The sequence below is a fragment of the Actinoplanes lutulentus genome, assembly GCF_003259845.1.
Classification (GTDB): Bacteria; Actinomycetota; Actinomycetes; order Mycobacteriales; family Micromonosporaceae; genus Actinoplanes; species Actinoplanes lutulentus.
Map to the genome: position 1 here is coordinate 288358 of NZ_QLMJ01000004.1, position 56591 is coordinate 344948.

Annotated in this window: 58 protein-coding genes, 1 tRNA gene and 1 other RNA gene (2 of these 60 only partly in view); 37 read left to right on the plus strand and 23 right to left on the minus strand. The window is 67.2% G+C overall.

All coding sequences use genetic code 11. The features are described from left to right. From B0I29_RS11575 to B0I29_RS11610, 4 genes are all read right to left on the minus strand, one after another. Positions 1–1151: the 5' portion of an RNB domain-containing ribonuclease gene (locus B0I29_RS11575; RefSeq protein WP_111648924.1), read on the minus strand. The gene continues 280 nt to the left of window position 1, outside the view; 1151 of the gene's 1431 nt are visible here — the first part of the coding sequence; its start codon is at positions 1149–1151; its stop codon lies off the left edge, out of view. Positions 1152–1224: 73 nt separating this feature from the next. Next, on the minus strand, positions 1225–3840 hold the full coding sequence (locus B0I29_RS45690) for a hypothetical protein (protein ID WP_181557770.1): 2616 nt from the start codon (positions 3838–3840) through the stop codon (positions 1225–1227). Positions 3841–4364: 524 nt separating this feature from the next. Beyond that, positions 4365–4571 carry a hypothetical protein gene (locus tag B0I29_RS11605; RefSeq protein ID WP_111648927.1) on the minus strand — a complete coding sequence of 69 codons (207 nt, stop codon included), beginning with the start codon at positions 4569–4571 and terminating at the stop codon, positions 4365–4367. 115 nt (positions 4572–4686) lie between these two features. Next, positions 4687–5712 (minus strand): aspartate-semialdehyde dehydrogenase, encoded by a 1026-nt coding sequence (locus B0I29_RS11610; RefSeq protein WP_111649161.1) that lies wholly within the window; start codon positions 5710–5712, stop codon positions 4687–4689. A 102-nt stretch (positions 5713–5814) separates the two neighbouring features. Here B0I29_RS11610 and B0I29_RS11615 point away from each other — a divergent pair, with 102 nt between their 5' ends. Beyond that, the gene (locus B0I29_RS11615) at positions 5815–6612 is read left to right on the plus strand and encodes a methyltransferase domain-containing protein (protein WP_111648928.1); all 798 of its coding nucleotides are present in this window, start codon (positions 5815–5817) and stop codon (positions 6610–6612) included. Positions 6613–6700: 88 nt separating this feature from the next. On the opposite strand, the gene B0I29_RS11620 is transcribed toward B0I29_RS11615, so the two are convergent. Further along, positions 6701–7060, minus strand: coding sequence for a toll/interleukin-1 receptor domain-containing protein (locus B0I29_RS11620; RefSeq protein ID WP_181557771.1), 360 nt, complete (start codon positions 7058–7060; stop codon positions 6701–6703). Between the two features lie 205 nt (positions 7061–7265). Between B0I29_RS11620 and B0I29_RS11625 the strand changes: the two genes are divergently transcribed. The 8 genes from B0I29_RS11625 (at position 7266) to cutA (ending at position 14667) form a co-directional block, all read left to right on the plus strand. Then, positions 7266–8324 carry a type I glyceraldehyde-3-phosphate dehydrogenase gene (locus tag B0I29_RS11625; RefSeq protein ID WP_111648930.1) on the plus strand — a complete coding sequence of 353 codons (1059 nt, stop codon included), beginning with the start codon at positions 7266–7268 and terminating at the stop codon, positions 8322–8324. A 10-nt stretch (positions 8325–8334) separates the two neighbouring features. Then, the gene (locus tag B0I29_RS11630; RefSeq protein ID WP_111648931.1) at positions 8335–9243 is read left to right on the plus strand and encodes a threonine/serine dehydratase; all 909 of its coding nucleotides are present in this window, start codon (positions 8335–8337) and stop codon (positions 9241–9243) included. 30 nt (positions 9244–9273) lie between these two features. Next, positions 9274–10344 (plus strand): hypothetical protein, encoded by a 1071-nt coding sequence (locus tag B0I29_RS11635; protein WP_111648932.1) that lies wholly within the window; start codon positions 9274–9276, stop codon positions 10342–10344. A gap of 61 nt (positions 10345–10405) precedes the next feature. Then, positions 10406–11032 (plus strand): GTP cyclohydrolase II, encoded by a 627-nt coding sequence (locus B0I29_RS11640; protein ID WP_111648933.1) that lies wholly within the window; start codon positions 10406–10408, stop codon positions 11030–11032. Positions 11033–11096: 64 nt separating this feature from the next. Continuing rightward, complete coding sequence (locus B0I29_RS11645; RefSeq protein ID WP_111648934.1) at positions 11097–11699, plus strand: M15 family metallopeptidase; 603 nt, start codon at positions 11097–11099, stop codon at positions 11697–11699. Positions 11700–12241: 542 nt separating this feature from the next. Then, an RNA gene (gene rnpB / locus B0I29_RS11650) (RNase P RNA component class A) lies at positions 12242–12648 on the plus strand. Positions 12649–13063: 415 nt separating this feature from the next. Further along, complete coding sequence (locus tag B0I29_RS45180; RefSeq protein WP_146616765.1) at positions 13064–13807, plus strand: hypothetical protein; 744 nt, start codon at positions 13064–13066, stop codon at positions 13805–13807. 308 nt (positions 13808–14115) lie between these two features. Then, the gene (cutA, locus tag B0I29_RS47695; RefSeq protein WP_311733508.1) at positions 14116–14667 is read left to right on the plus strand and encodes a divalent-cation tolerance protein CutA; all 552 of its coding nucleotides are present in this window, start codon (positions 14116–14118) and stop codon (positions 14665–14667) included. On the opposite strand, the gene B0I29_RS11660 is transcribed toward cutA, so the two are convergent. After that, positions 14660–15922, minus strand: coding sequence for an NsdA family TPR-like regulatory protein (locus B0I29_RS11660; RefSeq protein WP_220091304.1), 1263 nt, complete (start codon positions 15920–15922; stop codon positions 14660–14662). The two genes, cutA and B0I29_RS11660, sit on opposite strands and share 8 nt — an antisense overlap. A gap of 268 nt (positions 15923–16190) precedes the next feature. Here B0I29_RS11660 and B0I29_RS11665 point away from each other — a divergent pair, with 268 nt between their 5' ends. From B0I29_RS11665 to B0I29_RS11750, 17 genes are all read left to right on the plus strand, one after another. Then, on the plus strand, positions 16191–16580 hold the full coding sequence (locus B0I29_RS11665; protein ID WP_111648936.1) for a hypothetical protein: 390 nt from the start codon (positions 16191–16193) through the stop codon (positions 16578–16580). Between the two features lie 68 nt (positions 16581–16648). Then, positions 16649–17635, plus strand: a complete 987-nt coding sequence (locus B0I29_RS11670) for an MraY family glycosyltransferase (RefSeq protein WP_221401748.1) — start codon at positions 16649–16651, stop codon at positions 17633–17635. 162 nt (positions 17636–17797) lie between these two features. Continuing rightward, the gene (locus B0I29_RS11675; RefSeq protein ID WP_245972450.1) at positions 17798–18601 is read left to right on the plus strand and encodes an FtsK/SpoIIIE domain-containing protein; all 804 of its coding nucleotides are present in this window, start codon (positions 17798–17800) and stop codon (positions 18599–18601) included. Further along, a complete protein-coding gene (locus tag B0I29_RS11680; protein ID WP_111648939.1) occupies positions 18598–18786 on the plus strand; it encodes a hypothetical protein in 189 nt (62 codons plus the stop codon). Before B0I29_RS11675 ends, B0I29_RS11680 begins: the two co-directional genes overlap by 4 nt. A 114-nt stretch (positions 18787–18900) precedes the next feature. After that, entirely contained in the window at positions 18901–19428 is a 528-nt protein-coding gene (locus tag B0I29_RS11685; RefSeq protein WP_111648940.1) for a DUF6197 family protein, read from the plus strand. Next, positions 19425–19856: a DUF6197 family protein gene (locus B0I29_RS11690; protein ID WP_146616766.1), complete on the plus strand. Its 432-nt coding sequence runs from the start codon at positions 19425–19427 to the stop codon at positions 19854–19856. The genes B0I29_RS11685 and B0I29_RS11690 overlap by 4 nt, the downstream gene beginning before the upstream one ends. Further along, on the plus strand, positions 19853–20254 hold the full coding sequence (locus tag B0I29_RS11695) for an RRQRL motif-containing zinc-binding protein (protein ID WP_111648942.1): 402 nt from the start codon (positions 19853–19855) through the stop codon (positions 20252–20254). The genes B0I29_RS11690 and B0I29_RS11695 overlap by 4 nt, the downstream gene beginning before the upstream one ends. A gap of 770 nt (positions 20255–21024) precedes the next feature. After that, positions 21025–21372 carry an RRQRL motif-containing zinc-binding protein gene (locus B0I29_RS11705; protein WP_111649163.1) on the plus strand — a complete coding sequence of 116 codons (348 nt, stop codon included), beginning with the start codon at positions 21025–21027 and terminating at the stop codon, positions 21370–21372. Then, positions 21369–21692 (plus strand): hypothetical protein, encoded by a 324-nt coding sequence (locus tag B0I29_RS11710; RefSeq protein ID WP_111648943.1) that lies wholly within the window; start codon positions 21369–21371, stop codon positions 21690–21692. Before B0I29_RS11705 ends, B0I29_RS11710 begins: the two co-directional genes overlap by 4 nt. Then, on the plus strand, positions 21689–22096 hold the full coding sequence (locus B0I29_RS11715; protein WP_111648944.1) for a hypothetical protein: 408 nt from the start codon (positions 21689–21691) through the stop codon (positions 22094–22096). The genes B0I29_RS11710 and B0I29_RS11715 overlap by 4 nt, the downstream gene beginning before the upstream one ends. Continuing rightward, positions 22093–22518, plus strand: coding sequence for a DUF3307 domain-containing protein (locus tag B0I29_RS11720; protein WP_111648945.1), 426 nt, complete (start codon positions 22093–22095; stop codon positions 22516–22518). The genes B0I29_RS11715 and B0I29_RS11720 overlap by 4 nt, the downstream gene beginning before the upstream one ends. Positions 22519–22533: 15 nt before the next feature. Then, the gene (locus tag B0I29_RS11725) at positions 22534–22743 is read left to right on the plus strand and encodes a hypothetical protein (RefSeq protein ID WP_111648946.1); all 210 of its coding nucleotides are present in this window, start codon (positions 22534–22536) and stop codon (positions 22741–22743) included. Further along, entirely contained in the window at positions 22740–23648 is a 909-nt protein-coding gene (locus tag B0I29_RS47700; RefSeq protein ID WP_181557772.1) for a hypothetical protein, read from the plus strand. The genes B0I29_RS11725 and B0I29_RS47700 overlap by 4 nt, the downstream gene beginning before the upstream one ends. After that, complete coding sequence (locus B0I29_RS11735) at positions 23645–25216, plus strand: replication initiator (RefSeq protein WP_111648947.1); 1572 nt, start codon at positions 23645–23647, stop codon at positions 25214–25216. The genes B0I29_RS47700 and B0I29_RS11735 overlap by 4 nt, the downstream gene beginning before the upstream one ends. 107 nt (positions 25217–25323) lie before the next feature. Next, a complete protein-coding gene (locus B0I29_RS11740; protein WP_111648948.1) occupies positions 25324–25527 on the plus strand; it encodes a hypothetical protein in 204 nt (67 codons plus the stop codon). Further along, entirely contained in the window at positions 25524–25718 is a 195-nt protein-coding gene (locus tag B0I29_RS11745) for a helix-turn-helix domain-containing protein (RefSeq protein WP_111648949.1), read from the plus strand. Before B0I29_RS11740 ends, B0I29_RS11745 begins: the two co-directional genes overlap by 4 nt. After that, positions 25718–26986 (plus strand): tyrosine-type recombinase/integrase, encoded by a 1269-nt coding sequence (locus B0I29_RS11750; protein ID WP_111648950.1) that lies wholly within the window; start codon positions 25718–25720, stop codon positions 26984–26986. The genes B0I29_RS11745 and B0I29_RS11750 overlap by 1 nt, the downstream gene beginning before the upstream one ends. A gap of 180 nt (positions 26987–27166) precedes the next feature. Here the strand turns inward: B0I29_RS11750 and B0I29_RS11755 are convergent, their stop codons facing one another. Beyond that, the gene (locus B0I29_RS11755; RefSeq protein ID WP_111648951.1) at positions 27167–27442 is read right to left on the minus strand and encodes a hypothetical protein; all 276 of its coding nucleotides are present in this window, start codon (positions 27440–27442) and stop codon (positions 27167–27169) included. Between the two features lie 186 nt (positions 27443–27628). Between B0I29_RS11755 and B0I29_RS11760 the strand changes: the two genes are divergently transcribed. Then, positions 27629–28000, plus strand: a complete 372-nt coding sequence (locus tag B0I29_RS11760) for a tyrosine-type recombinase/integrase (RefSeq protein ID WP_111648952.1) — start codon at positions 27629–27631, stop codon at positions 27998–28000. Positions 28001–28564: 564 nt separating this feature from the next. Here B0I29_RS11760 and B0I29_RS11765 read toward each other — a convergent pair. Both B0I29_RS11765 and B0I29_RS11770 read right to left on the minus strand, forming a co-directional pair. Continuing rightward, positions 28565–29836 (minus strand): IS4 family transposase, encoded by a 1272-nt coding sequence (locus tag B0I29_RS11765; protein WP_245972451.1) that lies wholly within the window; start codon positions 29834–29836, stop codon positions 28565–28567. 66 nt (positions 29837–29902) lie between these two features. Beyond that, the gene (locus B0I29_RS11770; RefSeq protein ID WP_146616767.1) at positions 29903–30649 is read right to left on the minus strand and encodes a hypothetical protein; all 747 of its coding nucleotides are present in this window, start codon (positions 30647–30649) and stop codon (positions 29903–29905) included. A gap of 191 nt (positions 30650–30840) precedes the next feature. Between B0I29_RS11770 and B0I29_RS45185 the strand changes: the two genes are divergently transcribed. Next, entirely contained in the window at positions 30841–31221 is a 381-nt protein-coding gene (locus B0I29_RS45185; RefSeq protein WP_146616768.1) for a hypothetical protein, read from the plus strand. Continuing rightward, positions 31218–31961: a hypothetical protein gene (locus B0I29_RS45190; RefSeq protein WP_146616769.1), complete on the plus strand. Its 744-nt coding sequence runs from the start codon at positions 31218–31220 to the stop codon at positions 31959–31961. Before B0I29_RS45185 ends, B0I29_RS45190 begins: the two co-directional genes overlap by 4 nt. A gap of 926 nt (positions 31962–32887) precedes the next feature. Here the strand turns inward: B0I29_RS45190 and B0I29_RS11780 are convergent. Beyond that, positions 32888–33595 (minus strand): DUF2637 domain-containing protein, encoded by a 708-nt coding sequence (locus B0I29_RS11780; RefSeq protein ID WP_111648955.1) that lies wholly within the window; start codon positions 33593–33595, stop codon positions 32888–32890. Positions 33596–33731: 136 nt separating this feature from the next. Here B0I29_RS11780 and B0I29_RS11785 point away from each other — a divergent pair, with 136 nt between their 5' ends. Beyond that, positions 33732–34400 carry a DUF6301 family protein gene (locus B0I29_RS11785; RefSeq protein ID WP_146616770.1) on the plus strand — a complete coding sequence of 223 codons (669 nt, stop codon included), beginning with the start codon at positions 33732–33734 and terminating at the stop codon, positions 34398–34400. Here B0I29_RS11785 and mctP read toward each other — a convergent pair. From mctP to B0I29_RS11825, 8 genes are all read right to left on the minus strand, one after another. Further along, a complete protein-coding gene (mctP, locus tag B0I29_RS11790; protein ID WP_111648957.1) occupies positions 34397–36055 on the minus strand; it encodes a monocarboxylate uptake permease MctP in 1659 nt (552 codons plus the stop codon). The genes B0I29_RS11785 and mctP overlap by 4 nt on opposite strands. Further along, positions 36052–36267 carry a DUF3311 domain-containing protein gene (locus B0I29_RS11795; protein WP_111648958.1) on the minus strand — a complete coding sequence of 72 codons (216 nt, stop codon included), beginning with the start codon at positions 36265–36267 and terminating at the stop codon, positions 36052–36054. Before B0I29_RS11795 ends, mctP begins: the two co-directional genes overlap by 4 nt. A gap of 119 nt (positions 36268–36386) precedes the next feature. Continuing rightward, complete coding sequence (locus B0I29_RS11800) at positions 36387–37676, minus strand: glycoside hydrolase family 18 protein (protein WP_111648959.1); 1290 nt, start codon at positions 37674–37676, stop codon at positions 36387–36389. 81 nt (positions 37677–37757) lie between these two features. Then, positions 37758–38870 carry a bifunctional RNase H/acid phosphatase gene (locus tag B0I29_RS11805; protein WP_111648960.1) on the minus strand — a complete coding sequence of 371 codons (1113 nt, stop codon included), beginning with the start codon at positions 38868–38870 and terminating at the stop codon, positions 37758–37760. Continuing rightward, on the minus strand, positions 38867–39601 hold the full coding sequence (locus B0I29_RS11810; protein WP_111648961.1) for a zinc ribbon domain-containing protein: 735 nt from the start codon (positions 39599–39601) through the stop codon (positions 38867–38869). The genes B0I29_RS11805 and B0I29_RS11810 overlap by 4 nt, the downstream gene beginning before the upstream one ends. After that, positions 39598–40428 carry a Nif3-like dinuclear metal center hexameric protein gene (locus B0I29_RS11815; RefSeq protein ID WP_111649165.1) on the minus strand — a complete coding sequence of 277 codons (831 nt, stop codon included), beginning with the start codon at positions 40426–40428 and terminating at the stop codon, positions 39598–39600. Before B0I29_RS11815 ends, B0I29_RS11810 begins: the two co-directional genes overlap by 4 nt. 19 nt (positions 40429–40447) lie before the next feature. Further along, a complete protein-coding gene (locus B0I29_RS11820; RefSeq protein WP_111649166.1) occupies positions 40448–41035 on the minus strand; it encodes a flavoprotein in 588 nt (195 codons plus the stop codon). A 13-nt stretch (positions 41036–41048) separates the two neighbouring features. Then, positions 41049–42275 carry a helix-turn-helix domain-containing protein gene (locus tag B0I29_RS11825; protein ID WP_111648962.1) on the minus strand — a complete coding sequence of 409 codons (1227 nt, stop codon included), beginning with the start codon at positions 42273–42275 and terminating at the stop codon, positions 41049–41051. A gap of 245 nt (positions 42276–42520) precedes the next feature. On the opposite strand from B0I29_RS11825, the gene B0I29_RS11830 reads away from it, so the two are divergent. Further along, a complete protein-coding gene (locus tag B0I29_RS11830) occupies positions 42521–43159 on the plus strand; it encodes a bifunctional DNA primase/polymerase (RefSeq protein WP_111649167.1) in 639 nt (212 codons plus the stop codon). A gap of 123 nt (positions 43160–43282) precedes the next feature. On the opposite strand, the gene B0I29_RS11835 is transcribed toward B0I29_RS11830, so the two are convergent. Next, positions 43283–44017, minus strand: a complete 735-nt coding sequence (locus B0I29_RS11835; RefSeq protein ID WP_245972488.1) for a hypothetical protein — start codon at positions 44015–44017, stop codon at positions 43283–43285. 791 nt (positions 44018–44808) lie between these two features. Here B0I29_RS11835 and B0I29_RS11840 point away from each other — a divergent pair. Further along, the gene (locus B0I29_RS11840) at positions 44809–45333 is read left to right on the plus strand and encodes a DUF402 domain-containing protein (RefSeq protein ID WP_245972452.1); all 525 of its coding nucleotides are present in this window, start codon (positions 44809–44811) and stop codon (positions 45331–45333) included. Positions 45334–45339: 6 nt separating this feature from the next. On the opposite strand, the gene B0I29_RS11845 is transcribed toward B0I29_RS11840, so the two are convergent. From B0I29_RS11845 to B0I29_RS11860, 4 genes are all read right to left on the minus strand, one after another. Further along, positions 45340–45414, minus strand: a tRNA-Val gene (locus tag B0I29_RS11845). 24 nt (positions 45415–45438) lie between these two features. Next, positions 45439–45912, minus strand: coding sequence for a peroxiredoxin (locus B0I29_RS11850; RefSeq protein WP_111649169.1), 474 nt, complete (start codon positions 45910–45912; stop codon positions 45439–45441). 66 nt (positions 45913–45978) lie between these two features. Beyond that, positions 45979–46410, minus strand: coding sequence for a DUF3052 domain-containing protein (locus tag B0I29_RS11855; RefSeq protein ID WP_111648964.1), 432 nt, complete (start codon positions 46408–46410; stop codon positions 45979–45981). Positions 46411–46509: 99 nt separating this feature from the next. Beyond that, positions 46510–48768, minus strand: coding sequence for a transketolase C-terminal domain-containing protein (locus B0I29_RS11860; protein WP_111648965.1), 2259 nt, complete (start codon positions 48766–48768; stop codon positions 46510–46512). A gap of 207 nt (positions 48769–48975) precedes the next feature. On the opposite strand from B0I29_RS11860, the gene B0I29_RS11865 reads away from it, so the two are divergent. The 5 genes from B0I29_RS11865 to B0I29_RS11885 all read left to right on the plus strand — a co-directional run. Beyond that, the gene (locus B0I29_RS11865) at positions 48976–49380 is read left to right on the plus strand and encodes a YjbQ family protein (protein ID WP_111648966.1); all 405 of its coding nucleotides are present in this window, start codon (positions 48976–48978) and stop codon (positions 49378–49380) included. A 206-nt stretch (positions 49381–49586) separates the two neighbouring features. Next, positions 49587–52325, plus strand: coding sequence for a pyruvate dehydrogenase (acetyl-transferring), homodimeric type (gene aceE, locus B0I29_RS11870; RefSeq protein WP_111648967.1), 2739 nt, complete (start codon positions 49587–49589; stop codon positions 52323–52325). 95 nt (positions 52326–52420) lie between these two features. Beyond that, positions 52421–54529 (plus strand): methyl-accepting chemotaxis protein, encoded by a 2109-nt coding sequence (locus B0I29_RS11875; RefSeq protein ID WP_245972453.1) that lies wholly within the window; start codon positions 52421–52423, stop codon positions 54527–54529. A 51-nt stretch (positions 54530–54580) separates the two neighbouring features. Beyond that, positions 54581–55987 carry a glutamate--tRNA ligase gene (gene gltX / locus B0I29_RS11880; RefSeq protein WP_111648969.1) on the plus strand — a complete coding sequence of 469 codons (1407 nt, stop codon included), beginning with the start codon at positions 54581–54583 and terminating at the stop codon, positions 55985–55987. A gap of 277 nt (positions 55988–56264) precedes the next feature. After that, positions 56265–56591, plus strand: the start of a protein-coding gene (locus B0I29_RS11885) for a hypothetical protein (RefSeq protein WP_221401750.1). It continues 327 nt past the right edge of the window; only the first 327 of its 654 coding nucleotides appear in the window; its start codon is at positions 56265–56267; its stop codon lies beyond the right edge, outside the window.

Genomic DNA, 56591 nt, shown 5'->3' on the forward strand with positions numbered 1-56591 from the left:
GTCTTCGGCAGCTGAGGCAGGGCCTCGCGGGCCCAGTCCGGAACCTCGCGTCCTTCGTGCAGCGCCAGGCAGACCTCGGTGGCGTACCGGTCGGCCAGCCGCCGTAGCGGAGCCGTCACGTGCGCATAGGGCGCGCCGACGCCACCATGCCCCGCCTCCGCCGGACGCTCCTCCTGGCCCGGCACGCCGAAAGCCGTGTAGCCGGCACCTCGCAGCAGGTCGGCGGCCTGGTTCAGGAACGCGGCGCCTCGGGGTGTGCCCGGGTCGACCGCCGCGATCACCCCGCCGACCGAGGAGCCGTCCGGCCACGGGATCCCCAGCGGGGCCGCCGCGGCGCGCAGCTTGGCGACCGCTTCCGGTTTCGGGGCCGGCATCGTCCGGAGCAGCCCGATCCCGCCGTCCAGCATGATCGATGCCCCGGCCATGCCGGTGAGCAGCGAGATCTGCGCGTTGTGCTCCTCGGCCGCCAGCGGCGCGCGCAGCACCAGGCGCCAGCCGTCGCCGTCGCGTTCGAGCTCCTGGGACGGCAGCGGAAGGTTCACCGCACCCCGGTCCGCCGCCCGTTTCGCGAGCAGGATGCCGATCTCCGGGAGCAGCGCGTACGGCTCCGCGGCCGTGCCGGCGTCGATCTCCTGCTGCACGCTCACATAGTCCAGCTTGGCGCGGCTGCGGATCCGCGCCCGCTCCAGCGTGACCCCGATGGTCCCGCCGTCCGCGTCCAGGTCGATCGTCCAGACCACCGCGGCCCGCTCCGCGTCCGGGAGCAGGCTCACCGCATCCTCACTGAGAACCGGCGGATGCAAAGGGACACGTCCGTCGGGCAGGTAGATGGTCTGTCCGCGTACCCAACTCTCCGCCGCAACCGTCCCGCCTGGCGGGACAAAGGTCGCAACGTCGGCGATGGCGTAACGAACCCGGTAACCGCCACCTTTACGCCGGCTCAGGTGCATCGCCTGGTCGAGGTCGCGCGACGTGGCCGGATCGATCGTCACGAACGGCACGTCCGTCAGATCCGCACCCGCCGGCCGCGTGGCCCGGGCAGCGGCCTCCGCCTCCGCGAGAACAGCGGCCGGGAACTCGTCCGGCAAATGCAACTCCTGCCGCAACCCGGAGAAGTCGATCTGCGGCGCAATGACCTTCTTGATCGGCACCCGACATTCCTATCAGGCCGGGAACGACGAAGCGGGCCACGCCTCCCGACGCGGCCCGCTTTCTGCTTGCGCTTTATCGCCTGCGTTGCGCTTTTTCAGGGGTACGGGTGACCCGCGCCGACTTGGCCGCATTCCCGGCCGGGCTGCCAGTCTTGGCGGCGGCGGATTTGTTGGAACTGGTCCGGCCGGGGGCGCTCTTGGTTGTAGAGGCTTTGGGCGCGGCAGTTTTAGCGTTGGAGGCCTTGGCTTTGGCGGTCGTCGCCTTGGCGGTGGTGGCCTTGGCGGTGGCGGCCTTGGCGGTGGCGGCCTTGGCGGTGGCGGCCTTGGCGGTGGCGGCCTTGGCGGTGGTCGCCTTCGCTGCGGTCGTCTTTACCGCGGTTGGCCGGGTGGCTTTTGCGGCTGTCGCCTTGGTCGCAGCGGCCCTGGCGCCAGTGGTTTTCGCCGCTGTCGCCTTGGTCGCGGTGGCCTTCCTCGCGGTGGCCTTGGTCGCAGTCGCCTTAGCGGCTGTTGCCTTGGCTGCCGTGGTCTTGGCCGCTGTCGCTTTAGTGGCCTTTGTCGGTGCGGCCTTGGTCGCCTTGGCAGCGGTCGCCTTCGTGGCGGTCGCCTTCGTGGCCTTGGTCGCCGTCACCTTGGCCGCACTCGCCCGGGTCGTCTTCGCTGCTTGGGCCTTCGTGGCTCTGGCCCCGGTGGTCTTGGCAGCAGTCGCCTTGGTTCCGACAGCCTTAGCCGCAGTCGCCTTGGTACCAGTCGTCTTCGCAGCAGTCGCCTTAGCCGCAGTGGCCCTGGCACCGGTAGCCCTGGTCGCGGTGGCCTTGGCAGCGGTTCCCGTGGCCTTCTTCGCCGCAGTCGCCTTAGTGGCGGTGGCCTTAGCCGCTGTCGCCTTAGCCGTGGTCGCCTTAGCCGTGGTCGCCTTAGCCGTGGTCGCCTTAGCCGTGGTCGCCTTAGCCGCAGTGGCCTTGGTCGCGGTCGTCTTCACAGCCTTGGCGGGAGCAGCCTTGGCGACTCGGCCGCCGGAAGCCCTACCAGCCGCAGCCGTCTTAGCGACCGGCGCCGCCTTGGCAGCAGCCGCCTTGGTCCCAGCAGTCTTGGTCACCGCAGCCTTGGTCGCGGTCGCCTTGGCCCCCGCAGCCTTGGTGCCGGTGGCCTTGGTGCCGGTCGCCTTGGTCGTAGCCGCCGTAGCCTTCGCAGCAGCAGCCGCAGCCTTGTTCGCAGCCGCAGTCGCCTTGACCGCAGCCGTCTTCGCAGCAGTCGCCTTAGCAGCAGTCCCCTTAGCCACGGTCGTCTTCACAGCCGCGCTCTTAGCCGCAGTCGCCTTAGCCCCAGCGGTCTTGGTCGCCGTCGCCTTGACCGCAGTCGCCTTGGCAGGAGTTGCCTTGGTCGCGGTTGCCTTGGTCGCGGTTGCCTTGGTCGCGGTCGCCTTCGCTGCCGTCGTCCTGGGCGCTGCCTTCGCACCCGCCGACTTCGCAGCCGTGGACTTCGCAGCCGCCGACTTCGCAGCGGTGGACTTCGCAGCGGTGGACTTGCGCACCGGCTTCTTCGCGGCGACACCAGCAGCCGGCTCAGGCGCCGCGTTGCTCGCCGACGGTTCGGCGACGGACGCTGTCCCCCGGGCCACCTTTGCGCCGGCGGTGCGGGCCGGGCCGGCCTTCGCCACCCGGGCGCCACCCGACCTGGCGGACGAAGCGAGCGTCGCGCCGTGCCGTACCTCGAAGTCGCCGTGCGCGAGCGGAGCCGCGTCCTCCTGCAGCACGGGCTCGACGAAGACCGCCGACGTCCGCCGTCGGCTGGCCGCCCAGTCGTCATCCTCGTCATCGGCGACCGGAAGCTCCGGCGTCTCGTCGTCCTCGTCGTCATCCGACGGCGGCTCGTCGCCGACCCGCGTCCCGTTGCCCGCGTCCGGCCCGTTTCCGCCGACGGCCTCAAGGTCCGGACGGTCGGAACCCCACTGGTCGGAACCCGCGTCCGGCGTCGCCGGCCCGGAGTGCCGCGGGAACCAGCCACCCGCGTACTGCACGTCCTCCACCTGGCTCGGGTCCACCTCGTCGAGCTGACGAAGCTCGTCGGTGGAGACCGTCACCTGCGACTTCGGCGAACCGCTCATCGCCGCGGCAACCCGCCGACCGGCCGGCCGAGCGGCACCGACCTTGGCCCGGCCGGAACGCGCCGCCGGAACAACAGCCTGCTTAGCGGCCTTCGGAGCAACCTTCGGTGCAACAACCTTCGGCGCTGCGGCCTTCGGAGCAGCCTTCTGCGCGACGACCTTCTGCGCCGCGGCTTTCCGCGCGGCCGGCTTCGGCACGACGGCCTTGACGGCCGCCGGCTTCGCCGCGGCCGCCTGCTTCTGCTTCACCACGGCCGGCTTGCGCGCCGCGGTGGTCCGGCCACTCTGGGGTACGCCCCGAGCAGCCCTGCCTCCAGCAGTAGAACCGCCGGCACCAGCCACCACCCGGGCGACCTGCTTAGGAGCAACCGCCCGGCCCCCGGCAGCCTTCACCGCAGCGGCCTTGGTGGCGGGCGCCTTAACCGCGACGGGCTTCTTGGCAACAGGCGCCTTGGCGACAGGCGCCTTGGCAACGGGCTTCTTGGCAACAGGCGTCTTGGCAGCGGAGGCCTTGACCGCAGCGGCCTTGCCCACCGGCGCCTTGACGACAGCGGACTTCCCGGCAGCAGCCTTGGAAGCAGCGATCACCTTGCCGCCACTCGCGGACCGTACCGTCGTGGGCTTGGCAGCCGCGGACCGTACCGTCGCTGGCTTTGACTTTGTGGCCGAAGGCCGGACAGAGGCGGGCTTGACTGCCGCACTCCTGCTCGCGGCAGCGCTCTTGCCCGCGGCAGGCCGGACAGCGGGCTTCGCGGCCGGCACCCTGGCGGTCACGGTCTTACCGCGGCCCGGTGCGGCGGCAACGGTCTTGGCCCCTGCCACTGTGGACCCATTTCTCGCGGCAGCACCCTTGGACACGGCCGCAACGGCCCTGCCCGTCTTCGACGGTGCGGCCGCGCGTGCGGCGGGCGCCGAACGGGCGGGCGTCGCCTTACCGGCCGGCGTCGCACCCTTGCGGGCGGGCGCGGCGGACACAGCGGGTCTCATCGTTGCCTTTTTGGCAGCGGGCATCGAGGTGTTCCTCCTTGCGAATGACTGCGGGCACGTCGGCGCCTGGAGACGGCACGACTCCGGTTAGGACAACGAGCCGTGAACCGGATCGATCCGTGCGATTAGCTGGCTTCCCCCGTCCAGCGGGCGTCCTCGGCATCCCATTCGGCATTGCGCTTCTCGACGTTGTCGAGTGCCCGCGTAGCTTCGTCCGCCGTGGCGTAGGGACCGAGCCGGTATTGGGCGGGACACACCTGGTCGCCGCTCTCAACCCGGTGGTCGCGGAGGCACCAGAAGTGGCCTGCTCCGCCGAGCCCACTGTCGTTCATTCCATCACTGTGCAGCCAAAAACGGCCATGCGCTACCGATTCGGGCAAAAAGTCCTAAATTTCCATCGAAAAAAGGCACCACCCGTTTCCGGGCAGTGCCTTATTCGGAGAAAAGTCAGCGCAACTCGGCGGCGACCAGCTCGGCGATCTGGACCGCGTTCAGTGCGGCGCCCTTACGCAGGTTGTCGTTCGAGATGAAGAAGGCGAGGCCGTTCTCCGCCGTCGGGTCGACCCGGAAACGGCCCACGTAGGACGGGTCGCGACCGGCGGCCTGCAGCGGCGTCGGCACCTGGGAAAGCTCCACACCGGGCGCCGAGGCGAGCAGCTCCTGTGCCCGCTCGGGCGACAGCGGACGGGTGAAGCGGGCGTTCACCTGGATCGAGTGTCCGGTGAAGACCGGTACGCGTACACAAGTGCCGGAGACCAGCAGCTCGGGGAGATCGAGGATCTTACGGCTCTCGTTGCGGAGCTTCTGCTCCTCGTCGGTCTCGAAGCTGCCGTCGTCCACGAACGAGCCGGCCTGCGGGACCACGTTGAACGCGATCGGCTTCGGGAAGACCCGCGACTCGGGGAACTCGACAGCGGAGCCGTCGAGGGTGAGCTCGGTGGCCCGATCCGCCACCTTCTTGATCTGCTCGTCGAGCTCAGCGACGCCGGCCAGACCGGCACCGCCGACGGCCTGGTACGTCGTGGCGACGAACGAGACCAGCCCGGCCTCGTCGTGCAGCGGCCGCAGCACGGGCATGGCCGCCATGGTGGTGCAGTTCGGGTTGGCGATGATGCCCTTCGGCCGGTTGCGGGCCGCGTCCGGGTTCACCTCGGCGACGACGAGCGGCACGTCCGGGTCCATCCGCCAGGCGGAGGAGTTGTCGACGACGACCGCGCCGGACTCGGCGACGCGGGGGCCGTACTCCTTGGAGCCGCCCTTGCCCGCCGAGAAGAGCACGATGTCGAGCCCGCTGTAGTCAGCGGTCGCGGCGTCCTCCACGGTCACCTCGCCGGTGCCCCAGGGCAGGGTGCGGCCCGCGCTGCGCGCGGAAGCGAAGAGACGGAGCTGGTCCACAGGGAAGGAGCGCTCGGCCAAGATCCGGCGCATGACGCCACCGACCTGTCCCGTCGCACCCACGATGCCGATCCTCATGAGCACCAAAGTACGGCCTGAACTGCGAACAAAGAAATCTCGTTGTTCAAAATGTGGGAACCATGTCCCACATTCAAGGACGACAGGGCTAGCTTCGAAGGCATGGCGACGTACACGCACGGACACCACGAGTCGGTCTTGCGCTCCCACCGCTGGCGCACCGCAGAGAATTCGGCGGCCTACCTGTTGCCGCATCTTTCCTCCGGAATCTCCCTGCTGGACGTCGGATGTGGTCCCGGCACCATCACGGCCGACCTGGCGACGCGCGTCACACCCGGTCGCGTCACCGCGCTGGAGCGCACCGCCGCGGCGCTGGACCTGGCCCGGGCCGAGGTGAGCCGGCAGGCCCTGACGAACGTGGACTTCGCGGTCGGCGACGTGCACGCGCTCGACCTGCCGGACGACTCGTTCGACGTGGTGCACGCCCACCAGGTGCTGCAGCACGTCGCCGACCCGGTGGTGGCGCTGCGCGAGATGCGCCGGGTCACCCGTCCGGGTGGCGTGGTGGCGGCGCGGGACAGCGACTACGCGGGCTTCCACTGGTACCCACTGGTGCCCGAGCTGGACGAGTGGCTGGCGCTGTACCAGCGGGTCGCCCGGGGCAACGGCGGCGAGCCGGACGCCGGACGGCGGATGCTGGCCTGGGCCCGGGCGGCCGGCTTCACCGACGTCACCGCGACCGCGAGCGTCTGGGGCTTTGCCACCGACGAGGACCGTCAGTGGTGGGGCGGGATGTGGGCGGACCGCATCCTCAAGTCGGACATGGCGGAGACCGCACTGCGGACCGGTGCCGCGACCGAAAATGATCTGCGCCGGATCTCCGACGGGTGGCGCCGCTGGGCGGACGACCCGGACGGCTGGTTCGCCATCCCGCACGGCGAGATCATCTGCCGCGCCTGACCGTCACGGCCCTGTTTCACCGAGGCCTGCTCGGGTAGTGCGGCGATAGACCCGGCGGCGGGGGTGCGATCCGCCGCCGGGCACGCCGTTATCCGATCGGATGACGGCGTGGCCGGTCCAGCAGGCCGAGCAGCAGCTCCAGAACCTCTTCCTCGTCCAGGCCGTGCAGACTCCGGCAGGTGAGCGCGGGTGTCGACGCGTCGAGACACAGTGGGACGAGATCACCGCCGGCGTCGGTGATCCGCTGCCAGTCCGCGGCGACGCCGGGATGCTCGGCGGAGAGCAGAACGAGAACCGGATCAGAGCCGGAGAGCGCGGCGAGTAGCCGTTCCACGAAGTCGGTGCGCGCGATGTGTACATCAACCGCGTAGCCTGCCGCCCGTAGTTCATGGGTGATCCACTCCGCCCATGGCCCGTCAGGGACGGCGTGCGAGACGAGGATAGGCACGTCCACAGCATGACGCAGGCGAGTCCACATTGCTTCCCGGGCTTAGATGTACGTCGCTGGGGTGGTGTGAGAATGTCGTCCGTTGACGTGCAACTTGCACAACTCATAGTGTCGGTGTCGTGACGCGCGGTGGACCCTTGAGGGAACAGGGCGACCTGGTCACGGAAAAAATGCTGACAAAGCATCCGCAATCGAGGAGCGCTCGATGACTGTCGCGATCGGGATCAACGGGCTCGGACGGATCGGGCGAAGCTTGACCCGGATCGTGGCTGCCATGCCACAAACCGGGGTGGAGATCACCGCGGTGAACGACATCGCGTCGACCGAGAAGCTGGCGTACGGGTTACGGCGGGACAGCCTCCGCGGCTCGTTCCCCGGCACGGTGACGGCCCGGGGTGAATACCTCGTGGTCAACGACCGCCTCATCAGGACCTTTCACCACGAGCGTCCGGAGAGGATCCCGTGGGCCGAGGAGGGTGTGGACGTCGTCATCGAGGCCACCGGCCGGTTCCGGGCCGGAGGGGCGGCGCGGTCGCACATCAGCCACGGCGGCGCCCGCAAGGTGGTGATCAGCGCGTCGGCCGACGACCCGGACGCGTTCCTGGTCTTCGGTGCCAACCACAACAGCTACAACCCCGCGGTGCACGACGTCGTCTCGCCGGCCTCGTGCGGGGTCAACGCGCTGACCGTGATGGCGAAGGTGCTGCTCGACCGGTTCGGCCTGCGTTCGGTGCACACCTCGGTGATGCTGGCGACCCAGGGCTGGCAGCGGGTGCAGGACGCATCGGTCGGCACGTCCCGGGACGATCCGCGGCTCGGCCGGGCCAGCGCGGACAGCATCATCCCGCACAACCACGTGGTCGGTGACCTGGTACGCGTGGCGCTGCCCGAGATCGGCGAGATGCGCTACAGCTACTACTGCGTGCCGACGCCGATCGGATCGCTCGCCGAGATCTCCGGGATGACCGACCGGCCGGTCACCGTCGAGGAGATCAACCGGGCGATGGCCGAGGCCGCCGCCGGGCCGTTGCGCGGGATCCTTGCGTACGACCCGGATCCGACCGTCTCCATCGACGTGAAGAACAACCCGGCCTCCTGCCTGTTCGACCCGTCCGGCACACAGACGACAGCGGACGGCGGTGTGAAGGTGCGCGGCTGGTTCGACAACGAGTGGGGCTTCTCGAACCGATTACTCGACTTGGCTCGGCTGGTAGGCGAACGGTTACCCGTACCGTCGAGCCATGTGAGCTGGAGCGCCGCTTAGGGTTGGCGTCATGATCTCTTCGGAAGATGTGCGAGCGGCAGCGAAGCGCATCGACGGCCGGATCCGGCGCACCCCGGTGATCAACGCCGGGCCGGACCGGTGGTTCAAGCTTGAGCACCTGCAGCACGCCGGGTCGTTCAAGACCCGCGGCATGTTCAACCGGATCCTGGCCGCCGCCGAGCGTGGTGCGTTGCCCGCCGCCGGCGTGGTGGCCGCGTCCGGCGGCAATGCCGGGCTGGCCGCCGCGTTAGCAGCCCGTGAGCTGGGCGTTCCGGCCGAGGTGTTCGTCCCGGTCACCGCCCCGGCGGTGAAGGTGGCGAAGCTCGGAAAACTGGGCGCCCGGGTGGTCCAGGCCGGCAACGAGTACGCCGAGGCGTACGCGGCGGCGACTTCTCGCACGGACGCGCTCTTCTGTCATGCCTATGACGATCCCGAAATGGTCGCAGGTAACGGGACAATCGGGCTTGAGCTACTTGATGACGTGAAAAATCTGGACACGGTGGTTGTCGCGGTGGGCGGTGGTGGGCTCATCGCCGGAGTGATCGCCGCCCTGCGTGATCAGGTCCGCGTGGTGGCCGTCGAGCCGTCGTCGTCGCGGGCACTGAACGCGGCGCTGGAAGCAGGCGAACCGGTCGACGTCGCCGTCTCCGGGGTCGCGGCGGACTCGCTAGGGGCGCGCCGAGTCGGAAATATCGCCTTCGAGCTGGCCATCGACGCGGATATCACCTCGGTGCTCGTCGACGACGACGCGATCGTCGAGGCCCGCCGCCGGCTCTGGGAGGACTACCGGATCGTCGTCGAGCACGGCACCGCGGCCGCCCAGGCGGCACTGTTGTCCGGTTCCTATCAGCCGGCGCCGGGCGAGAACGTCGCCGTTCTGCTCTGCGGAGCCAACACGAATCCGTCTGATCTCGTCTAAAACGCCCGCCCGAGCTGCAAAGCTCGGACCGTGACCAGTTTCCGCCGCTTCGCGCTCGCGGTCTGCGTGATCGGGATGCTCGTCCAGCTCCTGCTCACCGCGTACTACCTGGGTATGGGGCACAAGGCCGCGCCGCACCACCTGCCGGTCGGCCTGGTCGCCACCGGGGAGCAGGCCGAGCAGGTCACCACGATGCTCGAGGCCGAGAAGAAGTTCGAGGTCAACGAGTTCGGCTCGGCGGACGCGCTCACCACCGCGATCCGCGAGCGCGAGGTGTACGGCGGTGTCGACCTCACCGAGGACACCCCGATGCTCTACCTGGCGAGCGCCGCCGGGGCGTCCGCCGCGAGCCTGCTGCGCGCCACGTACGTCAGCGTGATGCAGCAGCAGACCGCGAAACAGCTGACCGCTCTCGCCGCGGACTCCACCGAGATCACCGTGGCCCAGGCCGAGGTGCTGATCACTCCCCCGTCGGTGACCGACGTGGTTCCGCTGCCGGCCGACGACGTGAACGGCGTCTCGCTCGGCTTCCTGACCCAGGCCCTGTCGCTGGGCGGCTCGATCGCCTCGATGGGTCTCGGCCAGCTCATCCCGAAGGCCCGCCGGTCGTGGAAACGCGGCGCCGCCCACCTCGGCCTGCTGATCCTGTACGCGATCGGCTCAGCCGCCGCGGTGCTCTGGTCGATGAGCTGGTTCAACGTCGGTGAGGGCGCCGACCGGGTGGAGATGCTGCTGATCTTCTCGCTGATCTCGCTCGCGATCACCGGGTCGACGGCCGGGGCGGTGGCCCTGATCGGTCCGGCCGGCGCGCTGGTCGGCATCTTCTACTTCACGATCGGGACGGTGATCTCCGGCGCCAGCATCCTCCCGGAGTTCCTGCCCACGTTCGGCCGCCGCCTCGGCGAGAACCTGCCGACCGGCGCCGGCGTCCAGGCCGTCCGCGACAACCTCTACTTCCCGGACGCGCCGATCGGCAGCCACCTGCTGGTTCTCACGTTGTACGCGGTGATCGGCTGTCTCGTCGTACTGATCACCAACATCCTGCCGAACCGGCGGAACAGTACCTCCGAGATCGATCTGGGGCTGTCCGAAAAAGCCTAATGAACCGGAGCACGCTGTCGATCCGTACTTGACTTGAAGTATCAAGTGCAGGGGAGAAAGCATGCCGGTCCGTACGCGCGTCACCGTTCCGCTCGAGTTCGCCGATGGCTACCAGACCACGGCCGAGGTGATCACCTTCACCGGTTTGGCCGACGGCAAGGAGCACCTCGCCCTCGCGCTCGGCTCCTGTGCTGACGGGGATGTCCCGCTGGTCCGGATGCACTCGGAATGCATGACCGGCGACGTCTTCGGCTCCCAGCGCTGTGACTGCGGCCCGCAGCTGCGCGAGGCCGTCGAGCGGATCGCCACGACCGGCGGATACCTGCTCTACCTGCGCCAGGAGGGCCGGGGCATCGGCCTTTACGCAAAGCTCGACGCGTACGCCCTCCAGGATCTCGGCATGGACACCTACGAGGCGAACCGGGCTCTCGGCCACGGTGACGACGAGCGGGACTACACGGCCGCGGCGCAGATGCTCGACGCGCTCGGCGCGCGGTCGATCGACCTGCTCACCAACAACCCCGACAAATCCAGCCAGCTGCGCGACCTCGGCGTCGAGGTCCGTTCGGTACGCCCGACCGGCGTGCACGCTTCGGCGGCGAACGTCCGTTATCTGCAGGCGAAGGTGTCGCACACCCAGCACACGATCGACCTGGGTGTCGGGGTCGGCTTGGCTTCCGCGTCCTGACGCCGGCTCGGCTTTTTCCGGGCGGAGGCCTCAGGTTTCCGCCCGGGAGCCGAACGGTTAGGGCGTGGGTATCGAGGGAGTGAACCAGCGCATCGCCGACATTCAGAGCCGGATGATCGCGATGCAAACTCAGCAGGCCGCCACCACGGCGACCCGGCCGGCCACGCCGAACGCCAGTGGCGCGAACTTCGCCAGCCAGTTGCAGTCGGCTGTCGCCTCTACGCAGGGCACGCCCGCGGCGGAAAAGACGTACAAACTCAACAGCAAGGGTGTCCCGGAGGAGCTCGTCGCGTACGGAAACGGCAAGATCCCGGACGAGGCACTCACCAAGGTGGGCGAAACCGGCCACAAACTGTGGGCCCCGGCCGCCGAGAACCTCAACCGCATGATCGAGGACGCCAAGCGCGAGGGCGTGAAGATCGGCATCACCGACTCGTACCGCCCGTACGAGGAGCAGGTGGATGTAGCCCGCCGCAAGGGCCTGTATTCACAGGGCGGTCTGGCCGCCAAACCGGGCACGAGCGAGCACGGCTGGGGCATGGCCACCGACCTGGACCTGAACGCCAAGGCCCTGAACTGGATGCGCACCCACGCCAAGGACTACGGCTTCACCGAGAACGTCCCCCGAGAGTCCTGGCACTGGGCCTTCCGCCCCAAAACCACCTAGACACCGTACGGCTGTCACAGACGGCTGCCGGCTGCACAGCACGGCGACCACCCTGTACAGCCCGAGCCCGGCTGTCGCTCACGGCTGCCGGCTGCACGCGAGGGCGGCCATGCCGTACAGCCGGTCTTGGGTGGCTGTCCCTCACGGCTGCCGGCTGCACGCCGCGGCGACCGTGCCGTGCAGCTGGATTCGATCAACGGGCTGCATTTGCCGTCCGGCCGCATCGGGCCTGATCAACGTAGGCCGAGCGGCGTGAGAGCGCGCCGAGCCGTCGCTCAGCCACGGATTCGTGGGCCCATGACATGCGTGAACTACGGCCGAGCGCGGCGAGCCGTCGCTCAGACATGGAATCGCAGGTCCATGACGTGGCTGAGCTACGGCCGGCCCCACGAGCGCGCGCCACCCGGTGAGCCCGCCGGGGCCCGCCCGGGGCCCGCCGGGGGTCCACTAATCACCCGGGTGGAGCGCAGGCCCGGACTCGCTGGGTTACCCCGTTGGCGGAGGCCGGAGGCCTTGAGACGTACCATGGCAAGCGCGACGGACGAGTCGGCTGGGCGGTCGCGTTGGTGCCTTCGGGCACCGCCGAGGAACGTCCGGACTCCGCAGAGCAGGGTGGTTGTTAATGGCAACCCGGGGTGACCCGCGGGAAAGTGCCACAGAAAACAGACCGCCGGCACGCACCTAGGTGCGGCGCCGGTAAGGGTGAAACGGTGAGGTAAGAGCTCACCAGCACCCCGGGCGACCGGGGTGGCTCGGTAAACCCCACCCGGAGCAAGGCCAAGCAAGGCCGCTGCCGCAAGGCGGTGGCCGGCGCAGGCGTTCGAGGGCTGCTCGCCCGAGCCTGCGGGTAGGCTGCTCGAGCCTGCCGGCAACGGCAGGCCTAGATGGATGGCCGCCACCGGGGTCTCGACTCCGGCCACAGAATCCGGCGTACAGGCCGACTCGTCCGCCGCCCTCAAGGTAACGATCATCGAGGCGGCTTTGACCTCGCCTTATAGATAGGCGTTGTTGGTCAATGTTGGTCGGCTTTGGCTGACATCCGACGCCCTGGTGACGCCCTGACGCCCTGGACGCGCCCTGCGCCACACCCCCTGAGGAGTCATCCCGGTCGCCTGGGCTCCGCCATGCTGGATCACCGCCAGGGCGTCAAATAGCTTCACCGTTTGACGCCCTGGCGGTGATCTGGCATCCCCCTCGGGCAGGCGACCGGGATGACTCCGAACCTGGACACGACGACCTGCATCGCTCACTCATGGGAATGCGTCATCCCGGGAGCCAGCCTGTCCGGCGAGGACAGGATATTGACGGTGCCCTTGGTGCCGGTCGCGCCAACCAGTGGTTGAACGCCTAGGTACGATTAGAGCGTGGACGTGGTCGAAGCATTCAACCTAATATCAGCCGTTATTTCGACTGTTCTCGCAGTGGTGGCTCTATACCTCTCTATCGTTTTTTATCGGATGAGCACATCTGAGGCACAGAGGTCACAGAAAAGTGCGGATGACATAGCCGCCAGCGTTCAACGACTGGAGGCATTGTTCTCAAGCCTCTACTCCGACACGTTCTCAATGATGCGTGAAACCGTTACGGACATGCGAGCGCATGCTTGGCCGACTGAAAAAAGTTCCAACAGAGCCAAAGAGGAGGAGCGCCGAGATTCGGAGGTGCTGATGTCCGCCCAGAAAGACATCGTCGATTCCGTTTCCGAAATTTCGAAGCGCCTCGGCCTAGCCGAGGGCAGCCTTGACGCGCTAAAGGCACAGGTAGACCCCGTCGTGCACGAGGCGATTGAAAAGGCCCGGCGCAGCATTCATCAGCCAGCAAAGGACATTCTCGTGGACATTCTAACGAACAACGGACCCACGAGAGCTGCGCGACTTCTATCGCTTTATGACGATGAGACCGGGCAATCATCAGGGACTAACCCTGAGCTATTCAGAAGCGGTCTTCTCTCAGGGCTCAAAGATGGATCAATCATTTCTAGCGTAGGCAACTCAGGGTTTCCGAAAGCGGGCGACATACTTGCAATTCCAGAAGATCAAGAGCGCATGAATTTATTGCTCCCGAAAAAAAGCGTGCCAGCTAGATCCGGCCGCCGCAAAGAAGATTGATCATCTCTGTCCGCGACATAACTGGGGCCCTCGGAGATGCCCGAAACAATCGGCACCCCCGAGGGCTCCTGCTCGTTCGCGTCTGCCGCCGGGCTGAAACCCCGGTGCCAAGGCGAAGCCGGCGGCACCGGGGCGGGCCTCCGCCCGGCCCTGCTTTGGCGGCGCGAGCGGCTCGCGAAGCGGGCCGCCTTGAACCCGTACAGAAACTTCTCACAAGATGCGTGCTCTCCACCTGCTGTAAATCCATGCTCCGCACTGGACCTCTTCAGCGGTGGTGCAAGGTCCGCATCACTTGGCATAATGCATGCGTGACGACGAAACCTGACCCGGATGCCGAGTGGTGGACCACCACTGACGTTGCTGCATATCTTGGCGTCTTGGTCGGCACGGTTAGCTCGTACCGCAATCGGGGACAGATGCCAGAACCGACTCAGACGCTCGGTCGCACTCATCTGTGGAGTCCTAGCACAATCATCTCATGGCATGAGGCGCGAAATCCTCGGCAACAGCCTGAGGTGGTATCCGGATACGAATTTATCCAGGTGTCCACTGCGGTCGAAAATCGAGTCGAAGCAGAGAAGATAGCTCGTTCCGCGGTTGAGCTGCGACTTGCAGCTGGAGCACAAATCACAGGTCCCGTGGTGTCGGCCTTTTGGCATCTCGGTGAATTCGGAACGGGCGAAGAGTGGCAGGTTCTACTTAAAACGCACGTAAGTAGATACACTGAGCTTGAGGCCTACCTGCTTGAGCATCACCCGTGGAAAAACCCGGAAATTCTTGCAACACCGATTATTGCTGGATCCGCCGCGTACTTGGATTGGTTACGCAAGAGCATTCTTGAGGACCACAAGGCTAGCTAGTACGAGCTTGCTCTAGGACTTGCCGAACCTCAGGCACTCCCGGCTGTAGCTCTAGCTGCTCAAGGATTGGCTGAAGCCGTTGCCGAGGGCGAACAGAGGCGACACCTTCAGAAAGTGTCAAGACCTGCGATGCTGTGGCCGCTGCGGCTTCTATCTCTCCAGCCATGAGATATGAGTCTGCAAGCCAGCAGGAGTACAGGGCCTTATCTCTAGCGTGGGCGTCGTCGAAGCCTCCAAGGACAGCCTCCAGCACTGGCACGGCTCGGAGCGGCCGACGCAATTCAGTCCAGCACCGGCCGGTCATGATGTCCAGTTCCTTGTGGTCGACCCACCTGGACCAGTCGGGCTGGAGGCTGCCATCGTCGTCAGACAGCGCTTGACGTGCCGCATCTAGAGCAGCGTCCGCAGCAGCAGCGTTGCCCGCTACAGCATGAGCCAATGCCCGGCGCTCGTGGAGCAATGCTCTTGCGCTACTGGGCGCCTGCGCTCTGATCAAGGCGCAAGACTGCTCGGCCGTCTTTACAGCAATGAGCGGGCTGATCGGCAACTCCTGGTAAGCAAGGAACGCCAAAGCATTTCCGGTTAGCGAGTCACTGCCAGCTTCTAAGGCTATCCCATGAGAGTCGCTATAGAGCTTTTTGGCAGCTACGTGGTCACCCATGTCAAATGCGGCCCAACCAGCTTGCTGAGCTTGCTCGGCAAGGACCGAAAGTAGGTCTTTTTCGATCGCAGTCGTCTTACTTGCACTCTTTATTAGAGCCTTAGTGTTTTCATACTCAGAGAGATAGAGCTTGAACGTGTCTCCGCCTCCGAGCACGTCGTCAAGCCGTCGAAGCCGCGCAGCCCGGTTCCGGAGAATCGCGGGGAGGTCCGAACCAACTCGACCTCTTATGAGATGCTCAAGCGTCTCACCTAGGCCTAAAGCGACCGTCGCTCCTGCCAGCGAGACCCGTAGGAAGTCCCTGCGTAGCACCGAATCACCTCCACCCGGATTGGCGTTTCCGTAAATTAACGCCTCACTATTCTCCCATGGGCGTGGAGCCAAACCGAGCATGCCTCCAGGAATTCTCATGCCATCAGCTATTGCGGCAATCTTCTCGAATGTCGTGATACTTCCTTGACCCCTAGCGAGCGTGCCGACCCTCTCCGGCTTTATTGAGCATGACTCTGCGATTCGCGAGTAGCTGATCCCTGCCCACTTCCTGACCAACACGAAGAGCCGGCCGAAGTCGTGTCGCGCGATGGCATCCCGCACGTCATCTCTTTGTAGTACCGCTGGCGGGATGGCTGCCTGCGGATGCGGGACATGCATCTTGCGCTCTCCCCGTCGCCAGAACCAATTCATGGACTTCACTTCACTGTACCCATGATGGGTACCGCCCCCATGGGCAAGAACTTGTGCCATGTTGCGGGGCATTCTGGCTCTAGTCAGCCGATCTGGTTGACACAGACTGACTCAGTCAGCATGCTGAGTCAAGGCCATCGCCCGCAGTGGGCGCGCCCTACCTCTTGAGGAGCCAGATATGCCGAACCAGCCCCGCGTGAGCTCGCAGCCGCGCCTTCTGCTGGACACCAGGGACGTCATCTTCGAGCTGGCGGACGACATCGTGCCGAAGCTCGACGGTGACGGCGTGCAGAAGCGCGACACCCGTGACACAGGTCTGCCGATGTGGACTGCGCCGGTTTTCGGTCGTGGTCGTGCGGTCGGCAAGAAGTGGACCGCTCAGCTCAACATCACGATCGTCAGTGCCGAGATGCCGGACGTTCAGGACGGCGACCAGGTCATCCCGCGTGACCTGGAGGCGCTGCCGTGGGTGTCGGAGCAGAACGGTAAGACCCGCAGTGGTGTCGCCTTCAAGGCTTCGGCCCTGGAGGTCGTTGCTGGCCCGACGGCCATGAAGGCCGCCGCCTGATCCCGTATCCGTCTGGCTCCTGAAGCCACCGACTCGCAGACGCGGGGCCGCCAGAGATTGGCGTCTAGGTGCGGCCCCGCACCTGTTCAACCCAACTCCAACCCTCCGGAGAGGGAGGAATCGTGGTGTCCAAGCCTACCCGCCGCACACTCGGTGGCGGAACCAACAAGGGCCAGACCGTCACGGTCATCGAGGCTCCGACCCGCTACAACCAGCGCCGCAAGGCCATCATCACGTTCTGGGTCACCCTGCTGGTGACCGCACTGCTGGGCGGCACGGTCGCCTCGCACTACCTGCACCCGATCCTCGGCATCTTGGTCGGCATCGCGGCCGGCGTCTTCGTAGGTGCCTTCTTCGCGGCCTTGGTCATCATCTGGCCGATCGTTCGGATCATCTGGTGGTGGCTGCCGGAAATCCTGCTCGGTGGCTTCCTGGTCTACGGCTGGACGTGGCTGATGTTGTCCACTCCGCTGTGGCTGTCGCTGGCCGTGGTTGCTGGCGTCGCCGGTGGTATCGCTGTGGTCCGGGCTGCCCGGCTCGCCGTGATGTCGGCGTACTGGTGTCTGGCTGTTCGGCATCGTCTGCGGCTGTGTTTTGCCGCGTTCGTCGCCAACAACCGGCAAGGCACCCTGCCGATGATCCTGTTCGCCAGGCCGACCCCGGCCGGTGAACGCGTGTGGATCTGGCTGCGCCCTGGCCTGTCCCTGCACGACCTGGAACAGCCCGGTCAACTCCAAAAACTGGCGGTCGGCTGCTGGGCCAACGAGGTCCGAGTAATGCCTTCCGGCCGCAAATACGCTGCGCTTCTCCGGTTGGATGTGATCCGGCGCGAGCCGCTTGGCGACACGGTCCTGTCGAACTTGCCGGATCTGGTTCCGGATGACATGCCGGCCAATGCGCCGACTTCTCCGGCTGTTCCGCCGCTAGGCGTGAACCTGGTCGACGTACCGGTGAGCCCTCGCCGTTCACCTGACAACAAGGAAACCCGGCCGCGCCGCGCGCGCCAGCCGGAAGCGCCGTCGTCGAACGGCATCGATCCGAGCGACTACGCCTAAAACCGCGCTGACACGTACGTGTCAAGCCCTTCACCGGCGGCTCCGGCGCGGTCCCGACCGTCCTGGTCATCAGCACCGCGCCGGCCCGTCTCCGTATCCGATCGGAGCCACCGCGCTATGACGTCTCCACTAGCCCGGCCGAACTTTCCGGTCGGACCCCTCATGTCCATCTTCGACCCTCTCTTCATCGGCATCGACGAATTCGGCCACGCCGTCAACCTGTCGCTGATCTACCGCAACATCCTCATCGGCGGGGAACCCGGCGCAGGTAAATCCTCGCTGCTCAATACCGTCGTCGGTCACGCTGCCCTCTGCTACGACACCGATCTTGTCCTGATCGACGGCAAGCAAGTTGAACTCGGTCTCTGGCGGGACTGCGCCGACGTGTTCGTCGGACCGAACCTCGATCACGCCATCGACACGCTGGAGCGGCTGCAAGCAGTGATGGACAACCGCTACACCTTCCTGCTGGATCACCGCCGCCAGAAGATCGAAAAGGCCGATGACATCCGGTGCATCCTGCTCGCCATCGACGAACTGGCGTACTTCTCCGCCACTGTCGGTACCGAGACCGAACAGAAGTACTTCTCCGCGCTCAACCGCGACATCGCCGCACGGGGCCGAGCAGTCGGCATCATCGACGCCTCTGCCACCCAACGCCCGAGCTCGGACATCATCCCGACTTCACTGCGATTCCTGTTCGGCTGGCGCTGGGCCGGCCGATGCGTCGACGACTCCTCCTCCGATGTCGTACTCGGCCACGGCTGGGCAGCGAAGAACTTCTCTGCCGCTCGCATCGATCCGAACAACCGCGGAGAGGGCCTACTTCTCGCCCACGGCGGAGTGCCCATGTCGATGAAGGGCGCTCACATGAGCAACACCGACATCATCCGCGTCGCTGACTACGCCGCATGCATCCGCCGAGGTCGAGCGGAACTCGTGGCCGAAATGAGGGCTGCCGCATGAACACCAGCACCTTGATCCCGCGCGTGCGCCGTGACTCCTCCGGCTGCGCCGTCGCTGTTCGCTGCATGGCCTGCGGCACCTGGCGCAAGCCGTTCCGCTTCTCCCGCAATACCGTCACCTGCCGCCGCTGCCCGTACGGCATGACCGGCAGATACCTCGCTAAGTACGCGGCGAAGCGCCGCTGATCAACGGCACCACCAGCACTGCCACATAGGAACAGCCGACGAACCGGGATCACGCCCTAGGAAAGCTGCCCGGCCCGTCGGCCACCACCACCGCCCACGAAAGGACGTGGCGTCATGAACCGTACCCAAAACCCGACCAGCTCCGCCGCCGACACCACCACCGAACCCACGGTGACCCTGGCCGACACACTGCGCGGAGCCGCCCGCTACCTCGAAGTCCGAGGCTGGCATCAAGGCGACTACTACGCCTATAACGACCGCGCCTTCCCTGGTGCCTGTGTCGTCGGCGCTATCGGCATGGCCGCCCACGGCGAAGTCCGTTTTTGCCCCATCCTCGACGGCCCGAACGTGCGGGACTGCAACCGCGCCGTCGCCTACCTCACCGGTTATCTGATCGATCAGGGCGTCATCGTCGCGGACGGCGATGAGTGGACCACCGAGTCCATCAATCCGTCCGAGTGGAACGACCGCGATGGCCAAACCCCCGGAAACGTCATCGCCACGCTGCGGGCCGCTGCCGACGAATACGACTGGCAGCACGCCTCCGACGACGATCTCAAGGACTACTGCGACTGGCACTACACCCGCACTGAGGAACCGTGCACTCGTGAGGGTTTCCTCGCTTGGCGGGCCGCCCGATGACCGCGCCGAGCTGCCGGCCGACGCTGCCGGTCCGCGACGTCGACGACCTTCTCTACCGGGCCGCTGCCTACCTGACCTGTCACGGCTGGACTCCTAAAGGTCTGTACAAGACCCACGGCCGCTGTTTCTCGATCTGCCCGGAGCACGGGCCGTTCTGCTACCCGGCGTCCACGCTGGGCGCGATCCGCGTCGCTGTGTTCGGTCACAACGTGGTCCGGCTCGACAACATCAGCGCCGAGGCACGGCACACCTACACGGCCGCTGTCGAGTGGCTCAACACCTACCTTCTCGCGGTCGGCTACGCCGGGCAGCACGCCTCGGTCTTCGATTGGGAGACCGCTCCGGCACGCACCCGAGTCCACGCGATCGGCGCGCTTCAGGAAGCTGCTTTCGCCTACCGGCGGCAGGCCGAGCAGGTGGCGGCATGAGCACCGACTCGTTCCTGGAAGCGCTGGGTGCTCGCACCGGAATCAAGGTCGAGTTTTATGACCCGACGGGCAGCCGCTACGGCTTCCCAACCTTCCCGTACCGCTACGCACCGGATGGTCTGGCGACTCGACGCCAGCTGCGCCGTGACGGGCTACGCCCCAACGGCCAAGACCCGGTCGCGCAAATCCTCTGGCGGCACCGCAAACAGCAGCGCGTCGCCTTCCTTTACCGCCGCGATCTCGCAGCGGCCAAACGCACCGCCACGCCCGCGCAGCTCGTCGCGCTCGGCAAGGCCCTGCGTGCCCGCCGCACCTGTCCCGCCTGCGGCCAGCTCAAGGACTACTACATCCCGCGCCGGACCGGCGCTTGCCTCGACTGCGACGGAGGCCCTCGATGAAAACCCCCGTGATCGCTGACCTGACACGTACGTGTCAACCCTTCACCACCGCCGGACTGCTGTCCGCCCTCGAAACCGCTTGGGCCGCGATCCGCGGTCGCCACCCCGAGGTCCCGGAAGTCGTCCTGATCGTCGGCTCCGGCTCGCCGGCCAAACCGAGCGCCGCCCTCAAATACGGGCACTTCGCTTCGCTGCGCTGGCAGCACGGCGACCGCCAACTCCCGGAAGTCCTGATCTCCGGTGAAGGACTTAAGCGCAGCCCGGCCGAAATTCTGGTCACCCTGCTGCATGAGGCCGCGCACGGTCTCGCCGACGTTCGTGGTGTCCAGGACACCTCCCGGCAGGGCCGCTGGCACAACAAGAAGTTCGCGACCCTCGCCAAGGAACTCGGCCTCGTCGCCGAGAAGGACGACAAGCTCGGCTACTCGCCCTGCAAGCTGTCCGACCAGGCCGCCGCCGACTACGCGGCCACGATCCAGACCCTTGGTAAAGCGCTGAACGTCTTCCGCCACCCCGAAGTGATCGGGGAGGGCAAGAAGCGGACGAACAACAACAACGGTGTGTCCTGCGAGTGCGAATGCCCCCGCAAGATCCGCCTGTCGTTGGAGGTGTTCGACAAGGGCGCGATCGTCTGCGCTAGCTGCGAGGCGGCGTTCCTGCCTGAGGACGTCGACCGGGACACCTACGAGTTCCCGACGTTCGGCCAGCCGTGCACGCACGGCGACGACCAGGCCGACCCGGTGCCGGCCGACGCCAACCTGGACGACCCGATGGTGTTCTTCGACCCGTCTGGTGAGCGGTACGGCATTCCGACGTACCCGTTCAAGCTGGCCCCGACCGGCCTCGCCACCCTGCGCCAACTGCGCGCCGATGGACTGCGCCCTGGCGGTCAGGAGATCGCCGCACAGCTGATGTGGCGTCGCGGCCATCGCCGCGCCTTCCTCTACCGCATCGATCTCGCGGTCCCGAAACGCACTGCCACTGCCGCTCAGCGTGCCGCCTTGGACAAGGCAATGACCGCACGCCGGACCTGCCCCGAATGCGGGGTTTTCCAGGACTACTACATCCCGCGCCGCACCGGCGCCTGCCTCGACTGCACCCCCGGAGGTGCCCGATGACCCGCACCCACCGTCGCCTCGCCGAGGTCCGTGACCTGGGCGAAAACCTGCACTCGGACTACTACGAGACCGTCTACATCCTGGACCAGCTCGAACAGCAGACCGCCGACCTCCTGATGGCCGCGACACAGATCCAGGAACTCGCTGCTGAAACTGCCGAGGACATCCGGCAAGCCTCCTTCGGTAACCGCCGCGAGGCGTGCACCCACTGCGACGGCACGATCTACGTCGACCGAGACGAATTCGGCCCACTCTTCTTCTGCATCGGCTGCGCCGGCGCGGGCTGGGCTGCCGCCTACTTCGCGGGCGGTGCCCGATGAGCCTGATCAACCAGCAGCGCATCCGCATCGCCAGCACCGCCGTTGGCTCCCGCGACCCGTGGGCAGGCTTCTGCCCGTGCTGCCAGTGGGGCGGAACCTTCCTCTCCTGGCTCGACGCGATGACCTGGGCTGCACTCCACGCCCGGCAAGACCACTGCCGTTTCTGCATCGACACACAGATGCCCGCCGGACGCGAAGACGTCCTCGGCGAACTCTACGAACGCTGCCCCGTCTGCACGATCCCGTGCGCCGACTGCGACGGGCTCGCCGTCTACCCGGCGAACTACAACACCCCGACCGAACTGGTCGATGACCTCGCGGTTCTCCGCCTCACCCCGATCTTCTGCGACGGCTGCCACGGCGTCGCCGCCGTCATCCCTCTCGATCCGGAGGTCCTCGCATGACCACGATCGCCGTCACCTTCGCCGCTGTCGCGGTGACGTTGCACGCTGCCCATCAACTGGGCGACCACATCATCCAGACCGACACCGATGCCGGTAACAAGGCCGCGCCTGGCCGGCATGGCTGGCGTCACGTGCTCGTGCACGTCGCGACCTATCACCTCACCGCTTTGGTGATGCTCGCCGTCACCGCCTGGCTTCTTCACCTGCCGATCACGGCAACCGGTCTCACCGCCGGAATTGGTTTCTCCGCCGCGACTCACGCGGTTATCGATCGCCGCTGGCCTGTGCGCTGGCTGCTCAACAACACCGGCTCCGCCGCCTTCGCTGACCGGCAAACGCCGATCTGCGGCATGTACCTCGCCGACCAATCCCTCCACTACGGCTGCCTCTGGGTCGCCGCCCTCCTCATCGCCTGCCTCTGACGAAAGGACACCGCCATGTACCGCTACATGCTCTCCTACACCTCTCCTGAGGCTCAGGGCTTCAAGAACGGCAACTGCGAGGTCACCCTCCCCCTGCCGATCCGCACGATGGACGACGTCAACACCGTCACCAAGATGCTCAAGGAGCACTTCGGGCTCAGCAGCCCGCTGTTGCTCGGCTTCTCTCGCTTCGAAGACATTCCGCCTGCTCGGCAGGCGTCATGACGACCGCCGTGTCCGCAACGGACACCTCCCAGCCCGCGCCGCGTAAGCGGCTCAACGCTGACACTCTCCAGGTCGGCGTCCTGATCCTCATCGTCTTGTCCGTTGGCCTGATGGCCGGTGCTGCTTCCTTCACCCACGTCCATGACTGGACTCTCGACAACAGCCCTGCCGACACCCCGGAATGGTTCGGCTGGGCGAATGCGGTCATCTCAGAGTTGATCCCGACCGCATCCATCATCGAGATCGGCCGTCGCCGTCGCCGTGACCCGCACGCGAAGGTCGGCTACCCGATGCTCCTGTTGTTCGGCGCTGTCGGCTTCTCGCTGACCGCGCAGCTCGCCGTTGCCAAGCCTGGCGTCTCCGGCTGGGTGGTCTCCGCCCTGCCCGCGCTGGCCTTCCTCGGCCTGTCCAAGCTCGTCTTCTCCGTCACCAGCAAACGGCCCACCGACCCGGTCGCGGCTGACATGCCGGCCACCTCACCCGCCACGTCTCTCGACACCACGCGCGTAGAGGACCGCCCGGCCGCCGCATCCAAGACCAGGGCCACCACACCCCGTAAAAGCACACCGGCGAAGAAGACCCCAGCGAAACGGACCCCGGCCAAGAAGACCAGCCCGGCAGTACCGAAGCCCATCCCGGCTCCGCCGCCTGAGGCTGACGTGACGGTTCCCGCTGCGCCGGTCATTCCGCGGTTCCCTGAGCCGCTGCTGACCAACGCCCGGAGCATCGCCGCCTCGCACCGCGACGTCTACGGCGAGGACATCAACGCTGGCCAGCTCGCTGTCCGGCTGCGTGTCCCCAGCTCGCAGGCGACCGACATCCTCACCCAACTCGAAACGAACCCGCCGATCCCGGCCACCACCCGGCCGCACAACGGCAGCACCGTCACGACGGTCACCGCATGACCAGCTCGACGCTGCCTCTCGCGCCCACAACCACCACGGTTGTGGGCACGGGGGAGAACGCCGATAACTGGCCCTGGGCCACGTCCACCACCACACCCGCCACGCCGCACCGCGATGCCCGGCTCGGCTTCGAACCGGGCGAAGTCGCCACCGCCCGCCGCCGCGTCCGCTCCGGCGAATTCCCCGACTGGCTCGATCACGTCAGCGCCGCCGCCGCCTGCACCCGGCCGATCCGGCTCTCCGGGCAGATCGACGTCAAGAACCGCGACGGCTCGATCATGCACTCCATCGACACCGACACCATGCCCGACGGCGTCATCTACACCCCGTGCGGCAACCGCCGCGCCAGCGTGTGCCCGTCTTGCGCCGAGGTCTACCGCCGCGACACCTTCCAGATCATCCGCGCCGGGCTGGAAGGCAACCGCTACGGCCTGCCGCCGCTCGGCGAGCACATCGCGATCTTCCTGACCGCCACCGCACCCTCGTTCGGGCCGGTCCATCACCGTGTCGTCAAGACCCACGCCGCCGACTGCCGCAGCCGGGAACGCTGCACCTGCCGCGCCTCGCTCTGCCGGCCTTTCGGCAAGGCGTGCCCGCACGGCGTCGAGATCCGCTGCACCGCCCGCCACAAGACCACCGATCCGGCGGTCGGCACCCCGTTCTGCCTGGACTGCTACGACCACGACGGGCAGGTCGTCTGGAACCACGAAGCCCCCGAACTGTGGCGTCGCACCGTCCAGGAAGCCGACCGGGAACTGGAACGGCTCGGCAAACGGCTCGGTGTCACCCTGCGCCGCCGCTACGTCAAGGTCTTCGAATTCCAGGCCCGCGGCGTCATCCACTACCACGCGATCTTCCGCCTGGACGGCTACCACCCGGACTGCCCCTCCGCGATCGTCCCGGCCGACCGGGCGGTCACCCGGGCCATGTTCGCCAGCGTCCTGGACACCGCATTCCGCAAGACCAGCTACACCAGCCACACCCATCCGGCTCACGGCGGCAAAGGGTGGCGGATCGCCTGGGGCACTCAGGGCCTGGACCTCAAAGACATCAACGCTCCTGGTGGCGACGACAACCTGACCAAGCTGACTGGCTATCTCGCGAAGTACGTCACCAAGAGCACCGAGGTCACCGGGCAGGTGTTCCGCCGCGTCGATGACATGACCGTCGAACTGCACGCCACCCCGGACACCCACCTCGGCCGGCTGATCCGATCGTGCTGGGACCTCGGCATCGCCGACGGCTGGCAGCGGCTGCGCCGCTACGCCCACCAGTTCGGGCACGGCGGCCACATCACCACCAAAAGCCGGGGCTTCTCGGTCAACTACACCTTCAAGCGCCTCGAACGCACCATCTGGCGGCGCACCCAAGGCTTCCCCCATCTCTGGGATGAGCAGGAAGCCGACCTCGTCGTCTACCGGCTCGGCTACCACGCCACCGGCTGGATCACCACCGGTGATGCCCTGCTCGCCAACTCCGCCGCCGACGCTGCCCGCCGACAAGCCGACACCGCCCGCGACTACGCCGACCCGGACCCGGCGCCCAAGGTCCAGCCTCTCGCCGCCTGACACGTACGTGTCAACCGTTCCTTGACAACTCCACAGCGATACGACCCCGCGCCGCCCAGGCGCGCCTGGGCCCAGACCTCTCGTCTGCCAACAGAAGGAGCACCACCATGACCACCACCCGACTCCGGCCTCTGCTCGCGATCCGGCTCATCGGCCCCGCCGAGACCGTCACCGCGCAGAAGGCCCATCTCATTGGACATCTGGCCGCCATCACTGGCGACCGGGCAACCTGCCGCGTCAGCACCCACCCGGCCCGGCACACCGGAGAGATCCGCGTGTACCTCACCGTCACACCGAAGGGAGACGGATGACCACCACACCCACCCGCGAAAGCCTCTGGGACATCGAACAGGCAGCCGCCTACCTCGGCGTCCCGGTCCAAACCCTCTACGCGTGGCGCAAGCGCCACTACGGCCCGCCCGCCGGCCGCGTCGGACGGCATCTCCGCTACGACCCGGACGACGTCCGGGACTGGTTCCGAGTCCAGCGAGAGGCGGCGTAATGGGCCACGTGGAAGACCGATGGTTCAAAACGGTCGAAGGGCCTGACGGCAAGACGGCCCGCGTCAAAACCAGCCTGTACGGCAAAGGTCTCCGATATCGAGTCCGATACACGGATCCCGCCACCGGTCGCGAACGCAAGAAGTCGTTTCCCGACCGCGCCAAGCGGGCCGCCGACGACTACCTCATCTCCGTCGAGTCCGACAAGCTACGCGGCACCTACATCGATCCGGCCGCCGGCCTGATCCTGTTCCGCGACTTCGCCGAGACATGGATGCGGACCCGCCGATTCGACGCCTCCACCCGAGAGACCGTCGAGATTCGGGTACGGCGGCACCTCTACCCGTTCTTCGGCGACAAACAGCTCTCCTCGATTCGGCCGAGTCATATTAGGGAGTGGGACACCCAGATAACCGGGGTCATCGGACCCGGCACCCGCTCGGTGACATTCGCGCACCTGCGATCGATTCTGGGTGCCGCTGTCGACGATGAGCGCATCGGCAAGAACCCGTGCTCGGCCAAGTCCGTGGAACCGCCCCGGCCGGATGAACGCAAAGTCGTTCCATGGACTCTGGAACAGGTCCAGGCCGTTCGCGCGGCGATTCCCGCCCGCTATCAACCGGTAGTCGATCTGGGCAGCGCCTGCGGGCTGAGACAAGGCGAGATCTTCGGCCTGGCAGTCGAGGACATCGACTTCGTCGGCGGCTGGGTTCACGTCCGGCGGCAAGTCAAACGGGTGCGTTCGCGACTCGTCTACGGGCTGCCGAAGAACAACAAGGAACGTCGGGTGCCTCTCGCCGAAGCGATCCTGGACGTGCTGGCACAGCACATCATCGACGTGCCACCACTGGCCGTCACCCTGCCGTGGGAAGACCCCGCCAGCAATAAGCGGGTTACGGCAACACTGCTGTTCACCACAACCCGTAAGAACGCGATCAACCGGAGCGATTTCAACCCGGACTTCTGGCACCCGGCCGTCGAGAAAGCCGGACTGCCGCGTGACCGAGCCAACGGGATGCACGCACTGCGGCACTTCTACGCCTCGGCCCTACTGGACGCCGGCGAAACCATCAAGGCACTCGCCGCGTACCTCGGCCACGCCGACCCCGGCTTCACACTGCGGACCTACACCCATCTCATGCCGGCCAGCGAGGAACGCACCCGCGCCGCCATCGACGCGCTATTCGGGAAGCCGCGAACACCTCTCACGCCCCAGAGACGCCCTAGAAGGGCCTGGAAGCGGCGTTTCCGCAGCTCAAAGCCTGTCTAAGGAACAATGTCCGGCGTACAGGCCGACTCGTCCGCCGCCCTCAAGGTCATGGCCTTGGGCGCGGCGCTGACCAGTATCTATACATAGGCGCTGATGGCCAACGGTGAGCAACATTGAGCGGCATTTGATGGCCCCATGATGGCCCCATGGCCCCATGATGGCCCGAAGCTCGACACCCACTCAATACAAGCCATCGACCCGGCGCCCATCCTTATCCGTGACGGTCACCTTCTTGACGTTCATACACCGCCAGATGCTGAGGCCGCCTGGGTATGGATGTACGAGGATCTCGGGTGGTGAAGGTCCCGCCATGATTACCGTGATGCGGTCTCCCGGTTTCATGCGAACGATGCCGCCCTCGGGCTCAAATTGCGCCTCGTAGCCGGGAAGATCCTGCGGCGCGTCTACCACCAGGGTGACCGTGTACTGAGCGCGTTCCGCGCCGTCGGCGACCATCCGAGAAGTCTAGAAGGGTCGCCGAAGCACGCGGGGACTAGAACCCCAAAGATGGATCATGGGTGTCAGCGGCACCGAAACCGCCCATGACCTGGCGTTGCTCCTCGTCGCCTCACGGTGCCTGACACCGCTTTACAGCACCAGATGTCCCCAATGTGTCCCCGATGATCTTCCTCGGCAGGCGGCATGAACCGCGTCCGACCTGGCTCGATCAAGCTCACGGTCTACCTGGTCTTCACCAGTGGCCGTGGCGGTGCGCTCAACCGAACGACGTTCAACCGCTTGTCCTGGCACCCGGCCATCGCCGCCGCCGGGCTGGAGCAGGTCCGGGCCAACGGGATGCACGCCCTGCGGCATCTGTTCGCCTCCACCCTGCTCGACGCCGGCGAGAACATCCGCGCGATCTCCGAGTGGCTCGGCCACTCCGATCCGGCATTCACGCTGCGCGTCTACACCCATCTCATGCAGTCCAGCCAGGGCCGCGCCCGGACCGCGTTGGACCAGATGCTGCACGAGCTGATGGCCCGGCCGTGGCCCCAGGGACGAGATGATCAATGAAATGCCAGCTCAGGCCGTCTGTACTACGCAGAATCCGGCGTACAGGCCGACTCGTCCGCCGCTCCCAAGCTCACGACCGCGAGCTGCCTACTGAGCAGGCAATATTGATGGTGGCCAATGGGCACTGTTGGTCATCTTTAGTCAGCGTCAGACGCCCTGGAGACGCCCTGACGCCCTGAAGGTCATCGATCACCGCGGATAATGCGAGCCTTGGAGCCAGCTACTTGGCCTGCGGAAAAATCTCCTCGTGGGTAGCCCTCGATGCGGGTCCACCTGTGTTCGCCAATACTGGAGTGCCATTGCCGCTTCCAATGGCCGCTGACCCAGTGACCACGACTCGTGCCACTGCAATGCCACTTAGCTTAAGTTGATCTTGCTGGTTGTCGGGTGACGGGATAGAAGCGGATTGTTGCTGGTCCGGGGTGGCGGATGCTGGCGGGTTCGTCGCGTTGTTTGGTGCGGTATCGGTTGTGGCGTGCGCGTTTGACGGCGCGGGGGCAGGTGCGGTGGCGCCGGGTCGGGTTGAGCCGGGCGGTGATGTGGGTGTGGATGCCGGGTAGGGCGTCAGTCCAGTCCTGAGGGGGGAATGTCCGCCGTTCCGGTGGCGGAGCGGCGGACCAGGCGCAGGACTCGGGTGAAGCTGATTCGGTCGGGGTCGATCGCGGCGGCGTCGGCGGCTTGGACTATCAGGGTGGTCAGGGCGTGGTGGACCAGTAGCCAGGCCCAGATTTCTTGGTGCACAAGGTCGGGCAGTTTCGATCGCAGGACTTTGCCGGGGCCGCGGAGGTGGGTTTTCAGCTGGTCCTGGGCGGTTTCCTGTTCCCAGCGCAGGTGGTAGGCCTCGGCGAGCTCATCGGCGCGGGCGGCTTTCGGGTTGAGGATGGTGGTGACCAGGGTGATTACCTCGCCGGTGCCGTTGCCATCGCGGTCCGGGACGTCGTACTCGATCACCCGGGCCAGCCGGGCCCGGGGCCAGCCGCGGTCGTCGACGGCGTCGGGGCAGTCGCCGAAGTCGCCGGACCGGGCCGCGGCCAGGATCCGGGCCCGGCCGGCTTTACTCACGTGTTTGTCGACCAGCACGCTCAGATAGGTGCCGTCGGCGAGGACCTCGACCACGTCCAGGCGGACCCCGGCCTGAATACGCCAGAGCAGGTCAGCGCCGGTCGCCGCGGCCCGGTCCCACGCCGGATAGGAGTAGAAGTTACGGTCCGCGGTCAGCAGTTCGCCACGACGCAGCCGTGAATACAACGCCATCGCCAGAGTCTGTTCCCCGTGCGCCCACGGCCCGACCCGGGCGGCCATGAACGCATGAGTGCCGCACTCGGTCAACGCCACCACCCGGGCTTTCGGGAACGGCGACACCCCGGAGCCGCTGCTCGATCGACCGAATTCCGCCGCGTTCGCTGCGGTGTCCGGCACGTCGACGACGAAACCGTCGACTGCCAGGACCCGCCAGGACCGCAGCCACGCCCCGACCGTCGCCGCCGCAGCGAGAGGCCCAGCGACCTGCTCGAACACCTCCTCCAACACGTCGCGGCCCAGCCGTTGCCGCGCTTGGCTGATCCCACCGGTGGTCGGCGCCGACCACGACGCGTCCCAGCACCCGAACCGATCCAGCGACCCGGTCACCTTCGCCGCGACCTCGGCATAGTCATCGTCGGGGAACAGCCACAACCCCATCGTCAAATACGCCGTCACATGCGGCGGCAACTTCCCGCCCGAACGCTGCGCCCCGACCCCACACGCCGCTACCGCGGCATCGACCGCGTCTCGCGGCACCGCGGTCACCAACACGCCGACCGACACCTGATCCGCCGTGACATCCACACCCGACACGGCGGCCATCACACCAGAACCACCCGCCGCCACCCACGACCAACACCCCAACCCAGCAAGATCAACTTAAGCTAAGGGGCATTGCGTGCCACTGGCCCGGACGTCCCTCGCCGCTTGCAGTTCGGCGACGGCGTGTTCCGGATGACGCAGATACACCCTGCGAATGCGTGGATCGGTCATGCCTGAGCGAGCTGCCACCTTGCGTGCAGCCTTGGATCCGCTGTACTCGCTTTCGCCGGTCAATGGTGACCTGATGAGCCCGGTCAACACCTGAAGTAGCTGAACGGCGACCTCACCCTCACGAGGGGATCCGATTTGGCGGATGCCGAGGGTGGATGGGCTGAGGCCAGGCGCGAGGATAGTGTGTCTCGGCTGGTCGCTCCAGCCCACCTTGTCCAGTCCTCGATGCTGATTCCACGTCAGAAGAATGACTGTGCTGCCGTCACGGCCGGTGGTGGACCAGGTGATCGCGCTGATTTGTTCCTTCGGAAGCTGGGGCTGGCCGGCGTCGAGGATGCGCGGCAGGGGCTTGGCCAGGATGACGATGCCGTCCGGGTCCAGTAGTTGATGGGCCTCTAGAGGCTCGTCCGGGTAGCTGTCTGCTGCGGCGGCCCACATGTCCACCATCGGTGGATCGCACCATACGAGCGTTGCAGCGGCGATACTCTGGCTGAAGCTGCTGGCCTCTCGCTTAGCGCGCTCCCAGTCGGGCGGTTCGACCGCTGGGAATCGTGAGTGGATGAGCTCGCCGACGGCGTAGGCACATTTTGCTCCATCTTTGGCGGAGAGCCAGCGGGCCAGCGTCGCTTGCATCCGGAGAGCGTCGTCTACGGTCAAAGAGTTCACCGCATCGATCCTCCAGACAGGACGGCTTCACCACAACGTGCCAGGTGGTGGCGAAATCTTGCATCTTGCCGATGCCGCCAACAGGGACTTCAACCTTGTAGGCCCAGCGGCACCCTGCCTCTCGGTGTTCCGATCATCGTGCCCGGTACATTGCCTCTGTGGCAGACGAGGTGAAAGTCTCCGTTCCCGGTGTCGCGAGCCTGCCGCCGGCGACTCGCGCATCCGTTGTTCAACACGTGGAACGGTGGGCACGCGATCTGCTAGCAGAAGCGAGCCGTGTAGAAGCAAGCGATCGAACGGGCGGCGGTCCGGCGCAGATTACCGTGACCCACGTTGAGATTGCCGCCTTCTCCAAGACAAGAGGTTTAGGCGGAGGGAAAAAGGATCTCGCAGGAGCGACGTTGTCTGCCGTAGCTGTCGTATTTGGCATCGCAGCGGGCTGGTTTGGCAACCATACCGATGAAGTTTATGGCGTTTGGGGACTGGTATTTAGCGCCGTCGTCGCCGCCACCGCCGTCGTCTGGGGGTTCAAGCGATGACCGACTTCGAGGACCAGGGGCTTCCGGCTATTTCGCAAGACGCCGAAGAGTTTCTAAATGCAGCAATGGAAGAAATCAAGAATGATGTCAGGAGCAGAGCACAGGTTGCGGCCAACCTCGGGGGGTTAACGTCAGAGCCAGCTGGCGTTCGCGACGTGGCGCTTGCAGTTGCGCAGGTGCGCATAACTGACGAGGTAGCCGAACGGCGCGCCAGGCGCGAACAGCGGCTCATCCAATTGACGGATTGGGTGACCGCCGTTTACGCAATTATCGGTGCAGCCTTATTAACCGCCTCGAACCTTGGGTGGTTAGCCACAAATAAGGATCAATACGCCTACATTGGCGGCATTCTCTTGGGTTCTGCGGTGCCCACTTTCGTGCGAGCTATCATGCTGAACAAGAACCCGTGGCGACGTAGACCGACTGCACCCGAAATATCGACCGGCGGCAGCATCGGCTCAATGTTCCTGGAACGCTGGATTGCAATTGAGCAGATAATCAGGAAGTCGTCTGATTCACAGGCCACAATCGCGCAACGTTCGGCTTTGCCACTCTCAGTGCTGATTCATGAATTCGCAGCGGCCCGCAACCTGGGATCCGCGTCAGCGGACACTATGATTGCCTTACTGAAATTCAGAAATAAGGCTTTACACAACCCTGACGAAATCCGCCCAGGGGAGACCGCAAAAATGCTAAGGGATGCGGACAAAATGTTGCGCAAGCTGCGCGCAACGTCCTAAGCTTGCACCATCCCGTCGGCCTTCGTCCACACATCGTGGTGCACCGACCTTGCCCAGGCAGGCCCCTGACTACTCGGCTTCGCCTGGACGAAGGGTGACGGGATGGCACCACCCATCCCAGAGGGCAGAGTCCCCGCCGGAGGCGTCACGCCACCGAGAGTCAGAAGCCCCGGACTGCCGGCTACTTCGGCGGCCCGGGGCTTCTTCATGTGTCGCGCCTGCCGCAGGGCTGAAACCGTCGGGGTGCGCCCTTGCGCTTGCGCTAAGGGCGCGGGGTCCCCGATCGGCGGGCCTCCGGTCCGGCCCTGCTTGGGCGGCGCGAGCGGTCGGCTTTGGCCGGCCGCCTTGAACCCGTACAGAAACTTCTCACAAAGTTGGACTGCCTACTCGGCGACCACGTCCATAACGATGACTGTCACGTTGTCTAGACCACCCTGGCTGAGAGCAGCCGCCACGAGTTCATCGGCCACTTCCTCAACGTCGTCGCGCTTGCCCACGATACGTTCGATCTCCTCGCACGGGACATAGGAACTTAGTCCGTCGGGGCGCAACAGAATTCGGTCCCCTACCGCAAGATCCAACAGCGTCAAGTCCGGTGAACGACCGCCCTTCGACCGTCCAGGAACCGGGTCAATTTCTCGCCAAGGCTGGGAACAGCGTCGACACCCGCAACTAGGTTCTTGTAGATGTGGTCATCGCTTAGCTGCACCAACTGACGGATACCGGAATCGATTTCGCGCATACGGTACGCGCGAGAATCTCCGATATTGGCTAAGCCAAGGAAGCCTCCGACGCCCCAGAGACGCCCTGGAAGGGCCTGGAAGCGTCGCTTTCGCAGCTCAGGGCCAACCTGAGGAATAATGTCCGTCGTACAGGCCGACTCGTCCGCCGCCTGAAAGCCGAAGGAACCCCCGGCAAACCCCGGGTCACGAGGTTCGGTGGGCTCCCACCTCTTCGGTGTACATCACCCTTGTCTGGTTGAGCATCTGGTCCAGCTCGGATTGCTCCGCGCGTACCCTCGCTGCTCTCTCCGCGGCCTTGGCCGCGCGTGACCTTGCGCTTTCCTCTGCCACCCTGGCGGCCTTGGCCGCCGCTGCCTGATTGGCGCGCCGGGTGGCCGCGGCTTTCGCGGCGCGTGCCTTCGCCACCTCGGGATCAAGGCGGCGGGCGGGGCGCATGTCGAGCGTCGCCTCCACCTCGCGGGCCTCGATCGCGGCGAAGTCGGGGCGGATCTTGGCGGCTACCCATTCGACGCCGGCTACCAGGCCTACGACCAGGGCGAAGATGACGCGCAGGCCCAGCGGGCCGGGCGCCGCGAAGTTCACCGCCGCGGAGATGATCACCACCACGGCGAGGATCTTCATGGCGGCGCGTTTGGCGTCGGTGGCCATGCCGGCGGTCTGGCTGACCGTGAGCATGGAGAGCATGGCCAGGTCGAAGACGGCCGGGACGATCCAGGCGAACATGCCGGCGCCCAGGCTGACCAGAAAATGTGCCTGGTGCAGGTAACTGGCGGCCAGGGCGCCTACCAGGATCAGGTTGTTGGCCCGCTTGATCGTGCGGATGGCCCTGAGCATGCCGGGGACGGCGCCCTTCGCGTACTCAGCGGCGAACTCCTGGGTCAGGGTCATCATCAGGTAAGGACCTCGAAACGAAAGATAAGGCCTTGACACGAGAAAACGAACCAAAGGCGACGCTTGGGACAGACGCTACCGGAGGGACGTGAGCTGCACTCCGATTCGGAAGCAATCGTGAGCGACAATGGCCGCCGTGAGCAGGGAGAGTTCGCTGGCACGAGCAGCCGCGACGTTCGAGTGGGGCTGGTCGGCCGACGAGCTGGAGCGGCTGGTCGAGGCTGCCGGCTGGACCTGGCGTGAGCCGTCCGAGGGTGCCGTGACCTGCGACTTCGGCAGCAGCGCCGGGGCTTTCGTGTTCCGCGGCGAGGTTACCGCCGTCTACCAGAGTCTGGTGGAGCACGACGATGCCGATGTTCTGGCCCGGCGCGACGCGTTCTATCGCGCGGTCACCGGCATGACCCGGGTACTCGGTCCGCCGCCGACGCGGGTTCCCGGGCCGGATCCGAGTGTCGGATGGCACCTGGCGGCGGGGGTGCTCGACGTGGTGGACCGGCCGGGCGCGCTCGATGTGTGGCTGCGTCCGGAGCCCCGGCGAGCGGCGACACCTCAGATCAGCCCGTTGGAAAATCCGATCACCAGTGCGGCGCTGGCCGCCGCGGCCGCGTCGCTGCCGGTGAACACCGTGATGAGGATCGGACAAGAGATCGCGATCGCGCAGGAGCCGGACCGGCTCACGATCACCGTGGCCGGCGACCGGACGGTTCTCGGCTGGCCGGCCGCCGGGAAAGACTACGCGGAAATGGCGGCCGGCCTGGTCACGCGGTTGCCTGACCAGGCCGGCGTCACCTACCAGCAGATCTAGGTCGACGAAATCTTGTCCACCGGAGAAGCCGGAGAAGCCGGAGAAGGAGAAACGATCCGCGGATCACCCTCGTCGGCCAGATAATCGTCGGGCGAGGTCGCGTCCACCCCCTCCGGCGTCTTCGCGGCCCGCAGCACGAGCGTCACGATCGCCGCGACCAGCAGATTCACCAGCACGGTCACGAACCCGACGTAGATCGTCTTCTTGGTGTCGAAACCGAAATCGGACAGCGGGAACGCGGAACCGCCGAAATGCGCCCGCCCGGTCGCGGCGTTCGGGATCTGCCAGAGCATCCAGAAACCGAGCGCCATGCCGGCCGCCCAGCCCGCGATCAGCGCGCCCCGGTGCAGCCATCGGGTGTAGAGGCCGACGACCACGGCCGGCGCGGTCTGCAGGATGATCACGCCGCCGATGAGCTGCAGGTCGATGGAGAACTGCGGGTCCAGGAAGACGATGCAGGCCACCGCGCCGACCTTCACGACCAGCGAGGTGATCTTGGCGACCGAAGCCTCCTGCGCGTGAGTGGCGTCCTTACGCAGGTATTCCTTGTAGATGTTGCGGGTGAACAGGTTCGCCGCAGCGATCGACATGATCGCGGCCGGCACCAGCGCGCCGATGCCGATCGCGGCGAACGCGATGCCGGTGAACCAGGCCGGGAACTGCTGGTCGAAGAGCAGCGGCACCACGGTGTTGTTGTCGAGACTGCCCTCGCGGGCGCCGGGCAGCGGTTTCACCCCGGCCGCGATGGCCATGTAACCCAGCAGGGCGATCAGACCGAGCAGGAAACTGTATGCCGGAAGCGCCGACATGTTCCGCTTGATGACGCCTCGGTTCTTGCTGGCCAGCACCCCCGTGATGCTGTGCGGGTACAGGAAGAGCGCGAGCGCCGACCCGAGCGCCAGAGTGAAGTACTGCACCTGATTGTTGGCGTTCAGCAGGATGCCGTCACCCGGCGCCGGCGAGGCCTGGAACTTGGCGTCGGCGGCGTCGAAGATCGCACCCCAACCCCCCAATTTGTACGGCAGATACAGCACCGCCACCAGGATGACGATGTAGATCAGCGTGTCCTTCACGAACGCGATCAGCGCCGGCGCCCGCAGCCCGGACTGGTACGTGTACGCCGCCAGAATCGCGAACGCGATGATGATCGGCAGGTGCCGGGCGATCGCGCTCTCCCCGGTCACACCCATCGTCTTGAGCACCGCTTCGATGCCGATCAACTGCAGGGCGATGTACGGCATAGTCGCCACGATCCCGGTGATCGCGATGACCAGCGCAAGCGTCGGCGACTCGAACCGGCTCCGCACGAAGTCGGCCGGCGTGACGAAACCGTGCCGGTGCGACACCGACCAGAGCCTGATCAGAATCAGGAAGAAGAGCGGATAGATGATGATCGTGTAAGGCACCGCGAAGAACCCGGCGGCACCGGCCCCGAAGATCAGCGCGGGCACCGCGACGAACGTGTACGCGGTGTAGAGGTCCCCGCCGACCAGGAACCAGGTGACCCACCCGCCGAAGCTGCGCCCACCCAGGCCCCACTCGTCGAGGTGTGCCATGTCCTTCGGCCTGCGCCACTTCGACGCCACGAATCCCATCCCGCTGACCAGCAGGAACAGGAACGTGAAGATGACGATCTCGGTGATGTGATCGCTCATCGCTTGCCCCGCTTGGTCATCTGGTAGACCAGCGTCGTGGTGCCGACGCCGAGCAGAATGAAGGCGAACTGCAGCCAGTAGAACATCGGGAAGCCGGCCAAGCGCGGCTCGTCGTGGTTGTAGAGGAACGTCAGCAGCGGCACCACGATCGGGATGATGAGCAGCCAGTTCCAAGGGCTTTTATCGGTACGAGGACGATCCGGCTCAGCCATGTAACTCTCCCGTCACGCAACGGTGTGTTGTCCGTCACGTTAACGAGACATCGGTTGATCGGGCGATCCCCTATGCGCCGAAAGATAGATGGGGTGCGCCAAACGGCGCACCCCATCCCTTACAGAGCCGCCGTGATCGCCTTCGTCAGCGACGCCTTGGCGTCATCTCCGTCGAGCGACCACATCATCGCCCCGCCAAGCCCCTTGGCCCGGATGTACAGCGACTTCTGCAGCAGCACAGCCGGGTCGTCGTACGTCCAGAACGTCGTACCGTCGAACAGCCAGGCGTGCCCGTTCCGCAGGTCGCGGTGAACGGTGTACCCCTGCGCCGGCAGGTTCTTCAGGGTCTTCCAGTCCTCGGTCCCACCGCCGAAAACGCTCGGCGCCGGCCCGGTGGCCGGCTTGAAGAGGCCGTTGCCGCCACCGGTCACCCCGGTCCAGCCCTGGCCGTAATACGGCACGCCGAGCACCAGCTTCTTCTTCGGTGCCCCACCGGCGAGCCACGCGTTGATCGTGTTCTCGACCGAGAAGTCGGGGTTGTCCGGAGCGCCCGCGGGCACCCGCAGCGCCGACTGCTGGTTGGTCACCGGCTCCCATGTGCCGTGAAAGTCGTACCCCTGCACGGTCGCGAAGTCGAGGTACTTGAAGATCTTGCGCACCTCAAAACCGGCGTCGATCTTGGCCGGAGCGGCGGGCACGAATGCCGTCAGATCGTAGTGTCGACGGTTAGCATGGCCCAGCCTGTCCAACTGCGACCGGAACTCCGCGAGCAACAGCGTGAAGTTCTGCTTGTCCTCGGGCCGGATGACGTTCCCGACGTTGCCCGACGACGCGGGCCACTCCCAGTCCAGGTCGATGCCGTCGAAGATGCCGGCCGCGACGCCCGGGGCCAGCCCCGGCAGGTTGCCCTTGATCCACAGGTCGATGCAGGAGCTGACCAGCTTCTTCCGGGACGCGTCGGTGAGCACCGCGTCCGAGAAGTAGGCCGAACCACTCCACCCACCGAGCGAGATCAACGGCCGGATCTTGGGGTTCTTCTTCTTGAGCTCGGCGAGCTGGTTCAGGTTGCCGGCGATCGGCTGGCCGGCCACGTCGGCCACACCGTCCACGCTGTTCTCGGCGGAGAACGACGTCTGCCAGTCCGCCCATGGGTCGGCAGACGCGCAGACGCCATCGGCGGTGACCGGGCCGAACGCGTAGTTGATATGGGTCAGCCGCGCCGCCGCACCGGAGGTCTGGACGTCAGCGAGCTGGAAGTCACGTCCGTAGATCCCCCACTGCGTGAAGTAGGCGACCGCGACATGTTTCGAAGAAGACGAAGAATGAGCCTGTGCAGGGGACGGTGCCGCGGCCACGACGGACGCGGCAGCGGCCGCCACGGCAACGAGGCGACGGGATAAACCGCGCATCAGCCCTCCAGGGCGAAACGTTGAAGAAAGTTTCCTAATTGAGGAAGCTAAACGTCTCGCCCCGGGAGGGTCAATATCTACTTATCGAAGATGAGCAGTCTCGTTGACGGTTCGCACCGCTATGTTCCCATCCGGCCACACATCCATCGTGGACACACCCGCGGCGTCCAGGAAGAGCCGATGCAGGAACGCGTCGCCTGCGGCGAGCGCGTCCCTCAAAATCAGCTTGATCGGTGAGACATGCGAGACGATCACAACAGCTTTCCCTGGGTACGCGGAAAGCACTGTCGCCATCGCCCCACGAACCCGTTTAGCGACGGTCTGGAACGACTCGCCACCAGGCGGAGCGACGCTTGTCGACCCGAGCCACGCCTGCATCTCGGACGGCCACTGCTCCTGCACCTCGGCGAACGTCCGGCCCTCCCACAGGCCGAAGTCACACTCGATCAGGTCGTCCATCACCGTGACCGGCACACCACCCACCTCGGCGGCGATCAACTCAGCGGTACGCACACACCGCGACAACGGCGAGCTGAGCACAGCCGCCACATCCCGGTAGATGCCGGCCACCCGACCGGCCGCGGCCATCGCCTGAGCCTCGCCCTCGTCGGTGAGCGGCACGTCGCCGCGCCCGGAGTACCGGCCCTGCGACGTGAACGGCGTGGAGCCGTGCCGGACCAGTGCGATCCGGGTGGCGTTCTCCAGAGCCGGCGGCGCCCAGGACTTCGGGGTCGTGGTCGCGGCCGGAGCAACGGCAGCCGGCTGCGGCGTCTTCGGCGTCTTGCCGGCCGCCTCGTCCATGGCCCGGTTCGCGAGCGCGTCGGCGTCCTTGTTGCGCTCCCGAGGAATCCAGTCGAACGTCACCTCAGCGAACTTGCTCACCAGGGTCGCCGCCTCGGCCGCGAGCGGGCGCAGACCGGCGTTCTTGATCTGCCAGCGGCCGGACATCTGCTCGACGACCAGCTTCGAGTCCATCCGCACGTCGACCCGGGTGGCGTTCAGTTCGGCGGCGGCACGCAGGCCCGCGATCAGCCCGGAGTACTCGGCCACGTTGTTCGTGGTGATACCGGCCGAGTCCCAGCGTTCCAGCAGGATCTCGCCGGTCGCCGCTTCCTTGACCACGGCGCCGAACCCGGCCGGCCCCGGATTGCCCCGGGACCCGCCGTCCGCTTCGACGATGACGTGGAGCGTCACAGGCCGGACTCCGCGGTACGCACCATGATCCGGCGGCACTCCTCGCAGCGGACCACGTCGTCGGCCGGGGCCGTCTTCACCCGGTTCAGGTCGGCGCCGTACAGCTCGATCCGGCACCCGCCGCAACGGCCCGCGTAGACCAGGGCGGCGCCCAGGCCGGATTCCGTACGAATCTTGTCGTAAAGGGTGACCAGGTCGGCCGGGAGGTCAGCAGCGAGAGGGACCCGCGCGGCGGTCTTGAACTCCTGCTCCTTGGTGATCTCCGCGAAGGTCTCGTCGCGGCGGCGCTCCGCCTCGGTACGCCTGCCGATCGCCGCCGAGATCCGCGCCTGCACCTCGGTGAGCGTGGCCTCCGCGGTCTCCCGCTGCTCCATCAGCTCCAGCTCGGCGTCCTCAAGCTCGGACTGGCGCCGGTTCAGCGAGGTCAGCTCGTGCTGGAGACCCTCGATCTCGCGCAGCGCGCCACCGGCGTCGAGCCGCTTCTTGTCCCGGTCCTTGCGGAGCCGCACCTGGTCGATGTCCTTCTCCAGCCGGCTGATGTCCCGGTCCAGGTCGTCGACAGCGACCTGGGCGCGAACCCGGTCGTCCTCCAGCGCGGAGACCTCACGCGCGACGGCGTCGATCTGGGCCAATTCGGGCAGGGACTTACGGCGGTGCGCGAGCTGAGCCAGAGCGGTGTCGACGGCTTGCAGGTCGAGCAGGCGGCGTTGGGCTTCCGGGGCGGCCTTCACGGGTGGTTCTCCTTCTCCTCAGAAGCGGAATGAACGGTCCAGGGATCGGTGTCCAGGTCGGACACCACGACGTCGACTCCGAACTCCTCGCGCAGCCAGGACGCCACGTCGTCGAGCCAGGGCCGCTCGCTCGCCCAGTGTGCGACGTCGAGCAGGGCCGGGCCACCACTCGCGAGATGCTCGCTGACCGGATGGTGGCGGAGGTCGGCGCAAAGGTACGCGTCGACGCCGGCTCGCGTCGCGGCGGGCAGGAAGGAGTCGCCCGCGCCACCACAGACCGCGATGGTACGGATCACCTGTGCCGGGTCGCCGGCAGCGCGTACCCCGGCGGCGGTGGCCGGAAGACGGCTCGCGGCAAGGCTGGTGAGCTCGGTCAGGGTGAGCGGTACGGGCAGCTCGCCGATCCGGCCGAGACCGCGGCCATCACCGGCAGCCGCACCCTCGGCGGGCACGAGCGGGCGCAGGGCGGTCAGGCCGAGACGGGCGGCGAGGGAGTCGGAGACGCCGGGGTTCGCCACGTCGGCGTTGGTGTGCGCGGTGTAGAGCGCCACGTCGCCCCGGATCAGCCGATGAATGATCCGGCCCTTGAACGTGTCCGGGGCGATCGACGACACCGGTTTGAGCAGCAGAGGGTGGTGGGCGACGATCAGGTCCGCGCCGATGGCGAGGGCCTGCTCGACCGTTTCCGGCACGCAGTCCACGACGCAGAGGACGCGTTGCACGGGGACATCGAAGTCGCCGAGCACCAGCCCCACGCGATCCCAGGATTCAGCCCAAGCTCGTGGGTAACGCGCGTCGAGGGCTTCGACCAAAGAGCGGACTGTCACGACCGCCAACTCTATATGGCTAGGAAACCGCTCCAGGCTCGACTCGGCTGCCCACCCCAACCGGCCCGCTCACAGCCTGCAAGGCTCGCCTCCAGGGGAACTGCGGACGGTAGCGATCGGTCTGCCCCGGGGCGCCGAGGCGGCAGACGTCCTCGCCGTAGAGCACCTGCACGCCCCAGTCCCGCAGTTTCGCCAGGCTCTCGTGCAGGGAGGGGTGCAGCGCCATGACCTTGTTGGTGTACGGGACGACGGCGGTCGGCACGCCGTACCCGTACCCCTCGACCAGCAGACCGAGCACCAGGGTGTCGGTGATCCCGTGGGCCCATTTGTTTACCGTGTTGACCGTGGCCGGCGCGACGATCATCGCGTCGGCCTGCGGCAGCACGTCCGGGTCGCCGGGACTCTTGTAATCGGAACGGACCGGGTGGCCGGTCTGTGCCTGAAGGGCCGCGACATCGACGAACTTGCGGCCGTCCGGGGTGGTGATCACGCAGACCTCCCAGCCGTCGCTCTGGGCGAGGCTGACGAGGATCCCGACGTCCCGGGCCATCGGTGAGCCGCACACGAGTACGTACAGCACACCGGGTGAGGGGTTACCCGTAATCACGCCCGAACCCACCTCATACGCCGACTCCCATCTGTTCTGCCAGCTCCGCGATCGGAGCCGGTGGCGCGCCCCGGGTACGCCGGAGCACGTCGGAAAGGACTTCGTGGGCGAGTGGGCGGCAGCGGATCTCCGACGGGGCGAGCCGGTCGCCCTCGAGCAGCATCTCGCCTGCCCTCTCCACGTCGCCGATCTGTGTGTAGCCGCGAGCGATGTCCAGGAAGTGGTGGGCACGCCGCTCCGGGAGCATGGCGTTGAACCCTTCCTTGTTCATCCGCTCGTGGGCTTCCACAGCCAGGCGACCGTCGCCGAGCTCGACCGCGGTCGCGCAGCGATGCAGCTGCACGTTGGTCGGCCCGAAGCAGGTCCAGTAGTGGTTGAAGTCGCCACCCAACTCCAGCGAGGCCTGTTCGGCACCGCTGAGCAGGTCGCGCACGGTGGCGGCGTCGCCGATCCGTGCGGCCGACATGGCGCCGTTGAGCAGCAGCATCCCGTAAACGGACAGCTGTTCCCCACGAGCCCGTTCCGGGCCCGGCGCGAGCCGATTAGCTATGTTGACGTTCACCTCGAGCGACGGCCGGACCCGGCCGAGCGCGAGCAGAGCACTGCCGACCCGGTAACTGGCCAGCCCGGCGAGCAGCTGGTCGCCGGCCCGCTGGGACACCGCGATCGAGCGGTCAGCGGCGAGCCACGACAGTTCGTGCTCACCGACCTTGCGCAGCGCGGAGCTGGCGATCTGATAGACCTGCCCGAGCAGGTGCGCGGCGGCAGGTGCCTCGTCACTGTTGGCATGGGCGCTGTCCGCCGCCTGCGCGTCACGCAGCAGCTTGGGAAGTGCCCGGGCCAGCACGCCGTACTTCGCGTGCTGGTACGTCAGCCAGGCATGGCTGACCGCTTTGCGCATCTCCGCGAGCGGCGGCGAATGTGGCACCGCCTGGAAGAACGCACTCATCTGGTCATAACGCTCCAGAGCCGCACGAATCTCCTCGACCTCAACCTGGTCGATGCAATTCTGCGTCTCCGGCTTGCGCTCCACTTCCTTGCCCAGCAGAAGCTGGACGTCGACCTGGAGCACATCCGCGATGTCGTACACCACTGAGAACTTGTCGAGTCGGCGAACTCCCCGCTCCACCTTGTCGACCCAGCTCTTCGATTTGCCCAGCCGGTCCGCGAAGACCTGCTGGGACATCTTGCGTCGGCCACGCCAATAGGCGACGCGGCGGCCGATCGGCAGCTCGTCCACGGTGCCTCCCCCAACTCAACCGGCGGCCCGTCCGCCGATGAGCCATCCGGTGTCAATCGCAGTGTGGACTATTCACGTGTCCACAGATCGCACAGCGTGTGTGATCGCCTGCTCACCGATGCTCGTAGTTTTTGTGCAAGTTGCAAAGGGTGGATCTGCCCGTCCCAACGACGTTCATCGTCATCGGATACGGCTGTTTCGCCCGCGACCGCAGCCGCAGACCCGGATACGGGGGTTATCGAGCCATGCAGTGGACCAGCCGTCAGCCGTTCGTCCCACCCGCGCTCCTCGATCGTCTCGACCGTGTGCGCCTGCGCCGTGCCGCGCTGCGGTACGCCGCACACGGCTGGGACGTGACACCCGGCGCGTACCTCGCCGGACATCGATTCCACTGCGGCCGACCCGGATGCACGATCACCGGATGCCATCCGGCGCTCGATGCCTGGGCCGAGTCGGCCTCCGGAGATCCGATCAGGATCTCCGCCTGGTGGCGCCATCAGGCGCACACCGTTCTGTTGCCCACCGGGTCGGCCTTCGACGTCCTGGAAGTGCCGGCCACATTGGGCAGTCGAGTGCCTGACCTGGGACCCGTCGCGGTCACCGGAGCCGGGCGATGGATGTTCCTGGTGAGCCCCGGCCAGTCGCTGCGCCCGGAGTTGGAGCAGCGACTCGACGTGATCCTGCACGGCCTCGGCTCGTGGATCCCCGCGCCGCCGAACCGCCTGCCCGACGGCCAGGTCCGCTGGACCGTCACGCCGGAGCAGGTGGATTGGCGACTGCCCGACGCGGAACGCGTGCAAGACCTGCTCGCCGCTGCCGCCGGACCGGTGCGTGCCCGCCCGGCGATCCCCCGGCAGCTGTCCACTGCGCGCCGCGCGGCGTGACCGTCGTCGCCATGAGCGGACGGTCTGCCTGATGTGGGCACGCGAACACATGTCATTCGACAAGTTAGCCCGTCAGGACCCTGTGGCGCGAGTCACCCGAACAGGTGACCACCATGAGTGAATTCAGCTAGCCAGATCACGGTAAGCGGCGATCACGGCCTCGGTGCGGTCGGCCAGCTCCGGCCCGCTCTCCGCGACGGCCGGAGAACCGGTCACCCGGGCGAGGGTCCGCTCGGCGTACCGTGCGGTGGCCGCGACCTGGCGCTCACGCAGGAAGCTCTCCCCCGCGCGGGCTGCCGTGTCGATGCTGCGCAGGATCCGGTTCGCGGCCTCGCCGGTCTCCCGCCACAGCGCGTCGGCGCGCTCCGACTGCTCGGCGACCGCGGCACGGGCCGGGCTGTCCGCCGGGATGTCACTGACCTCGACGCCGCTCAGATCGGCACGAAGCCGGCGCAGATCCTGCCGCCGGGTGAGCACGGTGGCGAGTTCGTCCAGGGCGCGGGTCAGCGAACGGTCGGCCAGCACCGGGTCGACCATCCCGTCCAGCGCCGGCCAGGTGCCCCGAACCCGGCGCGAAGCGGCCAGCGCACCGTCGAAAGCAGTCCGCTCGGCAGCCGTCCACAGCACCCGCGACTCCTGGTCACGCGGCACCGCGAACGCTCCCGGCTGCGCGGCACGAGCCTGCCGGCGCCAGACGTACCCGACCAGCGCGGCACTACCCGCCATCGCCAGCCACCAGTTGATCCCGAAAACGCCGGCCACCGCGGAGAGAAGCAGCAGCGGCAGCGCGAGGCGCGCCACGAAGACCACGCGCCGCTCCCGGGTGCGCCCGCTGGGCGCGCACGGCACGGTCTCCACCAAAGACCCGACTCTGGTCCGTCGAGCGCGCCCGCTGCGGCTCTTGATCGGGTACGCGCAAACGACAGTCTTCTCACCGTCAATACCGACGTGCAGTTCCGTGCCCACGGCAGTCCTCCGTCACGTCGAGACATCCAAGCAGCCCAAGCCGCGTTTTCCAGGCAGCCCAAGCCGCGTTTTCCGGGCGACCCAAGCCGGGCTTTCCGGGCGACCCAAGCCGGGCTTTCCGGGCGACCCAAGCCGGGCTTTCCGGGCGGGCCCAGCCGCCAGGGGTACCGGCCGCGACCCGCCCACCAGCAGGTCATCCCGCCGGCACCGTCCCATTCGGTCCCGCCCACGCCGGCTTGATCCCCAACCCGGTGCACCAAGGTTGCCGTTCCGGCGCAGCCCCCGCCCCGCGTCAGCAGCGAGCAAGCCCGGCAGATCTCGTGAGTTTGCGGCTGAGACGGCGGCGCAACCTCACAAGATCTCCTGGGTGGATCAGGTCGCAGGGTGGATCAAACTCCACCGTGTGCCCGAGTCCACGCCCCGGCCGAGATGAAGTCACACCGACCGCAACCGTGCGACCCCACCTACGCCGAACCGGGCAACCGTGCGACCCCACCTACGCCGAACCGAGCATCCGGGGGCAGCCGTCCACGCGCAACGTAGCTGCGAGCCCACGGTGGGCCTTCACCCCGCTGCTTTTTCGGAGAGAAGAAGATCGCATGGGTGGCTATTTGCCATGATCTCCGCCGGTGTGTGGCGAAGCTTCCCGCGAACGCCGACGTTGTCGCACTAGCCTCGGCCAGGTGACTGGGCCTGGTTCGGAGCGTGTCGAGTTGGTGCTGCGTAAGTACGACGGGCGGCCGCACCGGCGGGTCACCGGCAGGCTGCTCGGTGACGATGAGCACGGCACCTGGATCGGCACGCCACGGGGCACGATCGTGCGGTACAGCTACGGCTGGCGGCGGTTCGAGCGGACCCGGGAGGACTCGGTCCGGCTGCTGCCGCGCGACGCCTGGTGGATGGCGATGTTCTCGGCCGCGCCGGGCCGCTCGGAGATCTACTGCGACGTGATCACCCCGCCGGAGCGCACCGGCCCGGCCCAGTTCACCGTGATCGACCTGGACCTCGACGTGATCCGCCTGCGCCGCGACGGCCGCGTGGTCGTCGACGACGAGGACGAGTTCGAACAGAACCGGGTGCGTTTCGGTTACCCCGCCGACGTGGTGGCCGGCGCGACCGCAGCGGCCGAGACCCTGCGCTCAGCCCTGTCCACCGACACCGAACCGTTCGCAGGCCAGTACCAAAACTGGCTCTCCCGCCTGCGCTGAAGATGATGGTGGGCGCGGCAGGTTTCGAACCTGCGACCCCCCGCTTGTAAGGCGGGTGCTCTCCCACTGAGCTACGCGCCCGGCTCCTGAACCGGAGTGGTCATCCTACCCTGCCGACCCGGCCAGGGCCTTGAGGGCTGCCCGCCATGCGTTCTGGTCGCGGGCCTCGCCGGGGCCGTTCATCTCGGCGAACCGGACCAGGCCCGTGTCGTCGATGAGGAACGTCCCCCGGTTGGCGAATCCCCTGGCGTCGTCGAAGACGCCGAACGCCTCGGCCACCTCGCCGTGCGGCCAGAAATCGGCCAGCAGCGGGAAGCCGAAGCCTTCCTGCTCAGCCCAGACCTTGTGGCTGTAGATCGAGTCCACGCTCACGGTGAGCACCTGGACGTCGCCATTCGCGTACGCCGCCAGGTTCTCCTGGATCTCGGTGAGCTCGCCGTGGCAGCGGCGGCTGAACGCCAGGGGATAGAAGATCAGCAGAACCGCCTTGCGGCCCCGGAAATCGGCGAGCCGCACCTCTTGGTTGTTCTGATCCTTGAGGGTGAAATCCGGCGCCGGCTGGCCCACCTCGATCGGCATGAGCACAGCCTAGCCAGGGCCGGCGCCGTCGTGGGCGCCGACCTTACGTTGAGGTGGCAGCGAGCTCTACTTCTTCTTGGCGCCCCGGGGGGTAACCAGGCGTGCGCCCGTCCAGTCCTTGCCGGCGTTGACCGTCGACGTCTGCTGCAGACCCGCGGTCGGTGCCGACTCGCTGATCTCGCTCGGTTCGACATGGCCGTCACGGCCGGCTTTCGGGGTCAGCAGCCACACCACGCCGTTGTCGGCGAGAGGGCCAAGTGCATCGGTGAGTATTTCGAAAAGGTCACCGTCGTCGTCGCGGTACCACAACAGCACCGCGTCGACCACCTCATCGGTGTCCTCGTCGACCAGCTCTCCGACGCGTTCGGTCAGGGCTTCACGGAGATCCTCGTCGACATCGTCGTCGTAACCCATCTCCATGACCACCATGCTCGGCTCGAAGCCGAACCGGTCCGCCAGGCTGCGTACGCCGTCGGCCTGACCCGCGGTCGCGCTCACTGTCCAAATCCTCCTAGCCGTGAAAAGTCCCCAAAACCTTTGGGGTAGTCCACACACTCCGGGCCCCGGGCGCAAGTGGCGCACCGAGTGTGTGGCAATTTACCGCGCCAGCAGCGTGTGGGCACCCTGGGTAATGGCATCCTCTCCCACCAGGACCTGCTGAGCGGCCGGACCGAGCGGAACGGGGACGTCGGCGGCGGCCACACGGCGCACCGATCCGACGAAAGCCCCGTCCACCAGAGCCGCGAGGACGCCCTCACCGACCCCGCCCGAACGCCGCGTCTCGTCGACGATCAGCACCCGGCCGGTAGCCGAGGCCTCCCGTACCAGGTCAGCGACGGGCAGCGGGTTGAGCCAGCGAAGATCGACCACTCGGGAACCGTACCCGTCGGCGGCGAGCTGGGCAGCGACACGGAGCGACATTCGCACTCCGTTGCCGTACGTCACGATGGTCAGATCCTGGGCTGTGCCCATCCCGTAGATGCGGGCCCGGCCGATCGGGACGTGCTCGGCGGACCAGTTCGAGGGCTCCGCGTACGCCGACAACCACTCGCTGTCGCCTTGTTGATAGAGGTCCCTCGTCTGGTACAGCGCGACCGGTTCGAGGAAGACGCTGACCGTGCCGTCCACCGCCGCGGCGGCCAGGCAGGAGCGCAGCATCGGCCCCGCGTCAGCGGCCCGGGAGGGCACCGCGACCACGATCCCCGGTACGTCGCGCAGCATCGCGACCGAGTTGTCGTTGGCGAGATGCCCGCCGATCCCGAGCGGCTGGGCCAGACCCGGCACCCGCAGAACCATCGGGTTGCGGTACGACCCGGATGAGAGCAACGACATGGTCGCCGCCTCCACCCGCAACTGCTCGGCAGCGGTGTGCAGGGCGGCGAGACCGGTGATCTCCGGCACGCCGATCAACCCGGCCGTGCCGGCGCCGAGAGCGAGCCCGAGCACCGTGGTGGCGTCCGCCGGGGTGTCGAGCACCCGATCGGTCTCCCGGTCCCGCAGACCGGCGGTGACGCCGTTCGGACCGCCGGAGGCGACGTCGGGGCCGAAGATCAGCACGGTCGGGTCGGCGGCGAGCGCGTCGGCCAGCGTCGCGTTGATCGCCTGCGCGAGCGTCATCGGGCCGGCGTGCTCGGGCAGCTGCCCGTCGAAGATCCGGACCCGGGCGGCCGCGCCGGGGCCGGCGGCCCGCTCGGCGGCCTCGGTGACGGCGTTCGACACCCGCAGCGGGCGGCGCGGCGCCAGGGACGCGACGATCTCACCGATCGAGGCCAGTTTCGGTTCACCGAGCACCTCCTCGGCGGCCTGGCGGACCTGCCAGCCCACATGGTCGTACCGGTTGAGCACGTCGTCCGGGCCGAGCAGCCCGGCCTCGACGAGCAGCCGGGCCGTGCCGACCAGCGGGTCACGTGCCAGGTCGAGGTCCAGGTCCGCTTCGGTTCCCGAGCCGAGCAGGTTGCCCGCGCCGAGCAGGTTGACCGCGGCGAGGCGGAGCACCGCGGGCCGTCGCTCACCGCGCACGTAGCCGGCCAGGTCCACCGCCACGTCGTACGCGCTCGCCAGGTCGGCGGAGTCCGCGTACTCGTAACGCAGGCCGGGCCGGTCGCGCAGCAGGGCCGCCACCCAGCCGTCCGGATCGGCCGATCCGGGTCCGTTGTCCTCGCAGATCAGCAGGAGGGGCACCGGTTTGCCCTCGGTCGCCGCCCGGCCGGCCATCTCGATCGCCGCGGCCGCCGCCGGGCCGCTCGCCCCGGCGTCGCCGAACGAGGCGACCACGATCGCGTCGTCCGGCCAGGGCGCCGTGCTGGTCCGGGTCAGCGCCCTGGCCAGCCCGGCCGCCCTGGGCAGATGCCCGCCGGGAGTGGAGAGGGCCGGCAGCAGGTGCAGGTCAGGGTTGCCGAACAGTTTGTCCCGGCCGCCGGTGGCCGGGTCGCGAACCGAGGCGACCACGCCACGCAGCACGTCCCGGGCGGCGTCCTCCAACCGGCGGGCCGGATCGGTACCGGCCGGCCCGTCGCGCCCCGCTGCGCGTACGCAATAAAAGGCCGCGGAGCGATGGTGCAGGAAGGCCGGATCGTCGCCGCGCAAGGCAGCCGCGACAGCGGCGTTGCCTTCGTGGCCGGCCGAACCGGTGGTGGTGAAGCCTTCGTCGAAACTTCGCAGCCATCGGGCCGCGAGGTCGAGGTGGCGGGCGGTGAGCTGGGCGTCGAAGAGTTCCCGGGCGCGGGTGCCGGTCAGGGTGCTGTCCTTACGGACCGGATCGCCGGGTTCGCGCCGGTTTTCCGGTGGCCGCAGGGCCGAGACCGCAACGCGGAACCGCTCGTCGAGGTTTTGCGGGGTGGTCACGGAAGTCAGCATCGCCGAACCATGCTGGCCCTGCCAATGCAGATCGGCCGATCAAGCATGTCGATCTCTGCGCGCGTGCCCGCTCGCCGGTGGTGTACTCAGGACATGATCTTGAGGTACGCGGCCGCCCGGCTGGCGGTCTGCCTGTGCTGGCTGACCGGTACCGCCGGGGTGTTCCTGCTGCTCGATCTCTACACGTAGAAGATCTATACATAGACCATGCGTACCGAAATGATCACGGTCCGGACCGGCAGCACTCCCGTGGTGCACGACATCACCGCCGAGGCCGAACGATTTGTCGCGTCCGAGCAGGACGGCCTGTTGCACGTCTTCGTCCCGCACGCCACGGCAGGTTTGGCGATCATCGAAACAGGCGCCGGGTCGGACGACGATCTGCTGACCGCGATCGACGACCTTCTGCCGACCGAGGACAAATGGCAGCACCGGCACGGATCCCGGGGCCACGGTCGCGACCACGTGATGCCCGCCTGGATACCGCCGTACGCCACCCTGCCGGTCATCGGCGGCCGGATCGCGCTCGGCACCTGGCAGTCGATCTGCCTGGTGGACCCGAACGGTGACAACCCGATCCGCCAGGTGCGTTTCTCCTTCCTGCCCGGCTGAGTTGTGCACCGCGACGGTGGCGAGAACCATCCGGACACCTACCGAGATCACCGAAAAGTTACTGGTCAGTAAACGTGTCGCGCGTCGCTGACAGGTCGGGTAGGCGTGACGAGGCCCACCGAAAGGGGGCAGGATGGAGTTCCTGACCGAGCGATTCGCCACCTAGGTCGCCCGGTGTAAACGACACTCAACCAAGAGGATTGCCTGTGGCCACGGAGCGCAAGCGCCCGGTGATCAGCGATGGCCTGCCGAGCCAGCTTCCCGACATCGACCCTGAAGAGACCAACGAATGGGTCGAGTCGCTCAACGGAGTCATCGACGAACGCGGCGCCAAAAGAGCCCGTTATGTGATGTTGCGCCTGCTGGAGCGGGCCCGGGAGCGACAGGTCGGCGTTCCTCCACTGACATCCACGGACTACATCAACACCATCCCGCCGGAGCGTGAGCCCTGGTTCCCCGGTGACGAGTTCGTCGAGCGGCGGATCCGGGCGTACATCCGGTGGAACGCGGCGATGCTGGTGCACCGCGCGCAGCGGCCGGAAATCGGCGTCGGTGGCCACATCTCGACGTACGCGTCGAGCGCCAGCCTCTACGAGGTCGGCATGAACCACTTCTTCCGGGGCAAGGACCACCCCGGCGGCGGCGACCACATCTTCTACCAGGGTCACGCCTCCCCCGGCATGTACGCCCGCGCGTACCTCGAGGGCCGCCTCACCACCGACCAGCTCGACGGTTTCCGTCAGGAGCTGTCGCACCCGGGTGGTGGCCTGCCGTCGTACCCGCACCCGCGGCTGATGCCGAACTTCTGGGAGTTCCCGACGGTCAGCATGGGCCTCGGCCCGCTGAACGCGATCTACCAGGCGCGGTACAACCGTTACCTGCACAACCGCGGCATCAAGGACACCAGCCAGCAGAACGTCTGGGCCTTCCTCGGCGACGGCGAGATGGACGAGGTCGAGTCGCTCGGCGCGATCGGCCTGGCCGCCCGCGAGGAGCTGGACAACCTCACCTTCGTGGTGAACTGCAACCTGCAGCGCCTCGACGGCCCGGTCCGCGGCAACGGCAAGGTCATCCAGGAGCTGGAGTCGTTCTTCCGCGGCGCCGGGTGGAACGTCATCAAGGTCGTCTGGGGCCGCGAGTGGGACTCCCTGCTCGCCGCCGACACCGACGGCGCGCTGGTCAACCTGATGAACGCGACGCCGGACGGCGACTACCAGACCTACAAGGGCGAGTCCGGGGCGTACGTGCGTGAGCACTTCTTCGGCCGTGACCCGCGGACCCGCAAGCTCGTCGAGGGCATGACCGACGACGAGGTCTGGAACCTCAAGCGCGGCGGTCACGACTACCGCAAGCTGTACGCGGCGTACAAGGCGGCCACCGAGCACACCGGCCAGCCGACCGTGATCCTCGCCAAGACGATCAAGGGCTGGACGCTCGGGTCGCACTTCGAGGCGCGTAACGCGACGCACCAGATGAAGAAGCTGACCCTGGACGACCTCAAGGGCTTCCGGGACCGGCTCTACCTGGACATCAGCGACAAGCAGCTGGAAGAGAACCCGTACCTCCCGCCGTACTACCACCCCGGCGAGAAGTCCGACGAGTACCAGTACATGATGCAGCGCCGTCGTGACCTGGGCGGTTCCATCCCGTCCCGGCGTACCAAGGCGAAGTCGCTGGCGATCCCGGACTCCAAGGCGTTCGGCGACATCAAGCGCGGCAGCGGCAAGCAGAAGATCGCCACCACGATGGCGTTCGTCCGCCTGCTCAAGGACCTCATGAAGGACAAGGAGTTCGGCGCCCGCTGGGTGCCGATCATCCCGGACGAGGCCCGCACGTTCGGCATGGACTCGCTCTTCCCGACCAAGAAGATCTACTCGCCGCACGGCCAGACCTACACCTCCGTGGACCGGGAGCTCTTCCTGTCCTACAAGGAGGCGACGAACGGCCAGATCCTGCACGAGGGCATCAACGAGGCCGGTTCGACCGCGAGCTTCATCGCCGCCGGTACGTCGTACGCGACGCACGACGAGCCGATGATCCCGCTGTACATCTTCTACTCGATGTTCGGTTTCCAGCGGACCGCCGACGAGCTGTGGGCTGCCGCCGACCAGATGACCCGCGGCTTCCTGCTCGGCGCGACCGCCGGGCGGACCACGCTCAACGGCGAGGGCCTGCAGCACGAGGACGGGCACTCGCTGCTGATCGCGGCGACGAACCCGGCCGTGGTGGCGTACGACCCGGCGTTCGCGTTCGAGATCGCGCACATCGTCGAGAACGGCCTGCACCGGATGTACGGGGCGCAGCAGGAGAACATCTTCTACTACCTCACCATCTACAACGAGCCGGCCATCCAGCCCGCCGAGCCGGCCGACGTGGACGTGGAAGGCCTGCTCAAGGGCATCTACCTGTTCAGCAAGAGCACGGTGGAGAAGGGCCCGAAGGCTCAGATCCTCGCCTCCGGCACCGGCATGCGCTGGGCGCTCAAGGCGCAGGAGCTGCTCGCTCAGGACTGGGGTGTGAGCGCCGACGTCTGGTCGGTCACCTCCTGGACCGAGCTGCGTCGCGATGCCATCGAGGCCGAGGAGTTCAACCTGCTCCACACCGGTGACGAGCCCCGCAAGCCGTACATCCAGCAGAAGCTGGAGGGCACGCAGGGCCCGTCGGTCGCGGTCAGCGACTGGATGCGCGCGGTACCCGACCTGATCAGCCGCTGGATCCCGAACGGGTACACCTCGCTCGGCACCGACGGCTTCGGCATGAGCGACACCCGGCACGCCCTGCGCCGCCACTTCCACGTGGACGGCGAGTCGGTGGCCGTGGCGACGCTGCGCCAGCTCGCGCTGCGCGGTGAGGTGCCGAAACACGTGCCGGCCGAGGCCGCGCAAAAGTACGCCATCGACGACGTGAACGCCGCACCGGTGGGCGAGACCGGCGGCGACAGCTAGGCACCGGGGTTTTTTCGAGGCGGCCCGTCACTTTTGTGGCGGGCCGCCTCAGTGTCTGGCCCCCGGGTGCCGACTGGGAGGTTATGCGCCTTCGCATGCTTCATCAGCTGCTCATCCTCGGCCTCGGCAGCGTGCTCGTCACGGCGCTGGTCCTCGTGCTCGTCGGCGCGTGGCAGAGCGGCCGGTTCGCCGACAGCACCCGCGACGAGGTGCTCCGCCAGAACGAAGCCGAGCTGGACCGCACCACGGCGTCGGTGACCACGCTGGTGCGTACCGTCGGCGACGAGGTCCAGAACGGCGTGGACGTCGGGATGAACAGCGCGGACGGCCTGCTCGACCAGCGCGGCGGGGTGCGCCTCGCGTCGCGTACCGCCACATGGACCGCCACGAACCAGGTGAGCCAGGACAAGACCACGGTGACGCTGCCCCGGGTCACGGTGAACGGCCGCTGGCTGGGGCAGAACACGAATCCGAAGACGACCACCCCGTTCGTCGACGACGCGCAGGAGCTGGTCGGCGGCGCGGTCACCCTGTTCCAGCGGATGAACACCGCGGGTGACCTGCTCCGGGTCGCCACCACGGTCCGCGGCAAGACCGGTAACCGGGCGATCGGCACGTACATCCCGGCTGTCGGCGCGGACGGGAAGGCCAACGCGGTGGCGGCCGCGATCAAGGCCGGGAAGTCGTACCGGGGTGTGGCTCAGGTGGTCGACACCTGGTACATCACCGCGTACGACCCGATCAAGGACTCCTCGGGTGACGTGATCGGCGCGCTCTTCGTCGGTGTGCCGCAGGCCGACGCGCTGGCGAACCTCACCTCCGCGATCGCCGGCCAGCGTGTACGGGAGAACGGCTGGGTCAGCGTCTACAGCACCCTGGCCGCCGACAAGGGCCGGGTGATCGCCTCCAGCCTGGACGGCCTGACCGGCACCACCGACCTGGCTGCTGTCGACGCCGACGGCACCAAGTACGTCGAGGAGATCGTCACCAAGGCGCCGGATCTGGCCGACGACGCGACCTGGCGGACCACGTACCAGCTGCCCGGCGCGGCCGGGGCGGACGCCGGGGACACCACCACGACGGTGGCGTACTACGCGCCGTACCAGTGGGCGATCACGGTCGGCGGGTACGACGCGGACGCCGAGAGCGCCGTCGCCGTGGTCCAGGACGGCCGGCGCACGATGCTGACCGCGTTCGTGATCGCCGCCGTACTGCTGGCGCTGGCCGGCGCGGCTCTCGCGTACTTCCAGGCGGCGCGCCTCTCCGGCCGGCTGGGCCGGCTCACCGGGGCGCTGACCCGCCTGGCCGGACGGGATCTGACCGTCACCGCCGACGACAAGGGCCGCGACGAGATCGGCGAGGCGGCCACCGCGCTGAACACCGCGGCCATCGAGCTGCGCGCGGTGATGCGCGACGTGACCAGCGCTTCCGACGAGGTGAGCGGGACCGCCCGGCAGGTCGCGGCGACCGGCGGCGAGCTCTCCGCCGCCTCGGACACGACCGCTGACCGGGCCGGGACGGTGAGCGCCTCGGCCGACACGGTCTCGCACGTGGTGCAGACGGTGGCCGCCGGCGCCGAGCAGATGGGCACCTCGATCACCGAGATCTCGCACAACGCCCAGGAGGCGGCACAGGCCGTCCGGGACGGTGTCGGCCTGACCGCCGCGGCGGCCGGCGTGATCAACGAGCTGCGCGCCTCCACCTCGGCGATCACCGAGGTGGTCAAGCTGATCGCCAACATCGCCGAGCAGACCAACCTGCTCGCGCTCAACGCGACCATCGAGGCGGCCCGGGCCGGCGAGACCGGCAAGGGCTTCGCGGTCGTCGCCGGCGAGGTGAAGGAGCTGGCCCAGGAGACCGCCCGGGCCACCGAGGACGTGACCTCCCGGGTGGCCGCGATCGAGGCGGACACCGCCCGCGCGGTCACCGCGATCGACGCGATCTCCGAGCGGATCGCCCAGGTGAACGACTTTCAGACGGCGATCGCGGCGGCGGTCGAGGAGCAGGCCGCCACGACCGCTGAGATGGCCCGGAACATCGCCGAGGCGGCAACCGGGAGCCGGGACATCGCCGACGGCATCGGGACCGTCAGCGGCGCGATGGAGGGCACCAGGCGGTCGGTTGCGGCGGCACACCGGGCTGCCGACGAGCTCACCGCCACCGCGACGCGCCTGACCGGCCTGGTAAACCGCTTCACCGTGTAGCCGAATCGGTGTAGCCGGAGAGGCCCGGAAAGCGATCGGTAGTCTTAAGGCGTGACTGTTCGCGTGCGTTTCGCCCCCTCACCCACCGGCATGTTCCACGTCGGCGGCGCTCGCTCGGCGCTGCAGAACTGGATCTACGCCAGGCAGCACGACGGTGTCTTCGTGCTCCGGATCGAGGACACCGACGCGGCCCGCAACAAGCCCGAGTGGACCGAGGGCATCATCTCGGCGCTGGACTGGATCGGCATCGAGCGCGGGAGCTACGAAGGCCCCTACTACCAGTCCTCCTACGCCGCCGACCACACCGCCGCCGCGACCCGGCTCTACGGCGAGGCACGGGCCTACTACTGCGACTGCAAGCGCGACGACGTGATCGCGCGGACCGGCAACACCCACATCGGTTACGACGGCTTCTGCCGCGACCGCGCGCTCGGCCCCGGCGAGGGTCGTGCGCTGCGTTTCCGTACGCCGGACGTCGGCGAGACCGTCGTGGTCGACCTGGTCCGCGGCAAGCCCACCTTCGAGAACAAGCTGCTCGAGGACTTCGTCATCGCCCGCAGCGACGGCTCGGCGGTCTTCCTGCTGGCCAACGTCGTCGACGACATGAGCATGGGCATCACCCACGTCTTCCGGGCCGAGGAGCACCTGCCGAACACACCGAAGCAGCAGCTCCTCTGGGAGGCGCTCGGCGCCACTCCGCCGGTCTGGGGTCACGTGCCGGTGATCGTCAACGAGAAGCGGCAGAAACTGTCGAAGCGGCGCGACAAGGTGGCCCTGGAGTCGTACCGGGACGAGGGTTACCTCGCTGCCGCGATGCGCAACTACCTGATGCTGCTCGGCTGGGCGCCCACCGGCGACCGGGAGATCGTCCCGTGGTCGGTGGTCGAGGATGAGTACCGGATCGAGGACGTGAACCACGCTCCGGCATTCTTCGACATCAAGAAGCTGCGCGCGTTCAACGGCGAGTACATCCGCGCCCTCAGCCCGGACGAGTTCGCCCAGGTCTGTGCGCCGTGGCTGACCGGGACCGAGACGATCGCCGCGCCGCCGTGGTCGCCGGAGGCCTTCGACTCGGCGGTCTTCACGGCGATCGCCCCGCTCGCGCAGACCCGCATCGCGGTGCTCTCCGAGATCGTGGACTACGTGGACTTCCTCTTCCTCGACGAGCCCGTGCACGACGAGGCATCCTGGGCGAAGGCTATGAAGGAGGGCGCAGCGGACATTCTGGACGCGACTGCGGCCGCCTTCGGCGCACTCTCCGACTGGTCGGCGGAGCCCCTCAAGGCTGCTCTTGAGCAGGTCGGCGAGGAGCGAGGTCTCAAATTGGGCAAGACTCAGGCGCCGGTTCGCGTCGCGGCCACCGGCCGGACGATCGGCCTGCCGCTTTTCGAGTCGCTCGAAACGCTCGGCCGTGACCGCACGCTGACCCGTCTTGCCGCAGCTCGCGCCCGTCTCTGACACGTTTACCGCATTCGACGGCCGGCGCGCCATAGCCGGTCGTCGAATCCGGTGACGCTCTCCGTCACCAGGGTGGCCACCACCCCCACGCGTTGCGGGGAGTAGGTACTATTCGGCCGCTGATCAACGGTCACCGGTTGTCTCAGCCGTCCCCCAAATGGCTCCAATTCACCCTGCCGCGAGATGCGGCCGGGCCGGAGTCCGGGAAGGCTATGGGTGTGTGGGCCACGAGCAGTGGGTCAGTGGTCCATGTGCATCCACGGGCGGGGGAGGTCGGATGGTGCGAGGGACGATCACCAGGCTGGTGTCGGCGGCCGGTGCGATGGTGATTGCCGTCGTGTTGACGTTCGGCGTCGCGCCCGGTGCGGCGGCAGCGCCGAAAAAGGACGAGCCCAATGCCATGGAGATCAAGGGCAAGGGCATCAGCAAGTCGATAGTGATCCGGCAGGCCGACGAGCCCCGGCTCTTCGAGATGCTGTTCACCGAGGTCGACTGGCTGGCCGCGGCCAGGCCGCAGACGTCAGCGCCGAAATCCGGTAAGCTCGGCGAGAAATACACGCTGACCATCCTGGTCAAGGACGCGCCGAGCCAGACCTACGATCTC

Excerpts from the sequence above, each read along its gene's own strand:
- B0I29_RS11605 (WP_111648927.1), bottom strand. The coding sequence starts at position 4,571 with ATGAACGACAGTGGGCTCGGCGGAGCAGGCCACTTCTGGTGCCTCCGC.
- B0I29_RS11610 (WP_111649161.1), bottom strand. The coding sequence starts at position 5,712 with ATGAGGATCGGCATCGTGGGTGCGACGGGACAGGTCGGTGGCGTCATG.
- B0I29_RS11615 (WP_111648928.1), top strand. The coding sequence starts at position 5,815 with ATGGCGACGTACACGCACGGACACCACGAGTCGGTCTTGCGCTCCCAC.
- B0I29_RS11625 (WP_111648930.1), top strand. The coding sequence starts at position 7,266 with ATGACTGTCGCGATCGGGATCAACGGGCTCGGACGGATCGGGCGAAGC.
- B0I29_RS11630 (WP_111648931.1), top strand. The coding sequence starts at position 8,335 with ATGATCTCTTCGGAAGATGTGCGAGCGGCAGCGAAGCGCATCGACGGC.
- B0I29_RS11640 (WP_111648933.1), top strand. The coding sequence starts at position 10,406 with ATGCCGGTCCGTACGCGCGTCACCGTTCCGCTCGAGTTCGCCGATGGC.
- B0I29_RS11665 (WP_111648936.1), top strand. The coding sequence starts at position 16,191 with ATGCCGAACCAGCCCCGCGTGAGCTCGCAGCCGCGCCTTCTGCTGGAC.
- B0I29_RS11675 (WP_245972450.1), top strand. The coding sequence starts at position 17,798 with ATGTCCATCTTCGACCCTCTCTTCATCGGCATCGACGAATTCGGCCAC.
- B0I29_RS11680 (WP_111648939.1), top strand. The coding sequence starts at position 18,598 with ATGAACACCAGCACCTTGATCCCGCGCGTGCGCCGTGACTCCTCCGGC.
- B0I29_RS11685 (WP_111648940.1), top strand. The coding sequence starts at position 18,901 with ATGAACCGTACCCAAAACCCGACCAGCTCCGCCGCCGACACCACCACC.
- B0I29_RS11690 (WP_146616766.1), top strand. The coding sequence starts at position 19,425 with ATGACCGCGCCGAGCTGCCGGCCGACGCTGCCGGTCCGCGACGTCGAC.
- B0I29_RS11695 (WP_111648942.1), top strand. The coding sequence starts at position 19,853 with ATGAGCACCGACTCGTTCCTGGAAGCGCTGGGTGCTCGCACCGGAATC.
- B0I29_RS11705 (WP_111649163.1), top strand. The coding sequence starts at position 21,025 with ATGGTGTTCTTCGACCCGTCTGGTGAGCGGTACGGCATTCCGACGTAC.
- B0I29_RS11710 (WP_111648943.1), top strand. The coding sequence starts at position 21,369 with ATGACCCGCACCCACCGTCGCCTCGCCGAGGTCCGTGACCTGGGCGAA.
- B0I29_RS11715 (WP_111648944.1), top strand. The coding sequence starts at position 21,689 with ATGAGCCTGATCAACCAGCAGCGCATCCGCATCGCCAGCACCGCCGTT.
- B0I29_RS11720 (WP_111648945.1), top strand. The coding sequence starts at position 22,093 with ATGACCACGATCGCCGTCACCTTCGCCGCTGTCGCGGTGACGTTGCAC.
- B0I29_RS11725 (WP_111648946.1), top strand. The coding sequence starts at position 22,534 with ATGTACCGCTACATGCTCTCCTACACCTCTCCTGAGGCTCAGGGCTTC.
- B0I29_RS47700 (WP_181557772.1), top strand. The coding sequence starts at position 22,740 with ATGACGACCGCCGTGTCCGCAACGGACACCTCCCAGCCCGCGCCGCGT.
- B0I29_RS11735 (WP_111648947.1), top strand. The coding sequence starts at position 23,645 with ATGACCAGCTCGACGCTGCCTCTCGCGCCCACAACCACCACGGTTGTG.
- B0I29_RS11740 (WP_111648948.1), top strand. The coding sequence starts at position 25,324 with ATGACCACCACCCGACTCCGGCCTCTGCTCGCGATCCGGCTCATCGGC.
- B0I29_RS11745 (WP_111648949.1), top strand. The coding sequence starts at position 25,524 with ATGACCACCACACCCACCCGCGAAAGCCTCTGGGACATCGAACAGGCA.
- B0I29_RS11750 (WP_111648950.1), top strand. The coding sequence starts at position 25,718 with ATGGGCCACGTGGAAGACCGATGGTTCAAAACGGTCGAAGGGCCTGAC.
- B0I29_RS11755 (WP_111648951.1), bottom strand. The coding sequence starts at position 27,442 with ATGGTCGCCGACGGCGCGGAACGCGCTCAGTACACGGTCACCCTGGTG.
- B0I29_RS11760 (WP_111648952.1), top strand. The coding sequence starts at position 27,629 with ATGAACCGCGTCCGACCTGGCTCGATCAAGCTCACGGTCTACCTGGTC.
- B0I29_RS11770 (WP_146616767.1), bottom strand. The coding sequence starts at position 30,649 with ATGCAAGCGACGCTGGCCCGCTGGCTCTCCGCCAAAGATGGAGCAAAA.
- B0I29_RS45190 (WP_146616769.1), top strand. The coding sequence starts at position 31,218 with ATGACCGACTTCGAGGACCAGGGGCTTCCGGCTATTTCGCAAGACGCC.
- B0I29_RS11780 (WP_111648955.1), bottom strand. The coding sequence starts at position 33,595 with ATGATGACCCTGACCCAGGAGTTCGCCGCTGAGTACGCGAAGGGCGCC.
- mctP (WP_111648957.1), bottom strand. The coding sequence starts at position 36,055 with ATGAGCGATCACATCACCGAGATCGTCATCTTCACGTTCCTGTTCCTG.
- B0I29_RS11795 (WP_111648958.1), bottom strand. The coding sequence starts at position 36,267 with ATGGCTGAGCCGGATCGTCCTCGTACCGATAAAAGCCCTTGGAACTGG.
- B0I29_RS11800 (WP_111648959.1), bottom strand. The coding sequence starts at position 37,676 with ATGCGCGGTTTATCCCGTCGCCTCGTTGCCGTGGCGGCCGCTGCCGCG.
- B0I29_RS11830 (WP_111649167.1), top strand. The coding sequence starts at position 42,521 with ATGCAGTGGACCAGCCGTCAGCCGTTCGTCCCACCCGCGCTCCTCGAT.
- B0I29_RS11850 (WP_111649169.1), bottom strand. The coding sequence starts at position 45,912 with ATGCCGATCGAGGTGGGCCAGCCGGCGCCGGATTTCACCCTCAAGGAT.
- B0I29_RS11860 (WP_111648965.1), bottom strand. The coding sequence starts at position 48,768 with ATGCTGACTTCCGTGACCACCCCGCAAAACCTCGACGAGCGGTTCCGC.
- B0I29_RS11865 (WP_111648966.1), top strand. The coding sequence starts at position 48,976 with ATGCGTACCGAAATGATCACGGTCCGGACCGGCAGCACTCCCGTGGTG.
- B0I29_RS11875 (WP_245972453.1), top strand. The coding sequence starts at position 52,421 with ATGCTTCATCAGCTGCTCATCCTCGGCCTCGGCAGCGTGCTCGTCACG.